The organism is Streptomyces scopuliridis RB72 (assembly GCF_000718095.1).
GTDB classification, from domain to species: Bacteria; Actinomycetota; Actinomycetes; order Streptomycetales; family Streptomycetaceae; genus Streptomyces; species Streptomyces scopuliridis.
The window spans coordinates 57415-113704 of the sequence record NZ_JOEI01000029.1 but is presented as its reverse complement, the minus strand read 5'-3'; the positions used below and the strand labels follow the sequence as shown (position 1 = coordinate 113704).

General features: G+C 70.1%; 51 protein-coding genes and 1 pseudogene (1 of these 52 cut by a window edge). 28 read left to right on the top strand and 24 right to left on the bottom strand.

Annotation, left to right across the window (positions count from 1 at the left end; genetic code table 11):
* Nucleotides 1-256: 256 nt before the first annotated feature.
* Both IF11_RS0129775 and IF11_RS0129770 read right to left on the bottom strand, forming a co-directional pair.
* On the bottom strand, nt 257-1159 hold the full coding sequence (locus IF11_RS0129775) for a hypothetical protein (protein ID WP_030354866.1): 903 nt from the start codon (nt 1157-1159) through the stop codon (nt 257-259).
* A 36-nt stretch (nt 1160-1195) separates the two neighbouring features.
* On the bottom strand, nt 1196-1567 hold the full coding sequence (locus IF11_RS0129770; RefSeq protein ID WP_051746357.1) for a hypothetical protein: 372 nt from the start codon (nt 1565-1567) through the stop codon (nt 1196-1198).
* A gap of 41 nt (nt 1568-1608) precedes the next feature.
* On the opposite strand from IF11_RS0129770, the gene IF11_RS0129765 reads away from it, so the two are divergent.
* Together IF11_RS0129765 and IF11_RS42455 are read left to right on the top strand one after the other, a co-directional pair.
* Entirely contained in the window at nt 1609-6384 is a 4776-nt protein-coding gene (locus IF11_RS0129765) for a CHAT domain-containing protein (RefSeq protein WP_157848464.1), read from the top strand.
* 45 nt (nt 6385-6429) lie between these two features.
* Entirely contained in the window at nt 6430-7359 is a 930-nt protein-coding gene (locus tag IF11_RS42455) for an ADP-ribosylglycohydrolase family protein (RefSeq protein ID WP_030354863.1), read from the top strand.
* Here IF11_RS42455 and IF11_RS0129755 read toward each other — a convergent pair.
* Nucleotides 7265-8107 (bottom strand): annotated as a pseudogene (locus tag IF11_RS0129755) (nucleotide disphospho-sugar-binding domain-containing protein); the annotation flags it as partial. The gene IF11_RS42455 and the pseudogene IF11_RS0129755 sit on opposite strands and share 95 nt — an antisense overlap.
* Before the next feature lie 204 nt (nt 8108-8311).
* Here IF11_RS0129755 and IF11_RS0129750 point away from each other — a divergent pair.
* Nucleotides 8312-8971: a CatB-related O-acetyltransferase gene (locus IF11_RS0129750; RefSeq protein WP_030354861.1), complete on the top strand. Its 660-nt coding sequence runs from the start codon at nt 8312-8314 to the stop codon at nt 8969-8971.
* Nucleotides 8968-9342 (top strand): CU044_2847 family protein, encoded by a 375-nt coding sequence (locus tag IF11_RS0129745; RefSeq protein ID WP_037728895.1) that lies wholly within the window; start codon nt 8968-8970, stop codon nt 9340-9342. Before IF11_RS0129750 ends, IF11_RS0129745 begins: the two co-directional genes overlap by 4 nt.
* A 164-nt stretch (nt 9343-9506) precedes the next feature.
* Here the strand turns inward: IF11_RS0129745 and IF11_RS0129740 are convergent, their stop codons facing one another.
* Entirely contained in the window at nt 9507-9911 is a 405-nt protein-coding gene (locus tag IF11_RS0129740) for an ACT domain-containing protein (RefSeq protein WP_030354859.1), read from the bottom strand.
* Nucleotides 9912-10337: 426 nt separating this feature from the next.
* Here IF11_RS0129740 and IF11_RS0129735 point away from each other — a divergent pair, with 426 nt between their 5' ends.
* From IF11_RS0129735 to IF11_RS0129715, 4 genes are all read left to right on the top strand, one after another.
* A complete protein-coding gene (locus IF11_RS0129735; RefSeq protein ID WP_037728893.1) occupies nt 10338-11006 on the top strand; it encodes a class I SAM-dependent methyltransferase in 669 nt (222 codons plus the stop codon).
* A 215-nt stretch (nt 11007-11221) separates the two neighbouring features.
* Entirely contained in the window at nt 11222-12313 is a 1092-nt protein-coding gene (locus tag IF11_RS37980) for a SagB/ThcOx family dehydrogenase (RefSeq protein WP_157848463.1), read from the top strand.
* Nucleotides 12310-13545: an MFS transporter gene (locus IF11_RS0129720; protein ID WP_063759261.1), complete on the top strand. Its 1236-nt coding sequence runs from the start codon at nt 12310-12312 to the stop codon at nt 13543-13545. Before IF11_RS37980 ends, IF11_RS0129720 begins: the two co-directional genes overlap by 4 nt.
* A gap of 104 nt (nt 13546-13649) precedes the next feature.
* Nucleotides 13650-14528, top strand: coding sequence for a TauD/TfdA dioxygenase family protein (locus IF11_RS0129715; RefSeq protein WP_030354855.1), 879 nt, complete (start codon nt 13650-13652; stop codon nt 14526-14528).
* On the opposite strand, the gene IF11_RS0129710 is transcribed toward IF11_RS0129715, so the two are convergent.
* Nucleotides 14483-15286 carry an AfsR/SARP family transcriptional regulator gene (locus tag IF11_RS0129710; protein WP_165840643.1) on the bottom strand — a complete coding sequence of 268 codons (804 nt, stop codon included), beginning with the start codon at nt 15284-15286 and terminating at the stop codon, nt 14483-14485. The genes IF11_RS0129715 and IF11_RS0129710 overlap by 46 nt on opposite strands.
* A gap of 207 nt (nt 15287-15493) precedes the next feature.
* Between IF11_RS0129710 and IF11_RS0129705 the strand changes: the two genes are divergently transcribed.
* The gene (locus tag IF11_RS0129705; RefSeq protein ID WP_078490991.1) at nt 15494-18631 is read left to right on the top strand and encodes an AfsR/SARP family transcriptional regulator; all 3138 of its coding nucleotides are present in this window, start codon (nt 15494-15496) and stop codon (nt 18629-18631) included.
* 74 nt (nt 18632-18705) lie between these two features.
* Here the strand turns inward: IF11_RS0129705 and IF11_RS0129700 are convergent, their stop codons facing one another.
* Both IF11_RS0129700 and IF11_RS0129695 read right to left on the bottom strand, forming a co-directional pair.
* Nucleotides 18706-19515, bottom strand: coding sequence for a class I SAM-dependent methyltransferase (locus IF11_RS0129700; RefSeq protein ID WP_133243240.1), 810 nt, complete (start codon nt 19513-19515; stop codon nt 18706-18708).
* A 98-nt stretch (nt 19516-19613) separates the two neighbouring features.
* Nucleotides 19614-20840, bottom strand: coding sequence for a cytochrome P450 (locus tag IF11_RS0129695; RefSeq protein WP_030354851.1), 1227 nt, complete (start codon nt 20838-20840; stop codon nt 19614-19616).
* Between the two features lie 207 nt (nt 20841-21047).
* Here IF11_RS0129695 and IF11_RS0129690 point away from each other — a divergent pair, with 207 nt between their 5' ends.
* Nucleotides 21048-22826 carry a carbamoyltransferase family protein gene (locus tag IF11_RS0129690; protein ID WP_030354850.1) on the top strand — a complete coding sequence of 593 codons (1779 nt, stop codon included), beginning with the start codon at nt 21048-21050 and terminating at the stop codon, nt 22824-22826.
* A gap of 160 nt (nt 22827-22986) precedes the next feature.
* Here IF11_RS0129690 and IF11_RS0129685 read toward each other — a convergent pair whose 3' ends face one another.
* From IF11_RS0129685 to lxmK, 8 genes are all read right to left on the bottom strand, one after another.
* Entirely contained in the window at nt 22987-23166 is a 180-nt protein-coding gene (locus IF11_RS0129685) for a hypothetical protein (protein ID WP_030354849.1), read from the bottom strand.
* A 143-nt stretch (nt 23167-23309) separates the two neighbouring features.
* Entirely contained in the window at nt 23310-24257 is a 948-nt protein-coding gene (locus IF11_RS0129680) for a sulfotransferase family protein (RefSeq protein WP_030354848.1), read from the bottom strand.
* Nucleotides 24254-24964, bottom strand: coding sequence for a nitroreductase family protein (locus IF11_RS37970; RefSeq protein ID WP_030354847.1), 711 nt, complete (start codon nt 24962-24964; stop codon nt 24254-24256). The genes IF11_RS0129680 and IF11_RS37970 overlap by 4 nt, the downstream gene beginning before the upstream one ends.
* Nucleotides 24961-26730 carry a hypothetical protein gene (locus IF11_RS0129670; protein ID WP_157848462.1) on the bottom strand — a complete coding sequence of 590 codons (1770 nt, stop codon included), beginning with the start codon at nt 26728-26730 and terminating at the stop codon, nt 24961-24963. Before IF11_RS0129670 ends, IF11_RS37970 begins: the two co-directional genes overlap by 4 nt.
* The gene (locus IF11_RS0129665; RefSeq protein WP_030354845.1) at nt 26727-27392 is read right to left on the bottom strand and encodes a TOMM precursor leader peptide-binding protein; all 666 of its coding nucleotides are present in this window, start codon (nt 27390-27392) and stop codon (nt 26727-26729) included. Before IF11_RS0129665 ends, IF11_RS0129670 begins: the two co-directional genes overlap by 4 nt.
* A complete protein-coding gene (locus IF11_RS0129660; protein ID WP_078490990.1) occupies nt 27371-28705 on the bottom strand; it encodes a YcaO-like family protein in 1335 nt (444 codons plus the stop codon). Before IF11_RS0129660 ends, IF11_RS0129665 begins: the two co-directional genes overlap by 22 nt.
* Nucleotides 28702-29685 (bottom strand): T3SS effector HopA1 family protein, encoded by a 984-nt coding sequence (locus IF11_RS37115; protein WP_051746348.1) that lies wholly within the window; start codon nt 29683-29685, stop codon nt 28702-28704. The genes IF11_RS0129660 and IF11_RS37115 overlap by 4 nt, the downstream gene beginning before the upstream one ends.
* On the bottom strand, nt 29669-30775 hold the full coding sequence (gene lxmK / locus IF11_RS0129650) for a class V lanthionine synthetase subunit LxmK (protein WP_030354842.1): 1107 nt from the start codon (nt 30773-30775) through the stop codon (nt 29669-29671). Before lxmK ends, IF11_RS37115 begins: the two co-directional genes overlap by 17 nt.
* A 179-nt stretch (nt 30776-30954) precedes the next feature.
* On the opposite strand from lxmK, the gene IF11_RS0129645 reads away from it, so the two are divergent.
* Nucleotides 30955-31647: a 2OG-Fe(II) oxygenase gene (locus IF11_RS0129645; RefSeq protein WP_240627704.1), complete on the top strand. Its 693-nt coding sequence runs from the start codon at nt 30955-30957 to the stop codon at nt 31645-31647.
* 115 nt (nt 31648-31762) lie between these two features.
* On the opposite strand, the gene IF11_RS0129640 is transcribed toward IF11_RS0129645, so the two are convergent.
* On the bottom strand, nt 31763-32497 hold the full coding sequence (locus tag IF11_RS0129640) for a TioE family transcriptional regulator (protein WP_030354840.1): 735 nt from the start codon (nt 32495-32497) through the stop codon (nt 31763-31765).
* A 58-nt stretch (nt 32498-32555) separates the two neighbouring features.
* Between IF11_RS0129640 and IF11_RS0129635 the strand changes: the two genes are divergently transcribed.
* The gene (locus IF11_RS0129635) at nt 32556-33821 is read left to right on the top strand and encodes an erythromycin esterase family protein (protein WP_078490989.1); all 1266 of its coding nucleotides are present in this window, start codon (nt 32556-32558) and stop codon (nt 33819-33821) included.
* A gap of 98 nt (nt 33822-33919) precedes the next feature.
* Here IF11_RS0129635 and IF11_RS0129630 read toward each other — a convergent pair whose 3' ends face one another.
* Nucleotides 33920-36328 (bottom strand): transcriptional regulator, encoded by a 2409-nt coding sequence (locus IF11_RS0129630; protein ID WP_051746346.1) that lies wholly within the window; start codon nt 36326-36328, stop codon nt 33920-33922.
* Between the two features lie 183 nt (nt 36329-36511).
* Between IF11_RS0129630 and IF11_RS0129625 the strand changes: the two genes are divergently transcribed.
* The 4 genes from IF11_RS0129625 (at nt 36512) to IF11_RS0129610 (ending at nt 39250) form a co-directional block, all read left to right on the top strand.
* A complete protein-coding gene (locus tag IF11_RS0129625) occupies nt 36512-37594 on the top strand; it encodes an AfsR/SARP family transcriptional regulator (RefSeq protein WP_030354837.1) in 1083 nt (360 codons plus the stop codon).
* On the top strand, nt 37591-38319 hold the full coding sequence (locus IF11_RS0129620) for a DUF6585 family protein (RefSeq protein ID WP_030354836.1): 729 nt from the start codon (nt 37591-37593) through the stop codon (nt 38317-38319). Before IF11_RS0129625 ends, IF11_RS0129620 begins: the two co-directional genes overlap by 4 nt.
* Before the next feature lie 119 nt (nt 38320-38438).
* Complete coding sequence (locus IF11_RS0129615) at nt 38439-38669, top strand: hypothetical protein (RefSeq protein WP_030354835.1); 231 nt, start codon at nt 38439-38441, stop codon at nt 38667-38669.
* 41 nt (nt 38670-38710) lie between these two features.
* Nucleotides 38711-39250: a hypothetical protein gene (locus tag IF11_RS0129610; protein ID WP_030354834.1), complete on the top strand. Its 540-nt coding sequence runs from the start codon at nt 38711-38713 to the stop codon at nt 39248-39250.
* Here IF11_RS0129610 and IF11_RS40485 read toward each other — a convergent pair.
* The 4 genes from IF11_RS40485 to IF11_RS0129590 form a co-directional block, all read right to left on the bottom strand.
* A complete protein-coding gene (locus IF11_RS40485) occupies nt 39228-39581 on the bottom strand; it encodes a hypothetical protein (RefSeq protein ID WP_133243279.1) in 354 nt (117 codons plus the stop codon). The two genes, IF11_RS0129610 and IF11_RS40485, sit on opposite strands and share 23 nt — an antisense overlap.
* A 212-nt stretch (nt 39582-39793) precedes the next feature.
* The gene (locus IF11_RS0129600) at nt 39794-40429 is read right to left on the bottom strand and encodes an SRPBCC family protein (RefSeq protein ID WP_030354832.1); all 636 of its coding nucleotides are present in this window, start codon (nt 40427-40429) and stop codon (nt 39794-39796) included.
* Between the two features lie 217 nt (nt 40430-40646).
* Nucleotides 40647-41009 (bottom strand): hypothetical protein, encoded by a 363-nt coding sequence (locus IF11_RS0129595; RefSeq protein ID WP_030354831.1) that lies wholly within the window; start codon nt 41007-41009, stop codon nt 40647-40649.
* A 425-nt stretch (nt 41010-41434) separates the two neighbouring features.
* The gene (locus IF11_RS0129590; RefSeq protein ID WP_211266764.1) at nt 41435-41881 is read right to left on the bottom strand and encodes a MarR family winged helix-turn-helix transcriptional regulator; all 447 of its coding nucleotides are present in this window, start codon (nt 41879-41881) and stop codon (nt 41435-41437) included.
* Between the two features lie 228 nt (nt 41882-42109).
* Between IF11_RS0129590 and IF11_RS0129585 the strand changes: the two genes are divergently transcribed.
* The 3 genes from IF11_RS0129585 to IF11_RS0129575 all read left to right on the top strand — a co-directional run bounded on the left by IF11_RS0129585 (nt 42110) and on the right by IF11_RS0129575 (nt 43997).
* Nucleotides 42110-42745 (top strand): isochorismatase family protein, encoded by a 636-nt coding sequence (locus tag IF11_RS0129585; protein WP_030354829.1) that lies wholly within the window; start codon nt 42110-42112, stop codon nt 42743-42745.
* A 255-nt stretch (nt 42746-43000) separates the two neighbouring features.
* A complete protein-coding gene (locus tag IF11_RS42450) occupies nt 43001-43171 on the top strand; it encodes a ferredoxin (protein ID WP_244888265.1) in 171 nt (56 codons plus the stop codon).
* An 88-nt stretch (nt 43172-43259) separates the two neighbouring features.
* Entirely contained in the window at nt 43260-43997 is a 738-nt protein-coding gene (locus IF11_RS0129575) for an SDR family NAD(P)-dependent oxidoreductase (RefSeq protein ID WP_030354827.1), read from the top strand.
* 127 nt (nt 43998-44124) lie between these two features.
* Here IF11_RS0129575 and IF11_RS0129570 read toward each other — a convergent pair whose 3' ends face one another.
* From IF11_RS0129570 to IF11_RS0129560, 3 genes are all read right to left on the bottom strand, one after another.
* Nucleotides 44125-44598 carry a hypothetical protein gene (locus IF11_RS0129570; RefSeq protein ID WP_244888264.1) on the bottom strand — a complete coding sequence of 158 codons (474 nt, stop codon included), beginning with the start codon at nt 44596-44598 and terminating at the stop codon, nt 44125-44127.
* Between the two features lie 310 nt (nt 44599-44908).
* Nucleotides 44909-45244 carry a YnfA family protein gene (locus IF11_RS0129565; protein WP_030354825.1) on the bottom strand — a complete coding sequence of 112 codons (336 nt, stop codon included), beginning with the start codon at nt 45242-45244 and terminating at the stop codon, nt 44909-44911.
* Between the two features lie 67 nt (nt 45245-45311).
* Nucleotides 45312-46094 carry a MerR family transcriptional regulator gene (locus IF11_RS0129560; protein WP_030354824.1) on the bottom strand — a complete coding sequence of 261 codons (783 nt, stop codon included), beginning with the start codon at nt 46092-46094 and terminating at the stop codon, nt 45312-45314.
* A 333-nt stretch (nt 46095-46427) separates the two neighbouring features.
* Between IF11_RS0129560 and IF11_RS0129555 the strand changes: the two genes are divergently transcribed.
* From IF11_RS0129555 to IF11_RS0129515, 9 genes are all read left to right on the top strand, one after another.
* A complete protein-coding gene (locus IF11_RS0129555; RefSeq protein WP_030354823.1) occupies nt 46428-47870 on the top strand; it encodes an aldehyde dehydrogenase family protein in 1443 nt (480 codons plus the stop codon).
* Between the two features lie 42 nt (nt 47871-47912).
* Nucleotides 47913-49877, top strand: a complete 1965-nt coding sequence (gene iolD, locus IF11_RS0129550) for a 3D-(3,5/4)-trihydroxycyclohexane-1,2-dione acylhydrolase (decyclizing) (RefSeq protein ID WP_030354822.1) — start codon at nt 47913-47915, stop codon at nt 49875-49877.
* The gene (locus tag IF11_RS0129545) at nt 49874-50674 is read left to right on the top strand and encodes an HpcH/HpaI aldolase family protein (RefSeq protein ID WP_030354821.1); all 801 of its coding nucleotides are present in this window, start codon (nt 49874-49876) and stop codon (nt 50672-50674) included. The genes iolD and IF11_RS0129545 overlap by 4 nt, the downstream gene beginning before the upstream one ends.
* Nucleotides 50671-51888 (top strand): Gfo/Idh/MocA family protein, encoded by a 1218-nt coding sequence (locus IF11_RS0129540; protein WP_030354820.1) that lies wholly within the window; start codon nt 50671-50673, stop codon nt 51886-51888. The genes IF11_RS0129545 and IF11_RS0129540 overlap by 4 nt, the downstream gene beginning before the upstream one ends.
* Nucleotides 51889-51892: 4 nt before the next feature.
* Nucleotides 51893-52840 carry an NAD(P)-dependent oxidoreductase gene (locus IF11_RS0129535; protein ID WP_030354819.1) on the top strand — a complete coding sequence of 316 codons (948 nt, stop codon included), beginning with the start codon at nt 51893-51895 and terminating at the stop codon, nt 52838-52840.
* The gene (locus IF11_RS0129530) at nt 52837-53724 is read left to right on the top strand and encodes a sugar phosphate isomerase/epimerase family protein (RefSeq protein WP_030354818.1); all 888 of its coding nucleotides are present in this window, start codon (nt 52837-52839) and stop codon (nt 53722-53724) included. Before IF11_RS0129535 ends, IF11_RS0129530 begins: the two co-directional genes overlap by 4 nt.
* Before the next feature lie 146 nt (nt 53725-53870).
* On the top strand, nt 53871-54719 hold the full coding sequence (locus tag IF11_RS0129525) for a sugar phosphate isomerase/epimerase family protein (RefSeq protein WP_030354817.1): 849 nt from the start codon (nt 53871-53873) through the stop codon (nt 54717-54719).
* A gap of 399 nt (nt 54720-55118) precedes the next feature.
* The gene (locus IF11_RS0129520) at nt 55119-56138 is read left to right on the top strand and encodes a sugar ABC transporter substrate-binding protein (RefSeq protein WP_030354816.1); all 1020 of its coding nucleotides are present in this window, start codon (nt 55119-55121) and stop codon (nt 56136-56138) included.
* Nucleotides 56138-56290 carry the 5' portion of an ABC transporter permease gene (locus IF11_RS0129515; RefSeq protein WP_030354815.1) on the top strand. 927 nt of this gene lie beyond the right edge of the window, so only the first 153 of its 1080 coding nucleotides appear in the window; it begins with the start codon at nt 56138-56140; its stop codon lies off the right edge, out of view. The genes IF11_RS0129520 and IF11_RS0129515 overlap by 1 nt, the downstream gene beginning before the upstream one ends.

The following is a 56290-nucleotide window of genomic DNA, read 5'->3' as shown; positions in this document are numbered from 1 at the left end:
CGGACCGGATCCCGGTCCCGAGTATCGGACAGGCACCCGCCCGCCGCCACAGGACCGCGTCGGCCCGTCAGCCGGCGGTGCCGCAGAACTCCGCCTCCAGCACCGGCCCCATACCGGCGGAGCTCCAGTCCACGTGTAACAGCCGTAAGGCTGTTCCGTTTCACCGAGGGACCCCGGCCGACTGCCCATCGCCCGCCACCTCTTCCCGCGCCTGACCGCCCGGCCACCGTGCCCCTGAGAGGGGGTCCGTCAGGCGTCACACGTGCTTGCGCAGATGCGCGGTGACCTCCGCGCCGGTCTCCGGGGACAGTCGCCCCTCCGGCACGTCGAAGCCCAACTCCCTTGCGAGCGTGGCCGCGCGGAGGTCGTAGGCGGCCTCGGTGAGATGCGCCAGCGTGTCCACGGCGGCGCGCGTCCGCCGCAGGCCGAGGGCGAAGACACCCGCGGCGAGGAGCAGCGACGGCCACCACCAGAGCGCCGGCAGTACGGTCAGCACGCCCCAGCCCGCCAGCGTGACGGCGGCGTCGAGTTCGGCGCGCGCGACGCGAAGCGCGTTCTGCTCGGCCTCGTTCAGGACCAGCCACAGCCGTGGCCAGGAGAAGACGACATCGAGGCGGTACCAGCCCCAGACGCGGGAGTGGACCGCGTCCAGCCGGTCACCCGTCCAGGTGGGATGGGCCGGAGGGCCCAGGGCGACGGCGTTGCGCCGGGCCGCGAGGAGGTCGATCCGGGCGCCGGTGGCAGCCGACGGCCGTGCGCCCGCACTCTCCAGCTCGGCGCGGTACGCCCTGTCCGCCGCCTCCGATCGCTCGGCGCGTACCGCGGTCCGCCGTCGCGCGAGCCGCCGCAGACCGTACGGCCAAGGCTCGAACCACAGTCGGCCGAGGGCCGCGGCGGCGCCCCGGGCGGCCAGTCCGGCGGCGGCCGAGAGCACCGGCAGCACGGCGATCACGAAGACCCAGACGGACGACGGGCGGCGGCCGTCGAGGGGACCGCCGGGCTCCAGCAGGCCGGTCAGACGTCCGAGGTCCGCCCAGTGCGTGTGCCCCAGCCGGTACGCGACCGCCGCGCCCGCCACATAGAGCAGTCCCGGGAGGACGAGCAGCGCCACCCAGCGCTCCATGTATCGGCGGCCCAGCTCGGCCAGCACCGTGTTCATCCCGTCCCCGCCCCTCCCGCTTCCGGTCGTACGAGGTCAGCGGAACCGGAGCGGTCGGCCGTGCAGGGCGCAGACCGGCAGATCGTCGCCGGGCCTCGGCTGCTCGGCGCGGCGGCAGAGACCGGCCGGGCACCGGTAGCCGCCGAGCGCCACGCGCCCGCCGCGGTCGCCGCCGGGCAGGGCGACCAGACCGGACGGTTCGCTCTCCGGCGGCACACCGCGCGTCGTCCCCCAGGACTCCAGCAGCCACAACAGCCCCAGAGCCCGCAGCCGTTCGGTGACCGGCTCCCCGCGCCGCGCCGCCGCCAGGGCCTCTTCCAGCCGGTCGCCGTCGCCGGTTTCCTCGGCGACGGCCCGCAGTCCGGGAAGTTCCCGGCACAGCACGCTCAGCAGTTCCGCCGACTCCACGATTCTTCCCCTCCCCGGGAGAGTTGATGGACCATCATTTCATGTCCACGGATGAAATGGGCTGTCGGTACGGACAGGGACAGGCCGGGACAGGCCGGGACAGGCCGGGACAGACGGGGACGGACGAAACGGACGGGGGCGGACGCATGCGGGACGACATCGGCTGGGCGGAGGTGGAGCGGCTGGCCGGCCGGCTCGTCGACCGGCTCGCCTCCTTCTGGAACGGCGGAAGCCAGGACGCGGTGATGGACCCCGCCGCGCTGGTCGAGGCGGACAAGCTGCGCGCGACCGTACTCCGTGTCCAGGAGGAGACGGCCGGTCCGCAGGGGACCGTCGGCCCGGAGCAGCCGCTGTACATCCTCGACCTGTCCACCTTGCAGGCGATCGCCCTCCTGCACTACGCACGCTGTCTGGTCCTGGGACCGGAGACCGAGGCGGCCGTGCCCGACGCGCGACTGGCGCTCGGACTGTTCGCCCTGGTCGGCCGGTTCGCACCGGAGGAGGTGCCCGAGCAACTGCGGGAGACCGTCGCGGTAGTGGACATACCCGTCGCGCACGATCTGCAGACCATGGCCCTGGACGCGGCGGGACTGTACGGGCGTTGGCAGACCACGGGAGACACCGGCTCCCTGGAGGCCGCGATCTCGCTGTGGCGGGACGCCCGGAGTGTCCTGCCCGCATCCCACCCCGGACATCCGATGCTGCTGTCGAATCTGTGCGGCGCGCTGCGGGCCCGCTACACCGTGCACGGCATCGAACCGGACCTGGAGGAGGCGGCCGAGGTGGGCCGCCGGGCCGTGCGACTGGCGCCTGCCGACGATCCCGACCGGGCGATGTATCTGGCCAATCTCTCCGGCGCGCTGAGCCTGCGGTACGCGGTCCACCAGGCGCGCGCGGACCTGGACGACGCCGTCGACACCGGCGTGGAATCCGTACGCGTCGCGCGGGAACCCCACGCGCTGTTCCACTCCAACACAGGTCTGGCGCTGCTGGCCCGGTACGAGCGGGATGCCGCGCTTGAGGACCTGGAGGCCGCGGCCGACGCCCTCCGGCTCGCCGTACGCCGCGCGACCCCGGACGATCCGCAGCGCGCCATGTACCTGTCGAACCTGGGACTCGCGCTGGACCAGCGGTTCATCCGTCTCGGGGATCCGGCTGACCTCGACGCCGCTGTGGACGCGGCGACGAGGGCGGTGGCGGACTGTCCGACCGGCAACCCGGGACGCCACGGGTTCCTGGCCAACCTCAGCGGCGTGCTCCGGTCGAAGGCCGAGCGGTCGGGGGCGGCGGCCGATCTGAACGCCGCGGTGGACGCCGCCCGGCAGGCCCTGGCGACCGCCCCCGTGACGGGCCCGTCCCGTACCGCGCGGCTCGGTGCCCTGGGCCTGGCCCTGCGGCTCAGATCCCGGAGCCTGGACGATCCCCGGGACATCGACGAGTCCGTCGATCTCCTGCGGCAGGCCGCACGGGACGGTGGCGACGGCACCCGCTCGTTGAGGGGCAAGCACCTCTACGACCTCTGCCGGGCTCTGCTCACCCGGTTCGGGCACACCGGAGACCCCGCCGATGTCGACGGCGCGATCGAGGCGGCCAGGCGCAGCGCCGAGGTCGGGGGCGGCGGCTCCGACCGGGGCGTACCGCTGAGTCTGCTGGGCGAGGCGCTGGGGGCACGGTCCCAGCGGACGGGCTCCGCGGCCGACACCGAGGCGGCGATCGCGGCCCTGGAGGAGGCTCGCACACTGCTCGCGGGCTTCCATCCGGGCGCCCTCAGCAAGTGCCTGTCCGAGCTGGGCCTCGCCCTCGCCCGGCGCTTCGACCGTACCTCCTCGCTCGCCGACCTGGACGAGGCGATCGGCGCCTTCCGGGAGGCGATCGAGGTGGACCCCGACGACCGGGAACGGACCATCGACGAGTCGCACATCGGCGCCGTACTGATGCAGCGGTTCTCCCTCACCGCCGACCCGGACGATCTCGCCGAAGCGGTGCGCTGGAACCGCCGCGCGGCCCAGCGGACCGCTGCCGACGGCAGGCACACCTCACAGGTGCTGTTCAACCTGGGCCGTACGCTCCAGACGGCGTACGAGCGGTCCGGCGACCTCACACTGCTGGACGAGGCCGTACGGCATTTCGAGGAGGCCCAGCGGGCCACACGCCCCTCCGATCCACAGCGCGCGAAGCAACTGTCCAATCTCGGCGCGGTGTTGCGCGTGCGGGCCGAGCGGCTCGGCTCGGGCGCCGATCTGGACCGGTCGGTCGAGCTGAGCCGGCAGGCGGTGGCGGTCCTGCCCGAGGACCACCCGGAGCGCGCGATCTACCTCTCCAATCTGAGCGCCGTCCTCAGCGCCCGCTATCTCCGGTCGGGGATACAGCAAGATCTGGAGGACTCGGTACGGGCGGGGCGGGAATCGGTCGGGGCCACCTCCCCGGCGGACGCGTCCGCCCACGTCGTCCATCTGACCAACCTGGGCGTCGCCCTGCGCCGACGGTACGAATGGTCGGGCGCGCTCGCCGACCTGGACGAGGCGATCGAGACGTCCCGCGCCGCGGTCCGCGCGCTGCCCACCGGGCATGTGGACGGAGCCCTGCATCTGACCAATCTGTCCGTGGCCCTCACCTCCCGGCACAGGCGGACGGGCGCGCTCGCCGACCTGGACGAGGCGATCGAGGCGTCCCGCGCGGCGTTCCGGGCCCTGCCCGACGACCATCCGCAGCGCGCCACACAGCTGTCCAACCTGGCACTCGCGCTGCGTCGACGGTACAAGAGCGCCGGCCGGCGGTCCGACGGCGACGAGGCGGTCAGCTGCCTGCGCCAGGCCGCACACCTCTGCCCGGAGGACCATCCGCAGCGCCCGACCTATCTGGCCAACCTCGCCATGGCACTCCTCACCCGCTACGCGAAGGAGGACTCGCCCGACGAGGCCGCCGATGTGGACGAGGCGGTCCAAGCCGCCCGTACGGCGGTCGGGTTGCTGCCCGACGACCATCCGCAGCGCGCCATGTGCCTGTCCAATCTGGGTTCGGCGCTCCTCTCCCGCTGCTCGCTGAGCGGGGACCCGCGCGACCTCGCCGCGGGGTTCGACGCACTGCGCCGGGCCTCCGGCATCGACACCGCCCCGGCGGCCGTGCGGTTCCGCGCCGCGCGCGGCTGGGCCACCGCGTCCGCCGGCGTCGAGGACTGGGCGGAGGCGCTGGACGCCCACCGGGCCGCCATTTCCCAACTGCCGCTGCTGGCCTGGCACGGCCTGGACCGCACCGACCGGCTCGACGCGCTCGGCCGCGCGGTGGGTCTGGCCGGCGACGCCGCCGCCGTCGCCCTGAACGCGGGACGGCCGCGTGACGCCCTGCGACTGCTGGAGCAGGGCCGCGGTGTGCTCCTGGCACAAGCCCTCGACGCCCGCGACGACATGACCGTGTTACGGGAGCAGGCACCCGAACTCGCCCACCGCATCCGGGAGGTGCGGGCCTTCCTGGACTCAGCAGACTCCGCTCAGGACCCCGCGGCGAGCGCGGCCGACCCCGCGCGACTCGTACATGACCAGCGCGTGATGGCGGAGCGGCGCCGTGAACTGGCCCGCGAGATGGACGATCTGGTGCGCCGCGCGCGCGAACTGCCCGGCCTGGCGGACTTCCTGCGGCTGCCCTCCCTCGAACGGCTCCGAGCCGCCGCCGGGAACGGGCCGGTGGTGGTCGTCAACACCAGCGCACTGCGCTGTGACGCGCTCGTCGTCACCCGCGACGCGCTGCGCACCGTCACACTGCCCGACCTGACGCTGGAGGGGCCGGGCGGTCTGGCCGAACGGGCCGGGACCCTGCTCGACGCGCTCGCCTCGGTGGGCCGTTCACCGGCCGACGCCTGGCGGGCCCAGCGGATCCTGCTCCGTACCCTCGGCTGGCTGTGGGACGTCGTGGCCGGGCCCGTACTGGCCGCGCTGGGGCCGGCGGACAGCGCCCCGGGCCCGGAGCTGCGGCCGACCCGGCTCTGGTGGTGCCCCACCGGCCTGCTCTCTCTGCTGCCACTGCACGCCGCGGGACACTACGGGCCCGAGGCCGCGGGGGCGGACGGCGCACCGCGGTCGGTGCCGGACCGGTTCGTGTGCTCGTACACAACCACCCTGCGGGCCCTCGCCGCACAGACCGTCCCGCGTGACCGGACGGACGCGCGGGCCGGTGGCAGGGGCGAGACGGGCCCGGACGGCGAACACGGCCGGATGCTCGCCGTCGACCAGTCCGACACCCCCGGTCTGCCCCCACTGCCGCAGGCGCGCGCCGAAGTACGGCTGCTGGCGGACCGGGTGCCGCGGACCACGGTCCTGTCGGGGCCCCGGGCGTCGCGCGCGGCTGTCCTGGACACACTGCGGTCCCACTCCTTCCTGCACTTTTCGGGCCACGGCAGCCAGGACCCCACCGACTCGGCCGGCGGCGCGCTGTACTGCCACGACCACAGGCAGGCCGGTCCGCTGACGGTCGCGGACATCTCGCGACTGCGCCTGGACCGCGCGCGGTTGGCGTTCCTGTCGGCGTGCGAGACCGCGCGGGGCGCCGCCGGGCTGCCCGACGAGGCGGTTCATCTGGCCGGTGCCCTGCAACTGGCCGGGTTCACGCATGTGGTGGCCGCCCAGTGGGTGGTGGACGACGCGTGCGCGCTGCGTGCGGCGGACTTCTTCTACACCGGCCTGATGCGGCCCCCGCGCCCGGACGCTCCCGCCGGCCTCGATCCGGGCCGCGCCGCGACCGCCCTGCACACCGCCGTACAACGGCTGCGGGAGCGGGACGACGACCCGCTGTCCTGGGCCGCCTATATCCACGCGGGGCCATGAACCGGCGGGACGGAGGCGGGGGCTCGCGGCCGATAACCTGACGGGGTGAATCGGATACAGCGGTCCGTCGGCGCGGTCATCGGTTCGGCGGTGGGCGACGCCCTCGGAGCGCCCTTCGAGTTCGGCCCGGCGGGAGCGTTCTCCACGCGGTTCCCGGCGCCCGGCGCCGGCGGCGAGATGTGCGGAGGCGGCGGCTGGGATCCCGGCGAGGCCACGGACGACACGCAGATGGCGGTCCTGGTGGCGGAGTCGCTGCTGGAACGGGGCGAGCTGGATCTGCCCGACATCTTCGCCCGCTTCCAGCGATGGGCGGCGTCCGACCCCAAGGACATCGGCCTCCAGACAGAGGACGTCCTCACCAATGGCATGCCCTGGGATCTGGCCGCCGCCATTCACTTCCAGGTCAGCCAACGCGCCGCGGGCAACGGCTCCTTGATGCGGGCGGCCACCTCAGCCGTCCACTTCGCACGCGGCGGACCGCAAGCCACCATGGACGCCGCGCGACGCATCGCCGCCCTGACCCACGGCGACCGCGCCGCCTGGGAAGGGACGGCCGTCTTCCACGAACTCATCCGCGTCACACTGGAAGGCGCCGAGCCCCTTGCCGCCCTCCCCGGCATCGTCGACCTCGTCCATCCGGACCACCGCCCGCGATACGCCACGGTCCTCGCCGCCGACTGGCACCCCGATCAGGCCACCGAGTTGAACGGCGCGGTCTGGCCCTGCCTGGGCTCCGCCGTCTGGGCCCTGCGCGCCACGGGCGGTTTCGAGGACGCGGTACGCGCCGCGATCGACCTCGGCGGTGACACGGACACCGTCGCCGCGGTCACCGGCGGCCTCGCGGGCGCGTACTACGGACCGGACACGATCCCCGAGCGTTGGACCGCGCCGCTGCACGTTCCCCTGCCGGGATCCGGCGGGCGAGTGCTGCGGCTGCCGCAACTGACCGACCTCGCCCACCGTCTCGCGGCCTGACTCCTGCCGTGTCCTCGGTGTCGACGCGGCGGGCCACGCCCAGTTCCACGAGCCGGTCGGCGTTCATGAACTGCTCGGCGCCCTGCGGGACGGCGATCATCGGAACACCGGTGAACAGCCCTTCGCCGCTGCTGCCCATCCCCGCGTGGGTGACAAACGCGTCGGCCTGTTCCAGAGCCGCCAATTGAGGTACCCAGGAGTGGACTTCGACGTTGGGCGGGATGTCGCCGAGTTCGCTCGGGTCGGTGTACTTCCCGATCTGGAGTACGACGTGCCGGCCGGGCAGGTTGCCATAGGCCGCCAGGCACTGACGGTAGAACTCCGGCCGGCGCGTGTACGCCGAGCCCAGAGAGACCAGCAGCACGTGCTCCGCATCGGCGGGACGCGTCCAGACACCGTCGCCCGCCCGCGCGCCGAGACAGGGGCCGACGAACGTCACCGTGTCGGTGTCGACCTGGTCCGCGTGCGGCTGCATCGACCGGGGGATCAGGGCCAGGGCCCGCCCGGGAGGGCCGGAGAAGGCGTCCACGTCGGTGGTGGCCGCCCCGCACTCGCCGAGCCACCGCGCGAACCTCGCCCGGTACGCGTCGGCGCCCGGCAGTTGCCACACGTGCGCCGCGACGTCCTGGTCGTAGCCCTGCCAGGCCACGAAGGTCGGGGACAGCTGGATGAGGGGCCGGTTCCGCGTCTCGGCGAGGGCGCGCGCGGCGTAGGCACCGATGTCGTACAGGTAGAGGTCCGCGGGGTCGTGGTGGCACACACGGGTGTGCGCGACGGGAGCGGGGCGCTGCCCCGTCCGGTGTCAGCCGTAGATCTGATGGAAGTACATGCCCGGGACTCTCACCCGTCTCCGGAGCCCTGGCCACGGGATATTCCCTGTCATCACACCGGAGTGGTGTGGTGCGATCATGGGACCGGATACCGACACGGACCCTATAAGGAAACGTTCGCCATGCCTGTGCCTGCCGACGCGACAGTCATCCATCCGATGCCCGATCAGCCGCGAGTGGTGCTGCTCAGACCACTGGTGAAGTCGCCGCTGATCGAGGTCGGGGAGTACTCCTACTACGACGACCCGGACGACCCGACGGCGTTCGAGACACGCAATGTGCTCTACCACTACGGCCCGGAGAAGCTGGTCATCGGCAAGTTCTGTGCGCTGGGGACGGGCGTGCGGTTCATCATGAACGGTGCCAACCACCGGATGGACGGCCCGTCGACCTTCCCCTTCCCCACCATGGGCGGCTCCTGGGCCGACCATTTCGACCTGCTCACGGGCCTGCCGGGGCGCGGTGACACCGTCGTCGGCAACGACGTCTGGTTCGGCTACGACACGACGGTGATGCCCGGCGTACGGATCGGCCACGGCGCGATCACCGGCTCCGGCGCCGTGGTCACCGCGGACGTGCCCGACTACGGAATCGTCGGCGGCAACCCGGCCCGGCTCATCCGTACCCGCTACAGCGACGAGGATGTGGCCCGGCTGCTGGCAGTGGCCTGGTGGGACTGGCCGGCGGAGCACATCACGGAGCACGTACGCACGATCATGTCGGGCAGCATCGCCGACCTCGAAGCCGCTGCCCCGGACGCCCCTCATTGGAGGATGCCATGAGTGAACGCCAGGTCCATACGGTCGAAGTGCCTCTGGGTGACGGCAGCGACGAGACGATTCGCGTGCAGATCCGTGAAGTGGACGAAAGCCTCATCAGAGTTGGCCGAGGCAGCCGCTCCGTAGCGCGGGCCGAGCGGTCGTTCGGTCAGATGCTGGACACCGTACGGCCCGTGGCGGAGAGCTTCGTGGGCCGGTTGCGAGGGATGGCGAACTCGCCGGACGAGATCACCCTGGAGTTCGGGGTGTCGCTGTCGGCCGAGGCCGACGTCGTCATCGCCAGTACCGCGACGGCCGCGAATTTCTCCGTGAGTCTGACGTGGAACAGGAGTGACGGGGCGGCCTCAACGCCCGGTGATCCGCAGGGCAGTTGACTGGAGCGGGGCGCCGCACAGGCCACTGCCACGACTGCGGAAGCGGCCGTGGCCGTGGCCGTACACCTGGTCGCTCTGAGCAAGCAGCCCTTTCCTCATGAGGCGGCCTCCTCCGCCTCCGGGGCCTCCGGGCTGCGGCCCGGCCCACCTCTCCAGAAACCGCGTCACACGGACCGGCGTGCGAGGTCCTCCAGTGCGGCGACCGCTTCGGCGGAACGCTCGTACGGCACAAAGAGGTGGTCATGATGGAAACCGGCGACCACGTTGCAGCTCAGACCGATGTCGGCGAGCTCCTTGGCGACGGCGGCAGTGAGGCCGACCGCCTCCAAGGCCGAGTGGACGCGCAGTGTGATCCACCCGGCCACGTAGTCGTACGACAGCCCCGCCGCATCGGCCTCCTCCAGCCGCACCACCATGGTGAGGCCCTCCTGCTCCGAGACCGTGACGACGGGGGTGATACCGGACGGAACGCCACCAGCTCCATCGACGGTGGCGAACACATAGCGGCCCGGGTTGAGTTGCGGACGCATGCCGCTCAGTAGTTTTCGCAGATCACTTTCACCGGTCATGACCGGCACACTACGCGCGAGCGCCAGGCGCTGCGGCGGACTGGCGGTGCCGGCGATCGACACGATGGCTTCGTCATCCTGGAAACCCTCGGAGACGGCCGTTTTCGTGGAGGGAATACGCAATCGAGGCGCCGAAGTCGGTCGTGCCTCGCGCGGCGTGTCAATCTCCTCGGAAATATTTTGCGAGATGTGTGTGCCATCCGTATCCAGCACGGACAACCGGCATACCGGGCCCTCTGCTTGAGCAGACTGCCCCGGGTTCGGTGCATGGTTCGTATGTGCTTCGTACATTCAACGGCAAGACTCTTCCCATGCTTCCGTCGAGTGGCGCTCAGATGCCTGATATTGCGACGATCAACCCAGTTCGCTTTCACCTGGGTCCGGTCGGGCGAGCAGAGCTCCCGGTGGGCAGGAAAGGCGACAAGGATGCCTGACCGACGCGATCCGTGGACTGCTTTCGCCGACCGTCAGCCGGAGCCGCGCTCACGCAATGCCGCCGGCGAGACCACATGGTTCAACTGGACCCAGTATCCGGACCACGGGCCGGGCCCCGAACTCCTGGGTGCACCGGGCACAGTTCTCGATCTCGGCTGTGGAGGCGGCCGTAACACAGCCCATATGGCGGTGACAGGCGCGCGAGCGGTGGGCGTGGACTTGTCGCCCGTTCTGCTCGCCCAGGCTCGTGAGCGCTGGGGCCATGTGCCAGGTCTGAGTTTCGTGCCGCAGGAAGCCGTCGGATTCCTCAAGGAGACCGACATGCGTTTCGACGCCATTTACTCGGCCTACGGTGCCGTGTGGTTCACGGACCCGGACGTTCTGCTGCCCCTCTTGCGGACGCGGCTCGCGCCGCACGGTTGTCTCGTCTTCTCCCACGAGCCGCCGATCGAGGGCTGTTACGGAGCACAAGGAACCTATATCCGCCGCAAGAACGGTGGTCCCCCCGTGCCCGTGGTGCGCTGGGCCCACACCCCCGAGCAATGGCGGGAAATCCTCGCCCGGCACGGCTTCGTCACCGTCGACACGGAGATCGTCGAGGCCCCGGACCCCGCCTATGTCCCCACCATGCTGGTGCGGGCCGCGCCGTCGCCGATCTGAGTGACGACCGCGGTTGCTGCTCTGTCTATGCGAAAGGAGGTGCATTCCCATGGAGAACACCAACGAGGTCGAGCTCGTCGAGGTGGCCGAGGAGGAGGGCGAAGCCTGCCTCTGCTACGAGGCCCCCTGAGCGTGACGTGTGCCGTGTCCCGCACCAGGTGCGGGACACGGCACACGCCGTCCGGCGCGTCATTCGATTCAAGGAGTACGAGACCGTGAAACTTCGCCTGATCGATCCGGTGTTCTTCAGTGTCCGGGGCGACGGCACGTATATGTCCAGCCCCAGGATCAAGGGTCGGGTGAAGGTTCACCCCTTGGTGGTCGGGATCCTCACATCGGCTCCGGACGGTATCGATACCGAGGCGCTCACCGCTGAATCCGAGAACGTGGCTCTCGCGATCGCCAAACTGCGTGGACTGGGTTATCTGACCTCCATGGACAACGCTGGTGACCGCGAACTGCCCGCCCCCTGGAAGGAATGGGGAGCGCTGGCCTGGCAATTCCACCAGAGTATCCGCGACGCACCTTTCGTGCGCCCGGAGTCGGAGGGCATCGCCGAGTACTACGAGTCCCTGAATGGACGGGACCGGCCGGCCAACTCCAGGCGCATGGAACCTGATGGGGAAATCCTGCTCCTTCCCCGGGTCCGTGCGCGCATGCCGGTGTCCTTCCAGGACGTGCTGGAAGGACGGCGTACCCATCGCGACTTCTCCGGTGATCCGATCCCGCTCGACGAATTCGCGACCCTGCTCCAGTACAGCTTCGGGCCGCTCAGATTCATCGACGCGGGCAAAATGGGTGTGCTCGAACTCAGGGCGAACGCGTCCGGCGGCTCACGGCACGAGACGGAGGCCTACGTCGTCGTCCTGAACGTGGTGGGAGTCGATCCGGGGATCTACCGCTACGAAGGCATCCGGCATGGACTCGTGCCGGTGCGGGAAGCCGTGCCGTCCGAGGCCCTGGAGCACCTCACCTTCAACCAGGGATTCTTCGAGAAGGCCGGCTTCGGGGTGTTCACCACGGCTTTCTCGACGCGGATGTCCTGGAAGTACCCGCACCCTCGCGCGTACAAGATGCTGCTGCACAACGTCGGCCATGTCGCCCAGGTGTTCTCCATGACCTCGGTGGCCCTCGGGCTGGGAGCCGCGATCACCGGCGCCTTCCGGGACACCGAGGTGGAGCAGCTCCTCGGGAACGACGAACCGGGCGAGTTCGCGACTTTCGTCATGGTCTGCGGGATACCCGTACAGACCGGAGACGGCCTGCCGGTGCGCTATCGGACGCCGAGCGCAGCGTTCGTACCGTGACCGGCCCCCTCGCTCACCCGGCCTTCCGGAACATGGCGAAGGGGCGAACCGCTGGCTTCTTCGGCAACGGAATGGCGCCGGTGGCGTTGGCGTTCGCGGTCCTCGACCTCACAGGCTCCGTCACCCAGCTCGGCCTCGTGGTCGGCGTGCGCTCGGTGGCCGCTATCGTGACCACGACCTTCGGCGGGGTTCTGGCGGATCGCTTTCCTCGCCGACTGCTGTTGCAGAGCACTTCGTTCGGCGCTGCCGTGACGCAGGCGGTGGCCGGCCTGACCCTGCTGGGCGGTGTCGCCTCGGTGCCGCTGCTCATGCTGCTCTCCGCCCTCAACGGGGCGTTGGCGGCCGTCGAACTGCCCACCACCACCGCTCTCGTCTCCCAGACCGTGCCCGGTGAGCTGCTGCGCCGGGCGAACGCGCTGCTGCGCACGTTCACCAGTGTCGCCACGTTGTGCGGTGCCGCCGGGGGAAGTCTTGTCATCGGGTGGGCGGGCCCCAGTTGGGGAATCCTGGTCGACTCCGCTTCATTCGCCGTGGCGGGGCTGTTCTTCGGCAGGGTCCGGGTCGGCGCCGTGGTGCACGCTTCCGCCCGGGGGTCGATGATCGGCGACCTGCGTGAGGGCTGGTCGGAGTTCGCCCGCCACCGCTGGCTGTGGACGGTGGTACTGCACGCCTCGGTCTGGCAACTGGTCTGGGCGGGCAGTGTCCAGGTCATCGGTCCCGCGGTGGCCGAAGCCGGCGTCGGTGCGCGCACGTGGGGGCTGGTGTTGGCGGCCCAGACCCTGGGGGCCATCGCCGGAGGGCTGCTCGCGCTGCACTGGAAGCCCCGCGCGGCCCTGGCCACCGGAGTCCTGCTGACGTCGGTCAGCGCGGCCCTGCCCTGGGCCCTGGCCGCCGAGCCGCAGCCGGCGCTACTGATTCCGGCCGCCTTCCTCACCGGGGTGGCGATGGAGCAGGTGAACATCGCGCTGACCGTTGCCGTCCAGGAACGCATCGCGCCCGGCCAACTGGCACGCGTGACGTCGTATCAGGTCCTTGGTTCGCTGGCCGCCGTCCCGTTCGGCCAGCTGCTTGCCGGCCCGTTGTCCGCCGCGTACGGACAAGGCCACGTGCTCGTCGCGGCCGGCGCCTGCATCGTCGCGGTGACCCTGGCTGTGCTGGCCGTACCCGACGTCAGGACCACAGGCAGAGCCACACCTGTCTGTCGATCCGGAAGTCGTCGGTACGGTAAATGATCTTGTCTCCTCCCCCCGCCGACCGGCTCGCCCGGAGGCCGCGAAGCCCGTACAGACGCATGTCACCACTCCTGCCGGACCACTCGACCACTGATGGAGAGCCCATGGATCAGGCCGCGCTGGAAGCCATCGAACGCATCACCACCCGGACGCGGCAGGTCTACGACACCATCGCGGTCGATCCGTTGACTCCGTTGCTCGGCGCCGAGATATCGGGCCTCGATCTGTCGAAGAAACCGACGCCCGAACAGGAGAAGGAGGTCAAGGATGCCTTCCTCACCCACCACGTGCTCGTCTTCCGCGACCAGAACCTCACTCCCGACGACCACAAGCGGTTCGCCGGACTCTTCGGCGCACTCCACCCCGTGGCACTCCCCATCGAGGGCTCGGACCCGTACATCCTGGAGATCAGTGCGAACAAGGAATCGCGCTGGGTCGCCGGTGACGGCTGGCATGTCGACGGCTCCGCCGAAGCCGAACCGTCGCTCGGTTCGATGCTCTACATCACCCGAGTTCCGGAGGCCGGCAGCGGCGGCGACACTCTGTTCGCCAATATGCATCTGGCCTACGACATGCTGTCACCGTCGATGAAGACGTTCCTTGAGGGGCTGACCGCCCTCCACAACGGTGCGCTGCCCTGGCTGCGGCGGGGGCAGACCCCGCCGGCCCGGTACGACGTCCCGAGCAACGAACACCCGCTCGTGGTCCGCCACCCGGAGACCGGCCGCAAGCTGCTCTACGTCAACAACCCCTATATGTCGCAGATCACGCAGCTCTCCCGAGCCGAGAGCACAGCGGTCCTCGACCTGCTGTACTCCCATGTCGCCCGGACTCCTCTGCTGCACTGCCGGGTCCGCTGGCAGCCGAACACACTGGTGTTCTGGGACAACCGCTGCGTCCAGCACCACGCCGTCTGGGACTACTACCCGCACGGGCGCTACGGCCGGCGCGTGGCCATCGACGGCACCAGGCCCCAGGCATGACCTCGCTGCCGATCGGCGGGTCCGGCCAGAATGCGCTGCTGCAGCTGTTGCAGTTCCGGCATCGGCTCCATGCCCAGTTCGGTGACCAGCCGCTTGCGCAGACCCATGTAGAGGTCCAGGGCTTCGCTCCTGCGGCCGCTGTCATGGAGGGCGGCCATCAGTTGAGCGTGAAGTCGCTCCCGCATCGGATACTCCATGACGAGGGGGGTGAGGTCGGCGGTCAGTTCTGCGTAACGCCCCAGTTGCAGCAGCAACTCGAACCGCTCTTCCTGGGCGCTCAGACGCATCTCTTCCAGGCGTGCCGACTCGGCCTCGGCGTTGGGCCCCGTGGCCCCGCCGAGGGCCGGTCCCGTCCATAGGCCAAGAGCCCGGTCGTAGAGCTCGACCGCTGATTCGGCCTGGCCGTGCGAGCGCTTGTGCCGTGCCCCGGTGACGGTCGAGGTGAAGGTGTCCAGGTCGAGTTGGCCCTGTTCGATCCTGATCAAGTAGCCGGAAGGACGGGTTGTGATGGGGTTGTGGTGGATCGGTTCGAAGGCCCGGCGCAGTTCCGACACGAGGGTGCGCACCCGGGTCTCCGGTGAGACGGGCAGGGGGCTGCCCCACACGGAATCCATGAGACGGACATTGGTCACGGTGCGGTTGGCCTGCAGAAGCAGGGCGGCGAGCAGTGACCGCTGTTTGCCGCTGAGCGGTAGCCACTCCATGCCCGCGCGTACTTCGACCACGCCCAGGACTCGAAACTCAATCTCGGTACCCACGTTGTTGAAACCTCTCCCCGTGTTCGTATTCCCGCTGCTCGACGGCGTGTTGGGCCTACGTCCACTCATGGGCCGAGCCTTCCTTGCTCCAGCACGCCGCGAGGCTGGCAGGAGCATCCGGCCACTCTCTTGCCATGCTCTTGCCACCCCCTTGCCATCTGCAGTCGGCATTGCGGATGATCACTCCATGACCAACGGGGAGATGCGATGCGGTTCCGGATCCTTGGGCACCTGGAGTGGCTTCGCGAGGGTGTGTCGTTGCCCATCGGGCGCCGTAGGGAACGGCTGCTCCTGGGGCTCCTGTTGCTCGACATCGGGCGTACTGTTTCGGCGAACCGGCTGATCGAACTTCTCTGGGACGAGGGCCCGCCGCCGTCAAGTGCCCGCGGGAGTCTTCAGGCTCATGTCTCACGCCTCCGTGGCCGGCTCAATGAGGAATCGGCCGAGGAGTACGGGTTTGTGCTCTCCAAAGCGAGTGGCGGGTATCTCCTGGACGGTGATCCGCAGGCCGTGGACTTGCACCGATTTCGTTCGCGACTGCAAAGTGCAGAGCGGGCGAGTGCCCCTGCGGAGCGGCTGCGTCTGCTCGGTCTGGCCCTTCCGGAGTGGGGTGGTCCCGTACTGGCCGGTGTCGCGTCGGAGGGGCTGAGCCGGCGGCTCGGCACGGGGTTCGACGAGCTGCGTCTGTCGGCAGCCGTCCAGCGTGCCGAGGCCAGACTCGCGCTCGGCCAACACGGTCTCGCTCTTGAGGAGTTGGCGCACGTCATGGCGGAGCATCCGCATCATGAACGCCTGGCGGTACTCCGGATGATCGCGCTGTACCGTTCCGACAGGCGGGGCGAAGCGCTGCAGGTGTACAACGAAACGCGCGCGCGGCTGGCCGAGGAGCTCGGGCTCGATCCGGGCGTCGATCTGAAACGCGTCCAGGGCATGATCCTGCACGCGGACCCCGCGCTGCTGAAGGATCTCCAGCTTCAGGGTGTGGGCCGACGGCCCGGGGCGGAAGCCGGCCCTGAACCCCCCGCGGCGCGCGACACGGCCGCTCGGTGGAAGGCGGTGAACCCTGAGGCCGGCGCCGCCTGCGCCCAGTCCGTGCGCCGACACCCCAGGACAGGCGTATACATCGGCAGGGAAAGGGAGTTGGAGGAGCTGACCGCACTCGCGGCGCAGGCCGGCAGCAGGTCCGGGCTGGTGACGGTGGTGGGCGCGGCAGGCACCGGCAAGACAGCCCTGGCGCTCCAGTGGAGCCGCCGGGCGGAGGCGGACTTCCCGGACGGCCAGCTGTTCGTCGATCTGCGTGGCCACAGCGAAGGGGATCCGCTGACGCCGAAGGAGGCGCTCACGACCCTGCTGTCCAGCCTCGGCACCGCTTATCAGGACATCCCGCACCGTGAGGCAGAGCTGGCGGAGTTGTATCAGCGGGCGCTGGTCGGCCGTCGCGTACTGGTCGTCCTCGACAACGCGGAATCGGCGGACCAGGTCAGCGGGCTGGTCCCGTACGGGCTCGGCTGCCTGGCCCTCGTCACGAGCCGCAGTCGGCTCGGCGGCCTCATAGTGCGTCACGGCGCCTCGACTCTGCGGTTGGGGCCGCTGGCGACCGCCGAAGCCGAGGAGCTGCTGCGCAGCATCATCGGGGCCGTGAGGGCGGGGAGTGAACCGCAGGCGCTGGCCGACCTCGTGAAGGTCTGCGGAGGCAACCCCCTCGCCCTGCGGATCGTCGCGGCGAATCTCGCCGTGAACCCCGACTGCCGCCTCGCCGACTACGCCGGAGCACTGAGGTCGGGAAATCCTCTGGAGCATCTCTCGGTGGCCGGAGACCCCGGATCGGCGGTGCGCCGGGCCTTCGAGCTCACCCGCCAACGGCTGGACCCGGAGACCGCGGAAGCCTTCCGGATGCTGGGTCTGCTGCCAGGACCCGCGACGACCGTCGCGGCGGTCGCGGCGCTCCTCGGCCGGTCCGTCAGGGCGACGCAAGCTCTCCTGGACCGGCTGTACTCCATCCATCTGGTGGAGTCCATCATGCGGGAGAGGGTGCGTCTCCCTGACTTGATCTGGTGGTACGCACGGTTCTTGGCCGATGAGGAGCAGCCGGCCCAGGTACGCCGGGAGGGCCGTCGCCGCTTGTTGCGCTGGTATCTGGGCGCCGCGGACGCGGCAGCACGCTGCCTCCATCCGCAGTTCCCGCGCCTTGAGCTGCCCGGTCCGGGGGAGCCGCCCCCGTCGCCGCGGTTCGACAACCGGAAGGACGCGGCCGCCTGGTTCGACGCCGAACGCACGGAACTGGTCAAGCTCATACAGTCCATCGACGCCGATGCCGGCGCCGACAGCGAACCGGATCCGGTGGACCGGCTCCTTGCGAGCACTCTGCGCGGATACTTCTGGCTTCGTCGGGACACCGAGAGCTGGATGGCCGTGGACACCATCGCACGGCGCGCCGCCGAACGTGCGGGAGACGCTCCGGGACAGGCTGTGGAAGCGGGTGAGGCCGCCGCCCTGTCGGACCTCGCGGGTCTGAGCACGGACCTCGGGGGGCTTGAGCAGGCGGCCGGAGACTTCGACGAGGCCATCGCACTCAACAATGCCATCAGGCGGGTGAACTGCCAGGCGCAGCCGTTGTCCGGGAGAGGTGAGGTGCTGTACGCGATGGGGCGGCTGCGGGAGGCGGGCATATTCTGCAGACGAGCCCTTGCCCTGTCCCGGAGGATCGGCGCACCTCACAGCATCGCGCGGGTCGGCAACACCCTGGCGGCGATCTCGTCCGACCTCGGGGAACAGCGGGAAGCCGTGAAGCTGGCCGAGGAGTCCCTCCAGGGATACCGGGCCGTCGGCAATCTCGCGGGTGAGGCAGAGTCCCTGAGCGGCCTGGCCCTTATCGCCGCGAGAGGAGGCGACGGCCGCGGCGCCTTGCGGTTCGGGCTCGCGGCGTCCAGGGTGAGCAGGAAGGCGGGGCGGCCGCGGATGAAGCTGGACGCGATGATAGCCATGGGACACGCCAGGTTCGAACTCCGCAGCTATGAGCGGGCCTTGGCCCATTTCGACAGAGCTCGCCCGGCGGCATACGAGATGGGCTACCTGCGAGGGCTCGTCATGGCCCTGCTCGGCTCCGGAGTCTGCGCCCTGCGCATGAACCGGCCCGGTGAGGCATTGCGGCACTCCGGTGAAGCGCTCGCACTCGCCCGGTCCTCCCTGCTGCTGCTCCACGAGGGGCAGGCGTACGTGGTGAAGGCGATGGCGCATCGTGCCGACGGGGATCAGGCGGCGGCACGGCGGGCCGGGCAGCGTGCCCTGGAGATTTACGCGCGTACGGGATTCCGGCCCGTCTGTTCCCCCTTCTCGTGGCGCTAGAGGAGTAGGTCCGAAGTCCCTTCTGCCCGGGGGCGGTTGTGCCGCTGAGAGTTCTTCGCCCGCCCGCGCCCCTCTCAGCCGGCGGACTGAGCGTCGGTGCCCGGGCGGCCGGATTTGCGCAGCACAGCCGTGTACGACAGTAGGGGTGCGGCAGGGGGGCTGCCCGGATAGCGGAAATCCTCCACGTCGGAGATCTCCCACCCGGCGGGTTGTGCGATCAGGGCCAGCTCGGACGGGTCGCAGAAGAGGTAGGGGAACCACGATGTGGCGGTGGTCCGGTACCGGATACGCATGAGTAGTTCGCCGGGGAGCCTGCCTCGGGCGCGGTTGGCCGTCACGTAGGCGTGGTTCTCCTCGGTGACGGCGACCGGACGGCGCCCCTCGGCAAGGATGAGCGCATCTTCGGCCGTGACGTCGTGCAGTTGGCGGAGTATCTCCGTACCGTGGGCCGCGGAGCCCAGCAGGCCGACATTGTTGCCGAGCAGCAACACCGTCCGGAACGGTTCGCTGTCGCGGAAGAGGTCCGCGGACTTCCCGATGTCACCGAGGACACACTCCTGGATGCCGCGCTCCCGGCAGATTCCAAGCGCCAGCGGGGAGTTGTCGAGAACCGTCACATCGCAGGATCTCCCGGCCAGAAACGCGCTGTGCCTGCCGCCGCCGGCCCCGATGTCCAGGACCCGTCCCGACGCATTGCCGAGGAGTTCACGGATGGCCGGTGGCCAGCTCTCCTCGTCGCCCAGCCACTGGGCCGAGCCCGAAGGCGTGATCAGGCCGTCCGAACGCTCCACATAGGCGACCACCGGCCGTTGCAGGCGCAGTGAGTCGGAGAGCTGCATGCCGAACGCGTCCCCGAGTTCCGGACCTGCCGGGTTCAATTCCACGGGACTCCTCCATAGGCGTGAGACGGAGCATTGAGCCGTCCGGCCAGCTTTGCCCACCGGCCATACGGTTCACATACGAGAAGCGCACTGAGCTTGTGCTAGTGCGCCCATGAGTACCGCAACGGAAGGTATTTGAGGCCGCCGGAGAAAGCGGAGCTCAAGTATGCCGGCTCACCGGAAAGTTCCATGGTTCCGATACGGGGCAGGAGTTCCGCGAAGAATGACAGTATTTCGAGCTTCGCCAGCGCCGCGCCGAGACAGTGATGCACTCCGTACCCGAACGCCAGGTGCCGGTTGGGAGTCCGCTCCACATCGAATCGGTGCGGGGCGTCGAATACCGCTTCGTCGCGATTGGCCGAAGGATAGGAGAGGAGCACCGAGTCTCCTTTCCTGATGACGACGTCGCGCAACGTGTAGTCCTGGACCGCGGTCCGCATGAACCCCTTGACCGGGGTGACCCAGCGGATCATCTCGTCGACCGCCGAGGGGAGTCTGTCGGGGTGCTCCCGGAGCATGTCCAGCTGTCCGGGGTTCTCGATGAGGGCTTTGAGCCCCCCGGCGATGGTCGCGCCCGCGGTGTCGTGACCGGCCGACAGGATGATGATGTAGGAGGAGAGCATCTCCCGGTCGTCGAGGAGGCGTCCGTCCAGCCGGGCGTTGGCGATGACCGATGCCAGGTCGTCCGTCGGCCTCGCCCGGCGCCGGGCCGCCAGGTCCATGAAGTACGTATAGAACTCGCGCATGGCCGACTGCCGGGCCTCGGGAGGAAGGGGGCGCCGCCCCGCCGGGGTGAACCGGAAGATCTGTGCGGACTCGGAACGGTCGAGCCCCATCAAGCACAGCAACACGTCGAGCGCGTACACGTCGGAGACGTCACCGACGAATTCGCATGCCGACCCGAACTCCCGCATGCGGTCGACCGCTTTCCCGGCAAGCGCCCGTACCCGCGGCTCAAGGTGACCGACCGCCTGCGGCCGGAACCGGTCCGCGATCACCCCTCTCATCCCCCGATGCTCATGACCGTCCAGATGAATGAGCGGGCGCAGCGCGGTCCGTCCCGCCTCCGACCGCTGATGGGCCGCGTCCACCGAGGCGCCGACCAGCACCGGGCGCGGAGCGCTCAGAAATGTCTCGTTCTCGCGCTCCACCTCCTGGATGTCGGCATGGCGGGTGACCGCCCAGAAAGGGTTGTACCCCGGGGCCTCCACCCAGTGGACCGGCGCCTCACGTCGCAGCAGTGACAGAGCCGCGTGCAGCAACTCGTCATCGGCGTACGTGGCGGGATCCGCGAGCGTTCTGCCTGCTTCGGCGACGGTGATGGGCACCGAGGGGCCTCCAGTGAGCTCAACGGCGGGAAAAGGTAAGCCTGTTGGTTCCGGCGAAATCGACACCCTAATCCAGAGATCCCGTCAACGGGAGCGTTCTCCACCACGGGACAAGTGCCTCTCCGGAACGTATCTCGCGCGTATGCGCCGTGTGCGTCCGTCGGGGAGACTGCTCGGGTACCGCTGTGCTGAGAAAGGTGAAGCCAGGTGATCGTGCTCGGCTACAACGGATTCAGTCGTAGTTCGGAGCTCTTCGAGCGTCTTTACGGCGCCACTGGTGTCGACCGTCATCTGCTCATGGGGCACGACGCGGCAGCGGCGCTCTCTGTCGACGGTGAAGTCGTCGCGGCAGTGGAGGAAGAGCGGCTGAACCGTGACAAGAAGACCTCCGACTTCCCGGTGAATGCGGTCGGCTGGTGTACTGAGTCCATCGGTATCCGGCTCGACCAGGTGGATGTCTTCGCCTTTCCCTGGAAATTCACCTCCGCCGTAGCCGAGGAAATGATCGCGGGGATCTGTGCGCGGGACATGCCGGTCGAGGCGAAGTTCGATCATGTGCGACGCGTCGGCGAGCTCTACACCGGCATGCTCAGCCGGTCGGCGGTGCACGACGACTTCGTACGACGCACCGGGTTCGAGATGGATCCCAACAAGCTCCTTCTCGTGCCGCACCATCTGGCTCACCTCATGTGCGGCTCGTACCTGGCAGGGGGCGGCGATGCCGCCTTCCTGGTGAGTGACGGTCGTGCCGAGACCCTCTCCTCGGTCATGGGGGAGGTACGCGACGGAGTGGTCTCCGTCTTCGACCGCGGCACGGTCGACGTGGACAACTCCCTGGCCCTGGCCTACGGAAAGATCACCCGCTACCTCGGATTCGTTCCCAACAACGACGAGTACAAGGTCATGGGTCTGGCCGCGTACGCTCCACCGCCCCTGCGCAATCCGCTCCTCGCGCGGGCGGTGAGACTTCGCGAGGACGGTTCCTACACGGTCTCCATCCCTGGTGACAGGAGGGCGTACTACGCGCTCTTCGACCATCTCTTCGAGGCGGACCCCGCCAAGCGCGAGGAGTTCGGCTTCCGGGTCAAAGTGGCGTCGATGGCCCAGCACATGGTCGAGGCCGTCACGGTGCACCAGACGCGCGCCCTGGCCGCCGCCAGCGGTCTCGACACGCTGGTGTTCGAAGGCGGCCTGGCCCTCAACTGCGTCAGCAACACGAAGATGCTGGAGAGGTCTCCCTTCGCCGACATCGAGGTCAGCTTCGGCGCCGGGGATTCCGGAGTGGCCATCGGCGCGGCGGTCTACGCCGGCGGCCTCCCACGCCGGCATTCACCGGCCGGGCCCACCCCCTATCTGGGGCCCGCCTACGAAGACCACGAGATTCACGAGGAACTGCTCCGTGTCGCGGACAGCGTTGAGTGGGTCGAGCTGGAAGGCGGGCAGGTCGCGCAGCGGACCGCCGAACTCCTGTCGGAGAAGAAGGTGGTGGGCTGGTTCCAAGGGCGCGCCGAATACGGGCCGCGTGCGCTGGGGAACCGGAGCATCCTCGCCAATCCGGCGTTCGGCGATATCAAGGACATCATCAATCTCCGGGTGAAGCACCGTGAACCGTTCCGGCCGTTCGCCCCGGTGATCCTTGAATCCGAGGCCCCGCGGGTCTTCGAGATGGGCAAGAAGCGCCGGTCCCCGTACATGACCTTCGTCTTCCCGGTGAAGGACGACTACCGGGACAGGATCCCCGGCGCCTGCCATGTGGACGGCACCGCGCGGATCCAGACGGTCACCCCCCGGAGCAATCCGGAACTGGCGCGGCTCCTTGAGGCATTCTCCGGGCAGACCGGTGTCCCGTGCCTGCTCAACACGTCGTTCAACGTGGCCGGTGAGCCCATCGTCTGCTCTCCTCAGGACGCCTTGGAGTGCTTCCTGAAGACGGAGATCGACCATGTTGTCATCGGCCGCTACCTGGTGAGCAAGAAGAGCGGGTGATCTCCGGCGCCTTCCTCAGGTGACCGGCGAGGAGATCTTGCGCGGCCTGGACGACCGGGCCGCGCAGAGCTGCGCGCGGGCTCCGCCTCCCGTCCCCTGTACGGCGGAACGAGGTGCCACCGCCCTTTCCGGGCGATGGCACCTCATCCCTATCGGCTGGTCAGAGCGTCGGCTCCGGAGCGGCCGGCGAGGTGGTGCAGCACACGCCGGACGTGCCGCCGGTGGGCCAGCAGTCGGTCCAGCCCGGGCTCTCCTCGATCCCGGACAGGGCCGTGGCGACAAGGCCCTCCCAGCTGGTCTCCGAAATGTCTCGTACCGTCAGTTCCTGTGCTTCGGACATCGTGACTCTCCCATCTGATCTATGTGCGTGACATGGCCCGGCCGGGGAGCGTTCCGCCGTGAGGCGGTGGCGCCCTGGCCGGCCCACGTTCAGCGGCGTGCGTGGCTCTTCGCGGATACGTCACCGTGCCTCCTTCTGCCGGTTCAGTAGCCCAACTCGTGGGCCAGGCGGGTCATTCGGTCGCACATCTCGTCCAGCAGTCCCCACTCGGGGTCGAAGCGCACGGGACCGGGATCGGGGACCGGCCTGAGCCGCGGATTGCTCAAGAATTTGTGATCACCGCCGTAAAGTCCCCCCGAGGGACCGTTGTTGGCGAATTGCCAGGCCTCGGGACGCAGCATCCGGTCGATGACGCCGTCGCTCGCGTCCAGGCCGAGCCAGTCCAGAAGCCGGCGTGACCACAGCTCCGGTTCGCGGAGCAGATCCTCGCCGCGCACGCGCATCCACTGATCGTCGGGCAGCTCCGCGAGACTGGCCGCGATCCTCCGGTGTGACAGGTACCAGGACGTCGCGGCTCCCACCGCCCGCACCTTCTTGTTGGTGAGGTACTGGGGGTTCTGCTCCTGCATGGAGCGCTGGGTGGTGACCGGGTGCCGGGTCAGGTGGAGGAACTTGGCCTTGGGATAGTGATTCAGACAGCGCGCCAGCGACTCGTCCGTGGCCACGGTGTCCGGGGACTTCTCGACACCGACGAGCGGGCCGACGTGTCCCAGCAGATCATCGAGCACGCTCGTCGTCGGCCAGTCCGTCCGCTCCAGCAGCCAGTCGCGGGCGCGGTCGAGCGCGTCCTGCGTCTGGACACCCTCGTGCACCTGGGCGATGGCACGGAAGACCCCGCTCAGCCGCGTCCTGCGGTACTCGGGAGGGAACCTCTCGGCTTCGGTGCCGTTGTCGCCGATCAGATCGCTCACCCGCTCGTTCGCGAAGACCAGCAACTCCGGGAAGCCGAAGATCTGCGGGTGCCCTGCGAGGAGGGCCAGGGTGATGGTGGAGAAGGAGCGCGGCGGGGAGAGAATGAAGACCGGCTCGGGGTGGCCGGTGCTCGCGGCGATGTCCTGGGCAGGAGCTGTTGTGGAGCCGGGGGCGGTCATATGTGTCTCCCATCGAGGTGGCCGACGGCCACGGTCAGCAGATGGCGCATCCCGGGCCGATGGCGCCGGACTGCGGTGGTGGCCGGGCGGCAGCCGCTGGTGAAGATCCGCCCGCCGAGCCCGGCCGACAGCGCCGTGAGCCACAGCGCGTGTCCCAGGGCCCCGGCTCCGGAAAGGAGTGCGGGATACCCGCTCGCGGTGGGCGAATCGCCGACGCCCCGCAGGTCTCCGCAGACCAGCAGGAGAAGCGGTGCGTCCATGTAGAGCCCGGAGAGCGGGGGGAGGCGGGGCATTTCGGTGACGGGGGTGCCGGCCGTGCCCGCCGAGTAGAGGTCACCGCCGCGGCCGGCGGACGAAGGCCGGTGCCCGACGACGGCGAATACGTCCGGGCCGGTCCCGCCCCGTGGCAGTGCGGCCCGATGAATGCTCCAGGCCCCGTCCAGCAGGGCGAGTACCTGGCCGTCGTCGACCTGTGCCGGGGCGAAGGCGTGCGCCGGGGTGCGTTGTGCCGGCAGCCCTTGGAGGGGATCGGCCCACTGCCCGGGCACGCTCCGCAGGACAGTGTCCTGCCCTGCGGAGCCCTGGCACGGCGGTGTGCGCCCGGCAGCGGCACCGGCGACGTCATCGGTACGGGGCGACGCGCCGACCGTACCGCGACACACCGCCGCCACGTCCGTGATGGCGTCCGCCATCCGGATCAGTGTCATCTCAGGGTCTCCTGTGCCGTCGGCCGCGCCCAGGAATCGCGCGACAGCGCCGCGACGGCGGTGACGGCCTCCCGTTCCGGGTCGATCTCAAGCCACTCGGGCAGATCGCTGTCCCAGTCCGCGGTGAAGGTCACGTGGATTCCGGATCCCCGCGCTGCCACGATGAGTTGCATGGCGGCAACGCCCGCTTCCAGATGGGCCGTTCGCCAGGCACTGTCCCCGCACACCGTGTGCAGGCGGCCGATGTCGGCCACGACGACCACGGCCGCCTCCGTCTCCTCGCCATCCAGTCCGGCCCGTGCCAGCGCTGCCCGCCACGGCAGGATGTCCGCCCGGACGGAGAACACCCGGTGTCCGACGTCGTCGTACGTGAAGACGGAGCCGGGCAGCCCGAAGAGCGACGGCTCGGCCAGGACGTACAACTCGACGCAGGCGAGACCACCTTGGCTCGGCAGCCGGCGCTCGATACCAGCGGCGTCGACCCCGGCCGACGGACCCGTCCCGCCGGTTACCCCGGCCCGTCGGGCTTCGGAGGTCCCGACGGATCGGCCGGCCTCCGCGCCATCCAGGCCGGCCGTCCGCACGAGCAGTCCGGCGATGTCTGCCAGCGGGTTCGCGCGTACGTTCTCGTGCGGGTCCGGTGCGGCAGGCAGCGCACGAGCGGGGGACGTGGGCAGGACCGTGCGCCGGTCGAGCGCCTTGCGCAACTGCCGGCGCCTGGGCGCCGTCATCCTGACGGTGGCGGCCAACTCCCGCGGGGGCAGCGCCTGCTGCCACTCGTACGCGTCGACGGACCGCGCGGTCGCCGCCGGTCCGGGGTCCGCCGCCGCCGTGCCGTCACCGCACCGCGCGCAGCCGGTGTCGGGCGTGAGGAGCCGGCGCTCGGTGGTGTGGGAGGCGACCGTGACACGGACAACGGCGCTCGACGTCGCCGGTGGAGTCGTACCCCCGAGCACCGCCAGTACCTCCGACGTGGTCAGTGCGGTCAGGAGACCCATGGCCGCCTCGTCGGGAGCGACGCCCGGTACGGGGCCGGGATCCCATGCGGCGTCGCCGCGGCGGAAGCAGCCGACACACGCGGACTGCCCCGGCCAGAACAACGGCCCCACTTCCACCGCGTCGGCCCGGCAGGCTGCGCGCAGCACCGGAACTCCCACGGCATGAGCCGATACGACCAGGGCCGCGAGCCGTGCCGGACTGTCCGGCGTGTCGAGAGCGACCACCAGACCGGTGCCGGGAGCCATGTCCCCCGCACTGGTCGGCCGGGCGCCGTCGGCGGCCGCCTCGGCCACCGCCACCGTGCCGACGCCGCCGGCAGCGAGGTCCTCGGCCAGCGGCCCGCCCAACTGCTCGCCGGTCACCAGCAACACGCTCGCGGCCGCCAGCGCGGCAAGCAGGTCCTCGGCCGAACCGTGGCCGTCCATGGTGTTGATGGTGCGGGAGAAGTACGCCACCACGTCATCGGAGACCGGCGGATCCGCCGTGGACCCGGGGCCACCGGATTCGAGCACACCCCAGTCGCCGATGAGTTCCAGCGCCTGCCGGAGCCGGGCCGGCTCCACGTCGAGCCGCGCGCACAACGCCGCGTGGTCGTGACGGCCGTCGAGGAGCGGCAGCAGCCGGGCGACGAACTCCGTCGATGCCCCGCCGAGAAGCATCCGGTGCGGGCCGCCCTCGATCACGAGTCCACCAGGGGATTCGACGCGCGCGAGACCACGGCAGAGCGCGGGGAATGCCGGGACTTCGTGACGCGGTGGGTGACTCATCGGCCGGCCTCCGCTGTACGGACAGGGCCCAGGGCCGCCCGCAGGCGCCCCGGACCGGAGTCCCCGATCGCCTCTCGCACGGGCGCGGAGGGGCCGCAGCGGGGGCAGCTGTGGCGCGGGACGACGTGGTTCCTGTCGATGCCCCACTCCCTGAGCCGGATGGTGGTGACGATGCCGTCGTCCGGCCCGTCGGGCGCCCCGGCCTCGGGGACGGCCCGCAGACAGGTTGCCGCCACGGCCGCGGCCAGCCGGGCGTGGTGCGGCAGGAACCCGCCGGGGCCGGGCTGCTGTCCGGCGTCGTAGGAATGGTGCAGCAGCGCCGTGGCGGCGGCTTCACGGTCGTGCTGTGCGCGCCGTCCTTGGAAGCAGCGGAAGCACGGCCCGTACGGCGGTCGGATGAGCGGTCCGACTCGTACGACCGAGTTGTCCATGACGACGGGAAGCCAGGGACGCGAGAACCGGTACGCGAGGTTGTCCAGCCGCTCACAGAGACGGGGAGCGGGGTTCTGCGCGGTGAGTACGACAGTGCCGCGCACCGTGCCGAATGCCTGCTCGACGTCGTCGGGCGACAGCACGGCGCTGCCCGTGAACTGTGCGGACAGCAGCTGCGCGGTCCGCTCACCGAACCCGCCGACGGCTATCAGAGAAAGGGCTGCGGCCACGGGTTCAGCTCCTCCTCTCGACGTACGGAATGGCCCATGTGCGCGGGTGCGTCGTAAAGCCTTGGATGTGCCCGGTACTGGCCGTACCGATGAAAGGTCAGCGGCTGCAGGGCGGGGATGACCACGCAGACGGCGGTCAGCCCGGCGAGCTCCAATTCCCGGGTGGTCCGGTCCACGGCCACCGCCTGCATCCCGCGCCCGCCGAGAGCCCGGAGCAACTGCTGGAGCGCGGCGGTGGAATCGGTGGGCAGCGTCGGCTGACCGGGAGGGCTCTGCCGCCGGGTATCGCCGTGGCCGCCGAGCAGGAAATCGAAGGACTGCCGCCGCCGCGCCTTTCCCATGAGTTCGGCTCCCGCCATGATCAGGCCAAAGCTTCCGGGGTCCTCGCGGTGGAAGAGGGCACGGGCCGGGATGGTTTCGAGCAGGGTTTTCGCCGCGGCCTCCGGAAGGTCGCGTCCGGTGGCGCAGCCGACGATCTGGCGGCATGCCTCGTCGTACTCCGAGGTCTGCACGCAGTAGACGGTGGGCACTCCCATGTCGGTGGTGGCGTCGAAGAAGTACGTGTCCATGAAGTGCCGGTCGCTGTATTCGATCAGTGTGCTCAAGTCGTCCGTCGGTGTGTCGAAAGTGATCCGGCGCAGGGGCAGCATCTGCAGCCAGGTGATCGCGGCCGCGTCTCGCTCGCAGACTTCGGCGATACCGCGCACGATCGCCTCGACGGGATCGGAATGCACCGCGTACCCGGTCGAGATCCGGTTCCAGAAGCCTTCCGCGCCGGCGAGCCGCCGGATGCCGTGGCGGGCCATGACGGCCGGGACCCACATCGGCTCCGTGGTCGCCAGGTCGAGACCTTGAGTCCACCTGATGCGCTGGTGGGGGTCGTACGGGGTCACCGGGCAGCGGCCGCTGCTGTACTCGCGCGGTGAGCACTTGGGCAAGGCACTCATGTCCAGGACGCGGCCGTCGAGTTCGGCGGCCGTGGCCCACACTTCCCGTTCACCGGGAAAGTCCGCGCCCGCGTAGCGTTCCGCTCCCTCGGCGATGGCTGTGAGGGCGGCCTGTTCCGGCCCGTCCAGCGACCGTCCGGCACCCCTGAACTCGTCGGGGCGCTCGACGCCGGGAGCCCCGCCGATCCGCGCCGAGGCGAGGGACAGCCGACGGAGCCCCCTCACCGGGGCCCCCGGCAGGACCTCGGACATGACTCCGTAAGGGGACACGAGCGCGCGCAGTCCTGCCGCGAGTGCGTCGCCGAAGGGCGCGCCGGCGGGGGAGACGACGCCCGCCGACCGTGTCCGCGCCGCCCCCCGGGTCATCGGGCCGAGCCGACGGTGTCGAAGCCGATCTGCGGCGAATCCAGGTTCCGGTAGGGAGCGGACGGGTCGACGCCCGCGTCGAACAGGGCGCCGGCCACCGCCTCCTCACGCGTTCCCGCACGGGTGCCGAGCACATGGCCGACCAGGCCTTCGGCGACGGCCGTGGCCCGATGCTGCCCGAAACTCCGGCCCGTCTGGCCTCCGGACCTCTCGGCGAACGGCTGCCAGGCCACGGACACGCCCGGCGCCACCTGCTCCGCGAAGACGGAGACCTTGGAGCCCCGCCCCGGAAGGTCCACGACACAGGAGGCCACCTCCGCCACCGCGTCCCAGGACTCCGGGCCCAGATAGGCGACAAGGGCATCGCGCCGCGGCACCAGATGAGGGGAGGAAGCGACCTTGAGCCGGTACGGAACGCCCCTGTCCTCCAGGCAGTTGAGGACGAGGCGCCAGGCCTCCTCGGCCGCGGCCAGGCTCTCCAGATTCACGTAGAGGCGCAGAGTCGGTTTGCGGACGGAGCGTCCCCGGCTGCCGTCGGTGAGGAAGAACCCGGGCGAGAGGGCGGGCCGTGCGGCCGGCATGGCGAGGTACACCACGTCATCACCGTGGTACGGGGCATCGGTGACCACTCGCTCCACCGGCACACGTACCCGTGTGCCGTCGATGGTGACCAGGAGCTCTCCGTCCCGCCGCTCGTGCACCCGGGCGCTGGTGACCGAGTTCCGATGGGGTATGGCCTCCGTGAGCCGGGCTTCGAGCGCGGCGTCCCGCTCCACGTCCTTGTTCTTGTACATGTCGGCCGGCCGGCCCGAGTGGAGGAACTCGTACAGCGCCCACCGCAGGTAGATGGAGAGATGGCGGGGAGTGTTCGCCTCCAGCTTGTGACCGTCCACGACCGCGGTGCATCCGTCGGTCCGCACCACGACCTGCTCCAGCTCACGGGCGAGAGCCGGATCCAGGGTGTCAATTGCTGCGGGCATCGAACTCTCCCATCTCCAGAAGCCGGGCGAAGCCATCGGGGGCCAGCAGAGCCCTGCGGCCCATCCCGTTGGCCACGTACTGGGTCGCGCTGAGGAGCGCCATCCGGGCGACGACGTTGAACATCCGGTCGTACAGATGCCAGCCGGCGTACGAGATCGCGCGGCGCGGCAGATCGGGATCCGGCGTGCCGCGCGAGGACCTGTAGCCGTCCCAGAACGCCTTGACAGTGGGCTGCACCGTCCGCAACTCGATGACGGTCTGCGCGGAGATCTCCTCACGTGTCGCACCCGTCGCGGATCTCGGCCGGCCCGCGTCTCCCGTATGCAGAACGCGGGCGGCCCGGTCCGCGGCCAGATACAGCCACTCTCCGACGAACATCCCCACGTCCCGGGCCGGGTCCCCGAACCGGAACTCCTCCCAGTCGACGATGTGCGGACCCTGCCCGGAGACCAGGATCTGGTCGAGCCGGAAGTCGCAGTGCGAGGGCGCTTTCGGCGCGGTCTCCTCGCCGTGACGCAGGGCCCGCACCGCGTCCACGACGGGCTGATCCTCCTGGAGAAGACGCCAGCCCTGGAGGACGGCGGCACTGGAGGTCTGGAACTGTCCGACGGTCAGGCCGTCCAGGGAGTTCAGCGGCGGATACGGCGGCAGGGAGGTGTCGATGGAAATGTCCTCGGACAGCGGCAGCTCATGGAGGCGTCCGATCACCTCGCCGATGTGGTGGGCGAGTTCAGGCCCGAAACCGGATTCGCGTGCCAATTCGTTGGCGGGCTCGGCGTCCGGTACCAGATCGAAGACAAGGAGATTGTTCTCCTCGTCCGATCCGAGAAGTTCAGGCGTACGGAGTCCGGGAACCCGAATTCTCTCGAATTGCTTGGCCCTTTCGAGTCCGGGTGCCTGTTGCCCCGGCGCTGCGTTCATCTGCTTGACGAAGACCCCGCGACCCGAAGTCGTGAACCCCGAGCACTTGCGATGACGTCCTGAATGGCTGACCACCGTCTCCGGCAGGAGTTCGCCAAGATCCTGGCGTGAGAGAAGCGAGTTGACCGTAGCGAGATCGGGGATTCGTGCGCCGCTCGACGAATGCATGAGGATCAGTGTCGCGGCCGTTCGTACGAAGCACATACGCGGCGGACACGTCGTGCATTCCGTACAGCCCGGTTGCCCATCACATATGAGGAAGCGGGGGTGGGAGAAGCGCGGTTGACGCTCTCTCGTCACACGGTTATCGTCACTGCCTCAATTGTGCGGCGAATAAGGGGAATCGAATGACTGGAGCGGTCGACCTTCCCATGCGGCCATCACCGGGCGAGAACGCGACGTGGCAACTGTCGACGAAAGTCTGTCGTATCTCCCATTTCCTGGCGGAAGAGACCGCCGAGCTGCTGCTGAGCCGTGCGACCCACGCCGCCCAGGAAGACCTGTATCCCTCACGCGTACGGGGCAACCAGGTGGACACCCGTACTCGTCGTGCCCTCAGCCATGTCGGCTTCGAAGCCGAGGAACTGACCGACGCCATCAACAAGGTGCGCGGCCCGGTCGAGCGGGCGCTGGGCATCTCCTGCGAGGGCACCGAGCCCGCCTTCGCCCTGAACATCCATAACGACGGCGACTTCTACCAGCCGCACCAGGACGTCAGCAGCCATGAGGCGGCCAAGGGGATGCTGGCCGCCAACCGTGTGGTGACCTTCGTCTACTACATGCACCGGACTCCCGTGGCTTTCAGCGGCGGGGCCCTGCGGATGTACGACACGGCCGCGCCCCTGCGCATGGACGGAACCCTGGACCCGAAGGAGTGCTCCTACCGGGACTACCCCCCCGAGCACAACAGCGTCATCTTCTTCGCCCCGTCGGCATTGCACGAGGTCAGAAGGGTCAGCTGCCCCAGCAGGGAGCACGCGGACAGCCGCTTCGCCATCAACGGCTGGCTCTGCAGGAACCCTGCGGTCCGAGGGGAGTGAAGGGCGGCCGGAGTCGCCCGCCGCCGGGGCCGGCCCCGCTGCCGGTTCCATCCTCCCGACGACGGTGCCGAACACGTGTGTTCTGGGAGTTTTTCTTCGGCAGGCGGCCGAGGTCTCATCCGCGATCGCGGAGGTACGCCTCCAACTCGGCGGCCCCGGCCAGCATCGCGCGCCCGCGGGCGGACAGCCGGCCGCGCCAGTCGCGGAGGGCGGTCTCCAGCGGCTCCAGCCCGCCGGCCGCCCGTACCTGGGCGATCAACGGGGCGATCTGCTCCAGCAGGTAGCCGCCCCGCCTGAGTTGGTGGGCCAGCCGGGCGTCCCGTACGTCGGCCTCGTCGTAGACGCGGTACCCGGTCCGGGGGTCGCGGCGCGGGCGCACCAGCCCGGCGCGCTCCCATTTGCGCAGCGTGGCGGACCGGATTCCGAGCTTCCCCGCCAGCGGCCCGATGAACGTGCCGCCGGGCCCGGACACCGCCGCGTCGGGTTCGGACGCCGGGGTGGGCTCCAGGTCGCGAAGGGCGCTCTCCACGGCTTGGAGTGTCCGCCGGTCCTCAAGGAGCTGGGCGTGGCTCTCATCGATGAGGCGGAACGCCTCGTCGACCACGCCCTCGTTCACCGCCCGCATGATCGACGTCGCCGTCTGGTGGCCGTGGCCGGGCACGAGGGCGAGGAACGCGCCCAAGGCCCGTGCGTGCAAAGGGGTATAGGTGCGGTAGCCGTGGGCTGTGCGCCCGGCGGCCGGAAGGATGCCGGCCTCCTCGTAGTTCCTGACGGCCTGTGTGGACAGACCATGCCGACGCGCCAGATCAACCGGCCTGAGCCGCTCGCCGTTTTGAAGGTTTCGCCCCATGAGCCTGCCGATATCGCGGGAGAGTTTCCACTGAAGGTTCAACGATACCGTTGAAGGCATGGCTACTGACATCAAGGACACCGCCCATGCCGTCGAGGCCGCCGCCGTCATGAAGCTGCTTCCGGCCCGGCCGCGGCTGCTCGCCTTGGGCGAGCCCACCCACGGCGAGGACACTCTGCTCGACCTGCGCAACGACCTCTTTCGGCAGCTCGTCGAGCAGGAGGGCTACGGGACGATCGCGATCGAGAGCGACTGCATGATGGGCCTGGTCGTGGACGACCACGTCACCTCGGGCACGGGCACCCTCGACGAGGTCATGGAGGGCGGATTCAGCCACGGGTGGGGCGCGTCCGCGGCCAACCGCGAACTCGTCCGTTGGATACGGGCGTACAACGACGGCCGGCCCGCGTCCGAGCGGCTCCGCTTCGCCGGTTTCGACGGCCCGCTGGAGATCACCGGCGCCGCGAGCCCCCGGCAGGCCCTCACCGCGCTCCACGGCTACCTCGCGGCCCGGGTGGACGCGGACCTGCTCCCCTGCACCGCGGAAACGCTCGACCGCCTGCTCGGCGCCGACGACCGGTGGACCAATCCCGCCGCGATGATGGACCCGGCCCAGTCCGTGGGGCAGTCGGCCGGGGCCAGGGAGCTGCGGCTGCTCGCCGACGACCTGGCGGCGCTGCTCGACGCGCAGACACCGCACCTGATCACGGCGACCTCGCGGGACGACTGGGACCGGGCGCGCCTGTACGGGCGCACCGCCGCCGGCCTGCTGCGCTACCACTACTGGATGGCAGACACCTCACCGGCCCGCATGACCCGGCTGGTGAGCGTGCGGGACCAGATGATGGCCCACAACCTCCTCGCCCTCGCCGAACGAGGCCCGGCTCTGGTCCACGCCCACAACGGCCATCTCCAGCGGAACAGAAGCACGATGCGGATGGGCGGCCTGCCGCTGGAGTGGTGGAGCGCCGGCGCGATCGTGAGTGCGCATCTGGGCGAGGAGTACGGTTTCCTGGCCACGGCCCTCGGCACGATCCGGCACCAGGGGGTGGACACCCCGCCACCGGACACCGTAGAAGGACTCCTGTACGCGCTCCCGGACGACCGCTATGTTGTCGACACCCCCCGGCTGACCACCGCCCTCGGCGACACGCTGCCCGCGGCCCGGTCGCCCCAGTACTGGACGTACTGGGGTGATCCCGACAACGCCGCGAGCGTGCGTGCCGGGCGTCGCCGGGCAGGCGGGACTTTGAAGACAGGCCCTAGACCCTGTCCGGCAACGAGGAGTCGTGGCGTAGCACGTCCGGGGTGTTCTGGCCGTTGAGCCAGGGGCCGGCACTGGCCGGGTAGCACACCGGGACGGGGATGCCGCCGTCCAGGTGCTGGTTGGCGTAGTAGTACGTCTTGGTACACCCGGACGCGCTATCTCCGACGGGCCGGCCGGCCGGGGGCGGGGGGTGTTCGATGGGCCTGGGCCAGGTGGTGTTGCAGGCGGGCGTGGCGGAACTGGTAGACCGCGCCGGCCTGGCGCAGTACGCCGCGCCGGTAGGCGTCATCGAGGAAGGCGACGACGGCCCAGGGCAGGCGTCCGGTCAAGGGCAGCCAGATCCGGGAGAGTACGAGCCACTGGCCCCAGGCGGTCATGGTGAGCGTGTATCCGAGGGCGCCGCCGAGGCCACTGATGGTTCCGAGTGCGAGTCCGGCGGCGGGGCTCCAGATGAGTGGACCCAGTGACCCCTGCAGGAGGTCGACCACTGCTCCGGCTCCGAACCCGACCACGGCCCCGAAGGTGGGCGCCCAGACGAGTAGTTGGGTGGTCACTGTGCCGCGGTTGGTATTCAGGAGGCTGCGTGGGTGGACGGCGGAGCGGATGTCGAGGGGGCTTTCCAGTAGGCCGAGGAGGCAGAAGGTGAGTCCGGCGCCGCCGCTGAAGACCAGGCCGTAGACGATCCCGTCGACCAGCCCGAGGTGCAGCACGGTCGAGAGCCCGGCCTTCCAGACGGGCTTGCTGTTCATCACGCCGAACACGAATCCGTAGCCGAGGCCGAAGACCAACCCGCCCAGCATCCCGATGACCAGTCGGGGGCCGGCCTTCCACCGGATGGTCCCTGGCCTGCCGCGGATTCGCAGGCGTACGACGGACGGTGTCACCGGTATGTCCTTGACCCCGAACGTGAGCCAGTGCGCGAGCCCGAACATGAGTCCGGAAAGGAGTCCGACGACCGTCCCGTCCACGATCGGGAACGGGAACGAGGCGCCGAGGGCGGTGGCGATGGCGCAGTCGACGAGGCCGATGACCAGTCCTGTCACCAGTGCGGTGACCAGGGTGCGTGTGGAGCGGCGCAGTCCGCCGCCGAGTCGCCACCAGGCCAGGTCGGGGGTTTCGAGCCGGTTGAGGTGGTGGGCGAGGTAGCCGAGCCAGTGTCGGGCGCGTTCCGGGTCGAAGGTGGGGTGTGGTCGGGTGCCCGGGGCCTGGGGGAGTCGGCGGCGGTAGACGGTGGGGATGAAGTTGTCCAGGAGATGGTCTTCCAGCTCGTCCGGGCTGCCGAATCGCTCGGTGTCGAGGAGTGAGGCCGGGTCGTGGTCCGGGGTGTCGCTGTAGACGGTGCGGGCGAGCGCGACCATCAGCGGGTTGGCCAGGACCGCGGCGAGGGGGGATGCCGGCTGGTCCTGCGACTGCTCGCGCAGTGTGGTCAGTACGGGGTCCCAGGCGTTCCCGGCGGGGTTCGCGCGGCCGGGCTTTCGGGTGGTGCGGGGGAGGTAGTTGGACAGGTCGTCGAGGGTGAGGTTGATGAGTTCGAGCGCGGCGGCGGAGGTCAGTACGTCGGTTTCGGCGACCGCGGCGGCGTATTCGGCGGGGCGGCTGGTGAGCAGCAGGGGGAGGGTGGTGGCGTTGAGGGCTTCCAGCGCGGGGCGGCGCAGGCCGTCGGCGATCTCGTCGAAGCCGTCCAGGACCGGGAGTACGCGGCCGGACTCGACCAGGGCGGAGGCCAGGGTCGTCTTGTCGGGGCCCTGGGCGGCGTAGCCGGGGTGGTCGCGGGTCAGTTGGCCGGTCAGCCAGTCCCGCAGGGTGATGGCGGTGGGGTTCCATGCGCCGATGCTGAAGATCACCGGAACGGGCTCCGCGGGGGTCCGTGACGTGAGGCGGTCGAGGACGAAGCGCAGGGCCAGGATCGTCTTGCCCGAGCCGGATCTCCCCAGCACCACCAGTCGCCCGGACGGGATGCTTCGGTACAGCTCGGCGATGCCGTCCAGCTCGCCGTTCAGGTCCAGCGGGTCGGCCGCGGCTCCCGCCGGGAGACGGAGGATGTTGGCCCAGTGGTCGGTCAGCTCCTCCGGGGCCGCCCGCCAGCGGACCGGCAGCGGGAACGGGTCCTGGATCTGCCGCTGTTCCTCTTCGCGCTGCCAGCGGGCGGCCACGGCCTTCGCGAGTTGCTCGGTCGCGTCCGCCGGCGCGTCATGCGCTGCCGACGCCGGCTGTCCCGAAGCCGACTGCGCCGATCGTGGTTCCTCCGATCGTGGTTCCTCTGAACCCGGCTCTTCCGAAGCTGGTTTCTCCGGACCCGGCTCGTCCATGGCGGACTCGTCCTGCTGGCCGCCGTCCGGGTTCCGGCGGACGGCGGCGCCGAGTAACTCCTCGCGCTCCCGGGGCCCGAGCGGCAGCGCTGTGGCCAGCTCCTGCACCGTGGTCATGCGCGGGTTGGAGCGCGTGCCGGTTTCCAGGCCGCGGATGGTGCGCACGCTCACCCCGGAATGCTCCGCCAACCCCTCCTGGGTCAGCCCCGCCCGGACCCGCAGCCGCCGCAGCACATCGCCGAACTCACTGGCCACAAGTCACGGCCCTTTCCGCTGAGATGTCGCCTTTTCGCAGGTGGAGGACTCTAGCGCGGTCACCGGCCATATATGACCGGTTCAATGTCCTGTCCACGTTTCCTCCACCGGGGCCACCTTCGAGGGCATCGACGTGATCGACCGGGTCGACGGATCGACCGGTCCGGAGAACGGGGAACCACCATGCCGACGACGACCGCCCCCCAGGGGCGCCCGAACGTCACGGACCTCACCGCTCAGGAGCGCGAGGTGCTCTACGCGCTCGGATGCGGCTTGGAGGACGCGGAGATCGCCGACACCCTTGCCCTGTCCGAGCATGTGGTGGCCGGGCAACTGGGTCGCATCCTGGTGAAGTTGGGGCTGCGGAACCGGGCCGCCGCGATCGTGCACGCCTTCGACAGCGGTCTGGTCGTGCCCGGCCTGGGCCCGCGCAGGCAGGTGGCGGCGCCGGGGACCACTGTCCGGCAAGGGACGGGACCCGCAGCCGGTCCATGGCTCCGGGTCTCCGTGCTCGGCCCGTTGCGGGTGTCGCTCGCCCGGCAGCCCGTGGACGTCGGCCCGGTCCGCCAGCAGGCCGTGCTGGCAGCGCTGGCACTGAGCCCGGACCGGTCGGTCAGCCGACAGGAACTGCTGGACGGCGTATGGGGGATGGAGTCGCCGGACGGGAACGTCGTACCGGTCTATGTGTACCGGCTGCGCAAGAACCTGCGTCTCGCGGAGTGCCCGGACCCGGTGATCAGGCGTGACCGGTACGGCTATGGACTGGTCCGTGGTGCGGTCGAGGTGGATGCGGCGTGCGTGGAGAAACTCGTCACCGCTGCCGGGGCGGCCGGGCGCGCCGGTGACCTGACCGAGGCGCTGCGGCTGTGCTCCCAGGCGCTGGAGCTGTTCCGTGGGGAGCCCTTGGCCGGCCTGCCCGGCCCGTTGGCCGAGTTGGAACGGCTGCGGCTCGCCGAGCGCAGGGTCGCCCTGACGCAGCGGAAGGCGGACTTGCAGCTGCGGCTCGGCCGGGTTGCCGAGGCGATCGCCCAACTGTCCGCCCTGGCCCTGGAAGAGCCGCTGAACGAACCGGTCGCCGCGCTGCTGATGCGCGCACTGCAGCGCGGCGGCCGGCGGGCCGAGGCGCTGGCCGTCTTCGACCGCACCGGCCGGCGGCTCGCGGACGACCTGGGGGTGGCCCCGGGCGAACAGCTGCTGCGCGCACGGTGGGCGGTCCAGCGCGGGGACGACACGGGCGCCGGTCGCGGCCGGGCGGGTGCGGCGTGAGCGACGGGACTTCCCGCGACCGCGACGAGGAGTTGCTGCTCGCCAGGATCTCCGCGGCCGGCGGCCGCGCACACCTCGGCAGACGACGCGCCACCTATCGGGCGGCACCGCGGGGAGACACCGCACGCGCTGGGCGGGGAGCGGCAATTCGGCTGCTCTGGCAGACGGTTGTGGAGGCCGCGCGCCGCTTGTGGCGGGCCGGCGGCAGGACGGGAGCGAACGCGGGCGCACGGCTGGACTTCTACGAGCACGGGATGACGGCTGCCGTCGACGGGCGGATCCATGTCATCCGCTACGACACCACCGTGGTGCGTCGGCGCAGAGTTCTGTCCCCGCAGGGCATCACCCACGCCCACGTGCTCATCGACGTCAACGGTGAGCGGATCGTGCTGCGCGGCGGCGACTTCGGCCACCCGGAGGTGTGGGGGCCCGAGATCCGTCGTGCCGTCACCGAGGCCCAGGTGCCGCGGGCCCTGGCCGCGCTGGCCGAGGGAGCGCGGCTCACCTTCGGCTCCGTATGGATCACCAGCGACGAGATCGGATCCCGAGGAACGTCCCTGCGATGGCCACAGGTCCAGCGGATCGAGATCTCGAACGGTTCCGTCGCGATCCGCGTCGCCGGGCGTTGGCAGGTGCTGGGACCCGTGGCGTCCGGGATCCCCAACCCGTTCGTCTTCCACGCCCTCGCCGAGCACCTGGCCGGTGCCGAACGGGACGACGACTGACGTACGGCCCCTTTTTCACGGCGATTTCACCGGCCGCTCCTAGCGTCCGACAGGACGTGCCGGCGGCCATACGCAACCCACCGAGCACAACCGCTGGTGACGATTCGAAGGAGACCGGCATGGCCGACAGCTACCGATACCGGTGCGGCGAGTGCGGGCACCGCACCGCCTGGGGGAGCGAGTCCCGGGGCGAGCAGGCGATCGAGACCCACTACGGCCGGAGCCATCCGCACGTCGTCCCCGGGGGGATGGTCGAGTTCCGCAAGGGGTCCTCTTCCGGCGGCGGCTGCGGTTGCCTCATCGCCCTGGGGATCGTGGTCCTGCTCCTGATCATCGCCTCTCGGTACTGACGAGACAGACAACGGACAACGGCCAGGAGACGGAGGACCGCGTGGCAGCGCTGGACAATAACGGGACGCAGGCGATGGTCGAGAAGGCCAAGGGCGAACGCGAGCGGTTGGAGACCGGACGGAGCCGGGTGTCCGCGCTGGTTACGCTGGCGGTGGTCGGCGGGATCGCGCTGCTGCTGGCGCTGGTGGTCGGGGGAGACCCGAACGAGGCGCCGAGCTGCGACGACAGGACCATGACGCGGGACGACGTCTGCGTCATCTACTCAAGCGGCGGCGGTGGCAGCTACTCGTACCAGGAGATGATCGACCGCCGGGAGTCGGGCGACACCGTGAAGCGGGGGATCGGGTTCGGCTTCGCGGGGCTCTGCGCGGTGCTGATGATCCCCGCGGCGATGAGGTTGGATCCGTCCACGCCCTGGGGCACCAAGGCCGCCGGGCCCTGTCCGCGGTGCGGCGGGACGAACCTCCGCGAGAAGAAGACCACGCACAGCGTCTCCCAGGGCCGGACGACCTACCAGTACACGGGCGTCGTCACCCTGTGCACGCCCGCCTGCGGCTTCAGTTCCTGCAGGCGGCCCTGACGGCACCGGACGACATCGGGCCTCCAGGCACGCCGAGCACACCGATGAGCGCGAACGCACTGAACACGCCGAAATATCCGGAGGTTGAGCCGGAGGCCCCGGAAACCTCTCCCAGTCCCAGTCCCAGTCCCAGCCCCAAACCCAGTCCCTCGCCGACCCCTGACCCGCCGGACCCGGTCGACGAGTCATTCGCGTCCGTCGGCGTCGGCGCCTGCCTCAACGTGTACGACACCGGCTGGGGCAAGCTGAACCACCACCGGCCTTTCGCGGTCGACTGCGGTGCGAACTTCGCCTTCTCGAAGGTGACCATGGTGACGACGTCCGCCTCCAACTGCCCCCAGGGTGCGGGCGGCAGGTGCCGAGCGGCCAGAACGCGATCATGGCGATCACGGCGGTGTTGAGTGGTGGCGGCTGCCCCCAGCGGAGCGACCTGCAGACGCGGCTACGCGTACCACAGCCAGCTACCCGCGTGCCGCGCCGCCGTCCTCCTCGCGCAGGGGCTGAGGAGGACGGCGGCGCGGATTCGGGCCTGGTGCGTGGTTTTCAGTGTGGCTGGTGGCCGGCGCGGGCTTCGGCGGTGGCCTTCAGGTCGCCCAGCCATCCTTTGAGGCCCTCGTGGAGGATCTTGGTCGCGGTGGGGACGTCCGCTTCGACCTGGTCTCCGGTGTGTGTCTCTTCGGTGCGCACGAGGACGCCGCCCTTGACCTTGGTGAAGTTCCACACGTGGACGCCGTCGATACGCAGTCCCTCACCGATCGCGGGGCCGGTCCAGCGGATGCAGGAGTGGCGCTTGAGCTGCTCGACGGTCGAGGTGATCTCCAGGCTGGTGGCGGGAGTCGCGGGATTGGGGGGTATCGGGGTCGTCCACCGGAACGCCGAACCCTTCCGGAAGGGGCCGTGGTCGAGGCGCTCGATGGTCTCGACCGGGGCCTGCCAGGACGGCCAGCGCTCCACGTCGGTCTGCAGCTTCCAAACGGTGCTCAGCGGCGCATGGATCACGGTCTCGATGCTGGAGCGGACCATGGCCTTGGGGTCGACGCCCTCTCCGCGGCAGGTGAGGGACGTGCCGGGCTGAGGGGTGGCTCCGGCGGGCGCGGCGGCGGTGCCGAGGACACCGGCGACGACGAGCGGGACGGTGAACAGGGCGGCGCGGACGCTGGTGCTGCGGATACCGGGCATGGCGTTCTCCTTGTCAGTTGCTGGGCGGGCGTGGCGTGCTGAGCGTGCGTTGGTTGACGGGGTGGGCGTTGGTCGTCAAGTAGGCGTTGATTCGCCAGGCAGGTGCGTCACCGGTTGCGGATGGGCTTTACGGCGAAGGCGCCTGCCGGGTACGGGGACCCGTATGGCGTCGACGACGCGCCTGCGCGGGAGTTGGGCGGCGATACGGGCGGTGGTGTCACCGTGCGGGAAGGTGCCGACGGGCTCGGTGGAGGGTCACGATGAGGGCGGCGGACGCGGCGACGATCAGCCCGGCGAACCCGGGGTGCATGTCCTTGGACAGGCTCGGCGCCCCGTCGGGCCGCGTCAGCCATACGACGAGCGGGATCGCGAACGTGACGGAGACAAGCGTGGCCGCCCGGCGCACCGCCCGGTCGGGGACTCGGCGGAGCGCGCCGACCAGCGCGATCACAACGGGGACGCCCGCGATGAGGGCGAACTGACCGACAACCATGAGGGGGACCGCCCAGGCGGAGACGGTCACGGACAGCGGAACGCGCCGGCCTGTGCGGGTGGGGTGTGACTCGACTGTGGCGGTCATGAAGTTCTCCTCATCGCGCTGGGCTAGAAGTCCGTGCGTTCGTTAGAAGTTATAACGCAACGCGGGCTGAGGGGTCAATAGTTTCGCGATAGCCTCTAACTAAATCGTGTAGCTGTAGCCGTATGGCTGGGGAGGTGGCAGGCCATGGCGAAGACGGACGCGAAGCCCCTGCGTGAGTGCTATCGCACCCAGGGTGTGCGGAGGTCAAGGAGCGCGCCTGGGGGCAGATCGCCGCGGAGGGGGCGTCCGTGCTCCGGGTGGTGAGCCTGTCGGCGACGGGACGGCGCGGCAGCCCCATGACACGGGCGGTCAGATCCTGCGGTGCTTGCAGGCTTCCACGTCCCGTGTCCTGATCTCATGGCCGATGGCCGGTGGGGGCTGCGCCTGCTGGCGCGTCGCCCCGCCGGATCATGTTCGGACCCGTTTCAACGGGTTTCGCGCTGGAGGTCGGCGACCTGGTGGAGGGCTGTTTTGAACGCGGTGTATTCCGGTTCGCCCAGTGCCTGCGCGTGGCGTTCTTCAATGGCGCGCATGATGGATGCGGCGGCTCGCATCTGGAGCAGGCCGCGGTCGGTGGGGCAGATGAGTTTGGCCCGGCGGTCGGCGGGGTCGGGTCGGCGTTCGACGTAGCCGAGCCGTTCCAGGTCGTCGATGAGTGTCCCGATGATCTGTTTGTGCTGCCCGGAGAGCCGCGACAGCTCGCTGGCGCGGATGCCGTCGGCCCTCAGGTAGGCGAGCACGGCTCCGGTGCGGGGCTGAATGTCGTCGAATCCCTGCGCGGCGAGTGCGGCGTACAGCTCTCGCTGGACGGAGAACAGCAGTCGTGCGGCAAGCACGCCGATATCCGGATCCCTGGCTTCCAGACCGGTCAACGCCCTCTCCTGTCCCGGCGGTTGCCCGCCGCTCGCCCCTGGGGCCGACGATTTTAGTCGCCCTCCGCGTGGCCTCGGCTTCCGCGCCAACGGCCGGGAGGCTGACGCCCGTCATCGGCCCTTGCCTCCGGCGCGAAGTCGGCCTACATTGAATAAGTCACGAGTCTTGACTGTCAATATTTATGACTAAATTACTCGTGGATGCAACAGGACGCAAGGAGCGGAAAGATGAACGAGCTCAGCAAGTTCCTGGATCCGATCACCCGGGAGAACGCGGCCGTGGTGCTGGTCGACCACCAGGTCGGCCTCCTGTCGGGAGTGCGCGACATTCCCGTCGGCGAGCTGAAGCACAACGTGGCGGCCCTCGCACGGGCGGCAACCGCGCTGGACATCCCGCTGGTCGTCACCACCACGGCGGCCGACAGCCTGTGGGGGCCGACCGCACCCGAACTGGTCGAGGCGCTGCCCGCCGGACAGAACATCATCGACAGGAGCACGGTCAACGCCTGGCACGACGACCGGGTCCGTGAGGCCATCGTGGCGACCGGCCGTCAGAAGCTGATCTTCGCGGGAGTGTCGCTGGAGGTCTGCGCTGCCCTGCCCGCCTTCGCGGCCACAGCCGCCGGGTACGACGCGTATGTGGCCGTGGACGCGTCGGGCACCTTCAGCCAGGCCAAGCGGGAGGCGGGCCTGCTGCGTATGCAACAGTCCGGAGTGATCGTCAGCGACTACGCCACGCTCATGGTGGAGGCCCTCGCCGACAACGCGGACCCTGCGGCCGGTGCGGTCTATGCCGCCCTGGACATGCCGTTCGCCGTCCTGGTCGGCCAGATCTCGGCCGCCCAGCAGCACCACCACGCCTAGGCCGCGGAGTGTTTGCCGGTCAGCGGGCCAATGCTCGCTTTCCCTCGTTCAGTCGAACAAGCCCCGCGCGCTGCGGCACGGCGCACCGGGCATCGACGCCGGAAGCAGCGGCCCGTAGGCACTGCTCAGGGAGGACAAGTGGCCCAGACCGTGACGCCCCGCGGGGGCTCCGCCGGGGTAAGTCGGGTGAGCGCCTGATCCTGCCCGCGCTTAGAAAGAGACAGGGAGCTGAGGCGACAGAGGGAGTGGCTTGGGATGCGGAGCGTTGTGGACCTCACCCTCTGCCAGGCGTACGCGCAGTGTGTGTTCCTTGCGCCGCAGGTGTTCGAGTATTCGAGCTGCACGGGGGCGAAGGCGTTGCCGTACCGCGCGGACGCCCCTGACGAGCAGTTCGACCGCGCACCCACCACCGTGCGAGCCGACTGATCACAAACCGCTCACGCCTCAGCCGTTCCTCTTGGATCAGTCGGCGTGGCATCGGGAAGGGAAGGGTGCGGCTGTGACTACCGCGTCGATGACAGGGAAAGTCGCGCTGGTGACCGGGGCGACCAGCGGCATCGGGGCAGCCGCTGCGGAAACGCTCGCCGAGCGCGGCGCGTACGTACTGGTGGCGGGCCGGGACGGAGGGCGCGGCCGGGCGGTCGTCGAGGCCATCCGGCGACGCGGTGGCACGGCGGATTTCGTGGCCGCCGACCTGCTGGCCGCCGACTCGGCGCGCCAGCTGGCTCGGCAAGCCGTCGAACTGGGCGGTGGCCGGGTGGACATCCTGGTCAACGGCGCGGGCATCTACCCCTTCGGGCCCACCGAGCAGACGCCGCAGAGCGAGTTCGACGCCGTCTACGCGCTGAACGTGAAAGCCCCCTACTACCTGGTGGCGGAACTCGCGCCGGCGATGGCCGAGCGGGGAGGCGGGGCGATCGTCAACGTCAGCACCATGGCGGCCGCGTTCGGTGTCCCGGGAATGGCGCTGTACGGATCGAGCAAGGCGGCCGTGAACCTGCTGACCAAAGCCTGGGCTGCCGAATACGGCCCGCGCGGGGTACGGGTCAACGCCGTGCAGCCCGGTCCGACGCAGACCGAAGGCACGGCAGGCATGGGAGAGGACCTCGACACCCTCGCATCCCAGGCGCCCGCCGGACGGCCGGCCACCCCGAGGGAGATCGCCGAGGCGATCGCGTACCTGGCCGGTGACGCGGCGAGTTTCGTACACGGCGTGGTGCTGCCCGTCGACGGCGGCCGCACAGCCGTGTGACCCGGGCCTGAGACCGAGCCACCGGCCCGGACTCCTGAGAAGTCGGCCGTCCGACTGCGGGGGCGGCCAACGGAATAGGCAGGGCCCGGACGGCGGGTCCGGGTCCTGCCCTGGGCGGGAATGTCGGTCAGTCGCCGGTGTTGGTGGCCCAGACGGGCTGGTTGGAGTTGTTGTAGACGACGACGTTGCCGTCGTCCTGGACGGCGAGGTAGCGGCCCTTGCGCCAGGTTCCGGCGGCCCAGATGGCTTGGTTGGCCCTGTTGTAGATGACGAGGTTGCCGTCTTCCTGCATGACGAGGCGGTCGGCGTTGGGGTAGACGTTCGGGGCCTGCCAGGCGGGACGGTTGTTCTTGTAGAGGACGACGTTGCCGTCGCTCTGGACGCGCAGGATGGTACGGCCGTTGCCGGAGGTCCATGCCTGGTTCTTGCGCAGGGTGGCGGGCGGGTAGAAACGGGAATCGGTGCGCAGGGTCTCTCGGGGCTGCGTGCTCTGGATGGTGCGGCTGCTGTCCGCGGCGTCGGCGGCGGGAACGGCGGCCAGGATGGGCAGGACTGCGAGGGCGAGCGCGGGCAGGCCGCGCCACACGAGGTTCTTGATCACACCCCGGATTTAGGCAGCCCGCACCTGCCTGCGACAGCCCCGCGGCCACGAACTCACCCGTCTGGTCCAGCGATTTCATCGCCGAAACGACACTGCGCACGCGGTCCGCGACGGCCGTGGCCCCCGCCCACACCACGCTCCGGGCGCGCACCGCGAACACCTCGCGCAGGCTCGCGAGACCGGCCTCCTGCCGTATGGCGAGGAACCCGAGCCGGTGATCCCGTGGTGGACAACGGTGTCCCGTGACCGTGAACCGTGAGTGTGTGCCGGCGAAGATGGAGCGGGGCGGGGCGCGGCGCCGCCCAGTGGGTCAGTGTCCACGCGGGGCGTACATGATGACCGCCATCCCGGCGAGGCAGACCAGGGCGCCGATGACATCGAAGCGGTCGGGGCGGTAGCCGTCGGCGACCATGCCCCAGGCGATCGACCCCGCGACGAAGATCCCACCGTAGGCAGCGAGGATCCGTCCGAAGTTGTCGTCGCTCTGGAAGGTTGCCACCACCCCGTACAACCCCAGGGCGATCACGCCGGCTCCGGCCCAGATCCAGCCCTTGTGCTCGCGGATGCCCTGCCAGACCAGCCAGGCGCCTCCGATCTCGAACAGGGCGGCGACAGCGAACAGGGCGAGGGAACGGGCGACGAGCACGGGAAAGGTCTCTCTGGATCGGGACGGTCATCGGGACGGTCATCGGGACGGTCGGGGAAAGGCTGAGTCAGGCGGTCGGGCCGAAGAGATCCGCGAGCAGCGCGGCGCCGTCGGCGGGTGCTCGGACCTCCAGATGCAGGCACGAGCCGTCGAGGCGGAGGCGGAAGTCGAAGAACGGGCAGCACCGCTGCTCGGCGGCGGCCAGCTCGGCCACCTTCGCGGTCCGTTCGACGGGCAGGGTCAGCCGCAGCCCCTCGGGCACCGGGGCCCGCGTCGCGCCGTCGACCGCCTCGCGCCACTGGACGGTTCGTTCGTGCAGGCCCACGCCGGTCAGCGAGCAGGCCGCGGATGCCGTGTGCCACCGCTCCGCCCCTTCTTCTTCGGCGGCCCGGCGGCTGGGCGCGAGCACCACGTCCACCAGTTGCCCGCCACCGGCAGACGGCGCCGGGGAGAGGAAGCCGCACTCGGGGTCGCAGCGGCCGGTACGGTCGGGCAGCGCGTCCAGGTGCGCCAGAGCGCCGTGGAGTGAGGCGGTGAACGCGGCCAGCTCGGCGGCGCGGGTCTCGGCCTCGGCCAGACGGGCGGCGATCCGCGGCCGCAGGTCCGCCTTCACCTCCTTACAGGCCCCGGCCTCCCACACCCGAAGAAGCGCGCCGATCTCCTCCAGCGGCAACCCCAGATGCTTGGCCGCGCCGATGAACGCCAGCCGCTCGACCGCGTCCTCGCCGTACAGCCGGTAACCGGAGGGGGTCCGGTCCGCGGGCAGCAGACCCGCACTCTCGTAGTAGCGCAGGGTGGTGGCTGGGACTCCGCTGCGCTCGGCGAGCTGAGAGATCCGCATGGAGGTCATGCGATCGACGGTAAACCTTCCAGCTGACTCGAAGGTCAAGCCCAAGGTTCGCAAGGGCCGTCGCTCAGGCCGCAGCAGGGCCGAGTGGGCCGCGACGATGAGCTGGTTCGCGGGACGACTTCGCCGACGGATGATGGAAAAAAGATGCATCCAATGACGTGATAATGATGGATTCCGCCTCTTCAGTAATGACCTCCGGCCCACCTACCGTTGCGCCCATGTAAATGGCCTGGCCGTCGGCTGATCAGCACTTCCTCGACCTTGTGAGAGGTCTTTCGTGAGCTCTTCGGAGAGCCGCGGACCAGCCGTGACGGTTTCTGAAGGGAGAAGGCAATGGCGCCTGTGGAACTGCTCATCGGAAGCCGATGGCAAGCCTCGGCGGGGTCGGGACGGACCCGGGACGTGACGTCACCCTTTGACGGCTCGACCGTCGGTACCGTGGCGGTGGCCGGCCCCGAGGACGTCGAGGTGGCCCTGGCGGCGGCGGAGCGGGGTGCCGCGGTATGGCGGCGTACACCCGCTCACGAGCGGATGACGATCCTGCTGCGTGCGGCGGAGCTAGCCGACCAGCGAGCCGCCAAGATCGCGCGGACCATCAGCTCGGAGTCGGGCAAGACCATCACCGAGGCCACCGGCGAGGCGGTGCGATCGGGCGACCTGATCCGACTCGCGGCCTTCGAGGGCACCCAACTCTACGGTGAGACACTGCCGTTGGACGCCAACCGCGGCACCGGCCTGGACAAGGTGGGCTTCACGCTGCGCCAGCCGTGCGGTGTCGTGGTGGCCATCACGCCGTTCAACTACCCCGCACTGCTCGTGCTGCACAAACTGGCGCCCGCGCTCGCGGCGGGCAACGCCGTCGTCCTCAAGCCGGCCACCTCGACACCGCTGACCGCGCTGGAGCTCGCCGAGTGTTTCGTGGACGCAGGGCTTCCCGAAGGCGTGCTGTCGGTGCTCGTCGGCTCCGGCGGGGTGCTGGGGGACGCCCTCGTGACCGACCCCCGCGTACGGAAGATCTCCTTCACCGGCTCCACGGCGACCGGCGAGCACATCGCGCGGGTCGCCGGGGTGAAGAAGCTCTCCCTCGAACTGGGCGCTTCCTGCCCGGTCGTCGTGCTGCCCGACGCCGATCTCGAACTGGCCGCGAGCGCCGTCGCGTTGGGCGGCTACGTCAACGCCGGGCAGGTGTGCATCTCCGTCCAGCGAGTGATCACGCACCCCACGGTCACCGCGGACTTCCTCGACGCCCTCGTCCCCAAGGTCGAGGCCATCCGGACCGGGGACCCGTCGTCCCCCGAGACGACCATGGGCTCCCTGATCACGACCGCCGAGGCGGAACGGGTGGAGCGGGCCATCGCGCGGGCCGGGACGGACGGCGCACGCGTCCTGACCGGCGGCGAGCGCGACGGGACCGTCGTGACCCCGGCTGTCGTGGCCGATGTCGACCCCAACTCCCCCTTCAGCCAGCAGGAGTTGTTCGGGCCCGCCGTCGCCGTCAGCTCGGCGGGGGACTGGGAGTCCGCCATCGCCCAGGCCAACGGGACCGCCTACGGCCTCGGCGCGGGAATCTTCACCTCCGACGTGACCGGCGCGGTCCGGGCCATCAGGGAGATCGACGCCGGTTCCGTCCACATCAACTGGACGCCGTTGTGGCGTGCCGACCTGATGCCGTACGGCGGTCTGAAGGGCAGCGGTTACGGCAAGGAAGGCCCGCGCGCCGCGGTCAGTGAGATGACCGAGGTCAAGACCATCGTCCTGCACGGCCGCCCCGGGTGACCAGGCCGCCCCTCGTACACACCCCCGATCAGGAGCCGACTCATGACTGACCGGACGCAGCGGCGCACGGTGCGCCTCACCGTCGCCCAGGCCGTCGTCACGTACCTCTCCCGGCAGTACTCCGTGGCCGACGGCCACCGCCGCCGCCTCGTACCGGCCGCGCTGGGCATCTTCGGCCACGGCAACGTGGCCGGGCTCGGCCAGGCGCTCGACCAGCTCAGCGACCAACTCCCCTTCGTCCAGGGGCGCAACGAGCAGGCGCTCGTCCATATCGCGACGGCCTACGCCAAGGCGACCAAGCGGCACGCCACCCTCGCCGTGACCGCTTCCATCGGCCCGGGCGCCCTGAACATGGTGACCGGCGCGGGCCTCGCCACCGTCAACCGGCTGCCTGTTCTGCTGTTGCCGGGCGACACGTACGCGACCCGTCACCAGGGGCCCGTACTCCAGCAGTTGCAGCACCCCGTGGAGGCCGATGCCTCGGTGAACGACGCCTTCCGGCCCGTCTCCCGCTTCTTCGACCGCATCACCCGGCCCGAGCAGCTGCTCACCGCGCTGCCCGCGGCGATGCGGGCCCTCACCGACGTCGACACCGGCGCGGTCGTCGTCTCCCTCCCGCAGGACATCCAGTCCCACGCGTACGACTACCCGGCGGAGTTCTTCGCCGAGCGCGACTGGCCGATACGCCGTCCGGCGCCGGACGGCGACGAGGTCGCGACGGTGGCGCGGATGCTCGCCGAGGCGGAGAAGCCACTGATCATCGCCGGTGGTGGCGTTGTGTACTCCGGCGCCACCGAGGAGTTGGAGGCCCTCGCCGACGCGGCGGGCATCCCCGTCGCGGAGACGTTCGCGGGCAAGGGCGCGGTCCAGCGCCGCGCCTGGTGGCAGCTCGGCGGCATCGGCCTTGAGGGCACTCCGGCGGTCAACGTCCTCGCGCGGGAAGCCGACTTCGTGCTCACCGTGGGCTCGCGTCTGACGGACTTCGCCACCGCCTCGCACTCCCTCTTCCAGAACCCGGACGTGCGCTTCGCGAGCGTGAACGTCAACGTGCACGACGCGGGCCGCTTGGGGGCGACCGGCATCGTGGCCGACGCCAGACGGGCCCTGGCCGCGCTGACGGACGCCGTACGGGCGAACGGCACCGCCACCCCGGCGGACTGGAGGGAGAGAGCGCGCGCCCTGGACGAGCATTGGCGGGAGCAGCGTGCCGCCGCACTCGACTCGGACACCCCCTTCGACTTCACGTCGCTGCCCGACGACTCCGATGTCGTACGCGACACCGACGCGCTCCTCACCCAGGGCCAGTTGATCGGCCTGCTCCAGGAGCACGCGCGGTCCGGCGACACGATCATCGCCGCCGCCGGCGGTCCGCCCGGCGACCTGCAGAAGGTGTGGGACGCCACCGAAGGCCGCTTCGCCCACCTGGAGTTCGGTTTTTCCTGCATGGGCTACGAACTGCCCGCCGCGATCGGTGTCCGCTTCGCCGAGCCGGACCGGTCGAAGCGGGTGGTGTCCCTGCTGGGCGACGGAACCTTCCTCATGGCGCCGACCGAGCTGGTGACGGCCGCTCAGGAGAGGCTCCCGGTCACGATCGTGATCCCGGAGAACCACGGCTATCAGGTCATCCACCGGCTCCAGATGGTGCGCAGCGGACGGGAGTTCGGCAACGAGTTCCGCTACCGCGACGGCGGCCTGGAGATCGGCTCCGGCAAGCCCGCCCGTCTGGAGGGCGACTACCTCCAGGTCGACCTCGTCCAGACCGCGGCGGGCCTCGGGGCCCGCGCGATCCGCGCCACCACCGCCGAAGAGGTACGTACCGCGCTGGCCGAGACCCGCGACCACGACGGCCCGGTCGTTCTGGTCGTCCCCGTGATCCCGCACGCCGACCTTCCGGGCGCCGGCGTGTGGTGGGACGTGGCCCCGGCCGAAGTCTCCGAGCGGGAAACGGTCACGCAGTTGCGCCGTGCGTACGAAGAGGGTCTGGCGTCCCAGAGGTGGTACGGATGAACCGCTCACCCCTGGACCACGGCCGCCTCCGCGCCAGACTCGCGGCCGGCGAGGTCACCCTGGGTACCTTCGTGGGCACCGCTTCCGCGGTCACGGCCGAGGTGTGCGCCGCCGCCGGGACCGACTGGCTGCTGCTCGACCTCGAACACGGCGCGGGGGGAGAGGAGCAGGCCCGTACGACCGTCCCGATCGCGGCGGCCTACGGCGTCCCGACCGTCGTCCGTGTGGAGTCCGCGGCTCGCATCCGCATCGGCCGCGTCCTCGACCTGGGCGCCGCCGGGATCATGCTGCCGCGACTCGACACGGCGGCCGAAGTCCGGGAGGCGCTACGGCACTTGAGATACCCGCCGGCGGGGGACCGGGGCGTGGCCACCTACAACCGGGCGTGCCGCTTCGGGCTCGACCCCGCGGCCCTGGACCGGGAGGGCGAGATCCTCGGCGTGGTCCAGATCGAGTCGGCGAGCGCCCTGGCGGAGGTCGAGGCGATCGCGGCGCTGGACGGCGTCGACGTGCTGTTCGTCGGCCCCCGCGACCTCAGTCACGACCTCGGCGTGCCCGGCGAGTTCACCGCGCCGGTCTATCAAGAAGCTCTGGCTCGCGTCCGCGAGGCCGCTGCCATGCACGGCAAGGCGTGCGGACTTCTCGTCCCCGACGGTGCGGCCGCGGCCGCCAAACGGACCGAGGGCTGGACGTTCATCGCCATCGGCTCCGACTCGACCCTGCTCGCGGCAGCCCTGTCCGCAGCGCTCGGCCAGGCCAGGCCCCAGCCCCAGGATTCCCAGGAGACACGATCATGACCACCACCACTCCGGGCGCCGCACGCGAGATCGGCGTCGGACTGATCAGCGTCGGCTGGATGGGCAAGCTCCACAGCCGCGCCTATCAGGCCCTGCCGTCCGTCTACCCCGAGCTGGGCATCAGACCCCGCCTCGTGCACGCCGCCGACACGGCCGAGGACCGCGCGGCCTATGCTCGTGACGTCCTCGGCTACGCGAAGGCCGGCACCGACTACCGCGCCGTCCTCGACGACCCGGACGTCGAGGTCGTCTCGATCTGCGCGCCCAACCTCCTCCACCACGAGATCGGCATCGCCGCCGCCAAGGCCGGCAAGCCGTTCTGGATCGAGAAGCCCGTCGGGCGCGGTGCCGAGGAGACCGCCGAGGTCGCCGCCGCGGCCCGCGCGGCGGGAGTCGTCACCTCCATCGGCTACAACTACCGGCACGCCCCCGCCGTCGAGCGGGCCCGGCAGCTGATCGCCGAGGGGAGGCTGGGCCGCATCACCAACGTGCGCGCCACCTTCTTCTCCGGCTACGCCTCCGAGCCCAAGGGCGCCCTGTCCTGGCGCTTCAAGCGGGACCTGGCCGGGCACGGCGCGCTGGGCGACCTGCTGAGTCACGTGGTGGACCTGGTCAGCTACGTCGTGGCCCCGATCGACGAGGTCTCCGCGCTCACCAGCACCGTCTACACCGAGCGTCCGGTCCTGCCCATGGGCTCGGGCACGCACTTCGCGGTGATCGAGGACGGCGAGATGGCGGCCGTGGAGAACGACGACTACAGCGCCGCACTGGTCCGCTTCCAGGGCGGTGCCGTCGGCACCCTGGAGGCGTCCCGCGTGATCGTCGGCCCGCAGTGCGGCATCGGCTTCGAGATCTACGGCACCGACGGCTCGGTCGCCTGGAACTTCGAGCGGATGAACGAGCTGCGCGTCGCCCTCGACCGCGGCGGCCCCCACCAGGGCTACACCACCGTGCTCGGCAACGGCCATCTGGGCGACTACGCCCATTTCCAGCCCGGCCCCGGCAACAGCATGGGCTACGACGACCTCAAGGTGATCGAGGCCAAGAAGTTCCTGGCCGCCGTGGCCGGCATCGAGCACCTCAACTCGACGATCGAGGACGCGCACGCCGTCGCCGAGGTGATCGCGGCGGCAGCGGCCTCCGCGGCGAGCGGCTCCTGGCAGCCGGTGCCCGAGGTATCGGGGGCGAACTTCGGGCATCCGGTGGGGAGTTGATCGTATGTCCAAGCATGTCGTCGTGGCCCTCGGCCCTGTCGACGCCGACACGGTGGGTCCCGTCCTCGGTGAGGGGGTCACGTTCGTCACCGATCCCACGCCCGATGAGTTCGCGGTCGCCGAGGGCGCCATCGTCCGCGCCGACCGGCGGGTGGACGAGGACTTCCTTCGGCGGGCGCCACGGCTGCGGGTCATCGCCCGTACCGGTGTCGGCGTGGACCTGGTCGACGTGGCGGCGGCCTCCGCCCGTGGTATCCCCGTGGTCATCACCCCCAACAGCGGCGGCCGGGCCGTGGCCGAGGGCGTCTTCGCCATGGCCCTGCACCTGACCAAGCGGCTGAGATCGCTGACCGACCTGGTACGGGACGGCCGCTGGGCCGAGCGAACCGCCGTACCGGTCGGCGACCTGGACGGCGCCACCCTCGGGATCGTCGGCTACGGCCGTATCGGCCGCCGGGTGGGCGAACTCGCCGTCGCCTTCGGGATGCGGACGCTCGCGTACGACCCGTTCAGCCCTCCGCCGTCCGAGTTCGCCTGCGAAGGCCTCGGTGAACTGGCCGCGTCGAGCGATGTGCTCACCCTGCACACGCCGCTCGCCGAGGGCACCCGGCACCTCGTGAACGAGCGGCTGCTGGCCGGCGTCAAGCCGGGAGCGATCCTGATCAACTGCGGCCGGGGTGGCCTGCTCGACCCGGACGCCACCCTGGCCGCCCTGGAGTCGGGCCGGCTGTCGGGCGTCGGACTGGACGTGTTCGACCCCGAGCCGGCCCGTCACCATCCGCTGTTCGACCACCCCGGCGTCGTCCTCACCCCGCATGTGATGGGTATGACGCACCGGGCGATGACTCTGACCTTCGTCGACGCCGCCCGCGGTGTCGCGGACGTCCTCGCGGACCGTCAGCCGGCCGCGGTCGCCAACCCCGACTGGAACCACCGAAAGGCCACGGCATGACCACGTCACCCTTGAACAGGATCGCCGGCGCTCCCATCTCCTGGGGCGTGTGTGAAGTCCCCGGCTGGGGCTACCAGTTGACGCCCGAACGGGTGCTGAACGAGATGCGCGAAGTCGGTCTGGCCGCCACCGAGATCGGCCCCGAAGGCTTCCTGCCCGGCGAGCCGGACGCCATGGCCCAGGTCCTCGCCCACCACGACCTCCACGCGGTCGGCGGCTTCACCCCGCTGCTGCTGCACGCGCCCGGACACAACCCGCTGCCCGAGGCGGAACAGCTCCTGGAGAGCTATGCCGCCTCGAACGCGGAAGTCCTCGTCCTGTCGGCCGTCACAGGCCAGGACGGCTACGACTCCCGCCCCGAACTCGACGCGGACGGCTGGAAGCTGCTGCTGTCCCACCTCGACCGGCTGACCGCGCTGGCCGCCGAACGCGGCGTACGCGCCGTCCTGCACCCGCACGTCGGCACGATGATCGAGAACGGCGACGAGGTCCGCCGCGTCCTGGAGCACTCGGCGATCTCGCTCTGCCTCGACACCGGGCACCTGCTCATCGGCGGCACCGACCCGGCCGAGCTCACCCGCCAGGCGCCCGAGCGCATCGCCCACACCCATATGAAGGACGTGGACGCCTCCCTCGCCGCCAAGGTCCAGTCCGGGCGCCTCAGCTACACCGAGGCCGTGCGCAAGGGCATGTACCGCCCGCTGGGCACGGGAGACGTGGACGTCGAGGCCATCGTCACCCACCTCAACGCACGTGGCTACGACGGCTGGTACGTCCTGGAACAGGACACCATCCTGACCGAGGAACCCAAGGAAAAGGGGCCGGCCGAGGATGTGTGGGCCGGCGCCGAGCATCTGCGCGCGGTGCTGCGCGGTGTCGCGTAGCCGTATACAGGACTGATGTGTCTTTGATGTCTTCCGAGGGATTGACCGGCACACCGCCTCTTCCTGTAATTGCCATTCGTCGCGCGCCGGCTTCCTTTCCGAACATCCGGCATCTTCTCCGAACATGAGGAATCCAGGAAACAGAAATGACCGCTGACGAATTTCTGGCCACGTGCTGGACCACCGCGGGCGACACCGCTCCCGACCAGGATGACCAACGCAGTCCGCTGAGCCTGCGGGAACGGGCGGAAGCGGCGGGCGACGCCGGATTCAAGGGCTTCGGGCTGCTGTACGCGGATCTGGTGGAGGCCGAGCGCGAGTACGGGCTCGCCGGCATCCGGTCCCTCTTCGAGGACAACGGAATCGGCCACATCGAGTTGGAGCTCCTGACCGACTGGTGGACCGACGGGCCCCGGCGGACCGCGTCGGACGCCGTCCGCGGCGAACTCCTGAGGGCCGCCGAGGCACTTGGCGCACGCACCCTCAAGATCGGACCCGACGTGGCGGACGAGCCCTGGGACCTCGACGCCTGGGCCAAGGAGTTCGCCACGCTGGCGGCGCAGGCCGACGGTGTGGGCGCCCGGCTCGGGATCGAGTTCCTGCCCTGGTCCAACCTCAAGACCGTGCACGACGGACTCCGGCTCGTCGAGGCCGCCGGACACCCGGCGGGCGGCCTCATCATCGACGTCTGGCACACCGAGCGCGCCCACACCCCACCCGCCGACCTGGCGGACGTACCGGGGTCGCGGATCGTGGGCGTGGAGCTCAACGACGCCGACAGCCAGGTCATCGGCACTCTTTTCGAGGACACCGTCCGGCGCCGTCGCCTGTGCGGCGAGGGCTCTTTCGACCTCCCGGGGATCATCACCGCGCTCCGTACGGCCGGCTGGCACGGCCCCTGGGGTGTGGAGATCCTCTCCGACACGCACCGTGCGCTGCCGGTGCGGGAGGCCGCCGCGGCGGCGTACCGGAGTGCCGCGGCGCTGCTGAAGTAAATGCCACAGGGGTGGTGGGGACGAAACCACGGTCGTCCTCACCACCCCTGTTTCCCTTCTCCCGGTGGAGATCGGCTCCCCAAGGGAACACCGGTCTGCGGCGGATATATGTCGACTCCCGGCCGGCCCGTGGTTATTACATCAATGCGATCGTTCATTCGTGGCTCTCCTGCGTGCGGGCAGACGTCTCCCGTCGCGATCAGGAAGGCGCGGGGAAAGCAATTGTCCTGACATCTTGCCCTGATGGATAAATGATGTCTTTACAAACGTTGACCTCAGGGTGGCGTGACGGTTCTATCTCGTCATACGCAACAGCCGTGTTAACGGCATGTGATCCGGAGCATTCGCTCGATCAACTGCTTCTCCCTTTCCCCTGTCGCACAGTGAGGTGCTGGAAAGATGGACCGTTCGTCTCATCACCGCTCCCGCGGAATCGTCCCTGTTGTCGCAGCGGCGGCAGCCGCCGTACTGCTCGTCGCCGGATGCTCCAGCGGCTCCGGAGGCAAGAAGGCCGAAGAGAGCGGGAACGAGGTCTCGGCCGGCAAGGCCGGCACTCCCCGTATGACGGTCGCGATGATCACCCACGGCGCCCCGGGCGACACGTTCTGGGACACGATCCGCAAGGGTGCCCAGGCCGCCGCGGCCAAGGACAACGTCAAGCTCGTCTACTCCAGTGACCCCAGCGGCCCCAACCAGTCGAACCTGGTCCAGAACGCCGTCGACCAGAAGGTCGACGGCATCGCTGTCACTCTCGCCAAGCCGGACGCCATGAAGGCCGTGGTCGCCCAGGCCGAGCAGGCCGGTATCCCTGTCGTCGGCTTCAACACCGGTGTGCGGGACTGGAAGAAGCAGGGCCTACTCGCATACTTCGGCCAGGACGAGAGCATCGCCGGCGAGGCGTTCGGCCGCAGGCTCAACGAGGCCGGCGCCAAACACACCGCCTGCGTGATCATGGAACAGGGGCACGTGGCCCTGGAGGCCCGTTGTGCGGGCGTGAAGAAGACGTTCCAGGGCAGGACCGACATCCTCTACGTCAACGGCACCGACATGCCGTCGGTGAAGTCGACGATCACCGCCAAGCTCAAGCAGGACAGCTCCATCGACTATGTGACGACGCTCGGCGCCCCGTTCGCGATGACCGCCATCCAGTCCATCGCCGACGCCGGCGGCAAGGCCGAGCTCGCCACGTTCGACCTCAACAAGGACGCGGTCGGCGCCATCAAGTCCGGCAAGATCCAGTGGGCCGTCGACCAGCAGCCCTACCTCCAGGGATACCTGGCGGTCGACTCCCTGTGGCTCTACAAGACGAACGGCAACTACAGCGGCGGCGGCGAGGCACCCGTGCTGACCGGCCCGGCCTTCGTCGACAAGACCAACGTCGACAAGATCGCCGAGTTCGCCGCGAAGGGAACCCGGTGATGACCATGGCCCAGACGACGGCACCGGCGACGGGCTCCCCGTCGCCGGCCCCGCCGGCCTCTCGGAAGGACGGGCGAACCTCCGAACGGCCGCCGGCCGTCCAGCTGTTGGCCCGGCCCGAAGTGGGCGTCTTCCTCGGCGCCCTCGCGGTG

Excerpts from the sequence above, each read along its gene's own strand:
- IF11_RS0129600 (WP_030354832.1), bottom strand. The coding sequence starts at position 40,429 with ATGCCCGGTATCCGCAGCACCAGCGTCCGCGCCGCCCTGTTCACCGTC.
- IF11_RS0129765 (WP_157848464.1), top strand. The coding sequence starts at position 1,609 with ATGTCCACGGATGAAATGGGCTGTCGGTACGGACAGGGACAGGCCGGG.
- IF11_RS0129705 (WP_078490991.1), top strand. The coding sequence starts at position 15,494 with ATGCGGTTCCGGATCCTTGGGCACCTGGAGTGGCTTCGCGAGGGTGTG.
- IF11_RS0129715 (WP_030354855.1), top strand. The coding sequence starts at position 13,650 with ATGGATCAGGCCGCGCTGGAAGCCATCGAACGCATCACCACCCGGACG.
- IF11_RS0129750 (WP_030354861.1), top strand. The coding sequence starts at position 8,312 with ATGCCTGTGCCTGCCGACGCGACAGTCATCCATCCGATGCCCGATCAG.
- IF11_RS0129660 (WP_078490990.1), bottom strand. The coding sequence starts at position 28,705 with ATGACCCGGGGGGCGGCGCGGACACGGTCGGCGGGCGTCGTCTCCCCC.
- IF11_RS0129740 (WP_030354859.1), bottom strand. The coding sequence starts at position 9,911 with ATGACCGGTGAAAGTGATCTGCGAAAACTACTGAGCGGCATGCGTCCG.
- IF11_RS0129535 (WP_030354819.1), top strand. The coding sequence starts at position 51,893 with ATGTCCAAGCATGTCGTCGTGGCCCTCGGCCCTGTCGACGCCGACACG.
- IF11_RS0129775 (WP_030354866.1), bottom strand. The coding sequence starts at position 1,159 with ATGAACACGGTGCTGGCCGAGCTGGGCCGCCGATACATGGAGCGCTGG.
- IF11_RS0129735 (WP_037728893.1), top strand. The coding sequence starts at position 10,338 with ATGCCTGACCGACGCGATCCGTGGACTGCTTTCGCCGACCGTCAGCCG.
- IF11_RS0129545 (WP_030354821.1), top strand. The coding sequence starts at position 49,874 with ATGAACCGCTCACCCCTGGACCACGGCCGCCTCCGCGCCAGACTCGCG.
- IF11_RS0129645 (WP_240627704.1), top strand. The coding sequence starts at position 30,955 with ATGACTGGAGCGGTCGACCTTCCCATGCGGCCATCACCGGGCGAGAAC.
- IF11_RS42450 (WP_244888265.1), top strand. The coding sequence starts at position 43,001 with ATGCGGAGCGTTGTGGACCTCACCCTCTGCCAGGCGTACGCGCAGTGT.
- IF11_RS0129575 (WP_030354827.1), top strand. The coding sequence starts at position 43,260 with ATGACAGGGAAAGTCGCGCTGGTGACCGGGGCGACCAGCGGCATCGGG.
- IF11_RS0129555 (WP_030354823.1), top strand. The coding sequence starts at position 46,428 with ATGGCGCCTGTGGAACTGCTCATCGGAAGCCGATGGCAAGCCTCGGCG.
- IF11_RS0129745 (WP_037728895.1), top strand. The coding sequence starts at position 8,968 with ATGAGTGAACGCCAGGTCCATACGGTCGAAGTGCCTCTGGGTGACGGC.
- IF11_RS0129625 (WP_030354837.1), top strand. The coding sequence starts at position 36,512 with ATGCCGACGACGACCGCCCCCCAGGGGCGCCCGAACGTCACGGACCTC.
- IF11_RS0129560 (WP_030354824.1), bottom strand. The coding sequence starts at position 46,094 with ATGACCTCCATGCGGATCTCTCAGCTCGCCGAGCGCAGCGGAGTCCCA.
- iolD (WP_030354822.1), top strand. The coding sequence starts at position 47,913 with ATGACTGACCGGACGCAGCGGCGCACGGTGCGCCTCACCGTCGCCCAG.
- IF11_RS37970 (WP_030354847.1), bottom strand. The coding sequence starts at position 24,964 with ATGACACTGATCCGGATGGCGGACGCCATCACGGACGTGGCGGCGGTG.
- IF11_RS0129615 (WP_030354835.1), top strand. The coding sequence starts at position 38,439 with ATGGCCGACAGCTACCGATACCGGTGCGGCGAGTGCGGGCACCGCACC.
- IF11_RS0129585 (WP_030354829.1), top strand. The coding sequence starts at position 42,110 with ATGAACGAGCTCAGCAAGTTCCTGGATCCGATCACCCGGGAGAACGCG.
- IF11_RS0129525 (WP_030354817.1), top strand. The coding sequence starts at position 53,871 with ATGACCGCTGACGAATTTCTGGCCACGTGCTGGACCACCGCGGGCGAC.
- IF11_RS0129670 (WP_157848462.1), bottom strand. The coding sequence starts at position 26,730 with ATGAGTCACCCACCGCGTCACGAAGTCCCGGCATTCCCCGCGCTCTGC.
- IF11_RS0129530 (WP_030354818.1), top strand. The coding sequence starts at position 52,837 with ATGACCACGTCACCCTTGAACAGGATCGCCGGCGCTCCCATCTCCTGG.
- IF11_RS0129685 (WP_030354849.1), bottom strand. The coding sequence starts at position 23,166 with ATGTCCGAAGCACAGGAACTGACGGTACGAGACATTTCGGAGACCAGC.
- IF11_RS0129635 (WP_078490989.1), top strand. The coding sequence starts at position 32,556 with ATGGCTACTGACATCAAGGACACCGCCCATGCCGTCGAGGCCGCCGCC.
- IF11_RS0129640 (WP_030354840.1), bottom strand. The coding sequence starts at position 32,497 with ATGGGGCGAAACCTTCAAAACGGCGAGCGGCTCAGGCCGGTTGATCTG.
- lxmK (WP_030354842.1), bottom strand. The coding sequence starts at position 30,775 with ATGCATTCGTCGAGCGGCGCACGAATCCCCGATCTCGCTACGGTCAAC.
- IF11_RS37115 (WP_051746348.1), bottom strand. The coding sequence starts at position 29,685 with ATGCCCGCAGCAATTGACACCCTGGATCCGGCTCTCGCCCGTGAGCTG.
- IF11_RS0129520 (WP_030354816.1), top strand. The coding sequence starts at position 55,119 with ATGGACCGTTCGTCTCATCACCGCTCCCGCGGAATCGTCCCTGTTGTC.
- IF11_RS0129680 (WP_030354848.1), bottom strand. The coding sequence starts at position 24,257 with ATGACCGCCCCCGGCTCCACAACAGCTCCTGCCCAGGACATCGCCGCG.
- IF11_RS0129540 (WP_030354820.1), top strand. The coding sequence starts at position 50,671 with ATGACCACCACCACTCCGGGCGCCGCACGCGAGATCGGCGTCGGACTG.
- IF11_RS0129595 (WP_030354831.1), bottom strand. The coding sequence starts at position 41,009 with ATGACCGCCACAGTCGAGTCACACCCCACCCGCACAGGCCGGCGCGTT.